The 56,165-nt window shown below is 67.0% G+C and carries 51 protein-coding genes (1 of these 51 running past the window's edge); 24 read left to right on the top strand and 27 right to left on the bottom strand.

What is annotated here, in order from left to right; all coding sequences use genetic code 11:
- A protein-coding gene (locus ACFYLW_RS16000; RefSeq protein WP_312784992.1) for a thiamine pyrophosphate-dependent enzyme crosses the window boundary here: on the bottom strand, positions 1-1,235 show its 5' portion. The gene continues 31 nt to the left of window position 1, outside the view; only the first 1,235 of its 1,266 coding nucleotides appear in the window; the start codon lies at positions 1,233-1,235; the stop codon falls past the left edge of the window.
- 120 nt (positions 1,236-1,355) lie between these two features.
- Here ACFYLW_RS16000 and ACFYLW_RS15995 point away from each other — a divergent pair, with 120 nt between their 5' ends.
- Positions 1,356-1,826, top strand: a complete 471-nt coding sequence (locus ACFYLW_RS15995) for an Lrp/AsnC family transcriptional regulator (RefSeq protein ID WP_312784994.1) — start codon at positions 1,356-1,358, stop codon at positions 1,824-1,826.
- 69 nt (positions 1,827-1,895) lie between these two features.
- Here ACFYLW_RS15995 and ACFYLW_RS15990 read toward each other — a convergent pair whose 3' ends face one another.
- The 3 genes from ACFYLW_RS15990 to ACFYLW_RS15980 all read right to left on the bottom strand — a co-directional run bounded on the left by ACFYLW_RS15990 (position 1,896) and on the right by ACFYLW_RS15980 (position 7,306).
- Positions 1,896-3,554 (bottom strand): MFS transporter, encoded by a 1,659-nt coding sequence (locus ACFYLW_RS15990; protein WP_390183237.1) that lies wholly within the window; start codon positions 3,552-3,554, stop codon positions 1,896-1,898.
- Positions 3,551-4,885, bottom strand: coding sequence for a GntR family transcriptional regulator (locus ACFYLW_RS15985; protein WP_312784998.1), 1,335 nt, complete (start codon positions 4,883-4,885; stop codon positions 3,551-3,553). The genes ACFYLW_RS15990 and ACFYLW_RS15985 overlap by 4 nt, the downstream gene beginning before the upstream one ends.
- Before the next feature lie 183 nt (positions 4,886-5,068).
- Positions 5,069-7,306, bottom strand: coding sequence for a TonB-dependent receptor (locus tag ACFYLW_RS15980; RefSeq protein ID WP_390183235.1), 2,238 nt, complete (start codon positions 7,304-7,306; stop codon positions 5,069-5,071).
- A gap of 366 nt (positions 7,307-7,672) precedes the next feature.
- On the opposite strand from ACFYLW_RS15980, the gene ACFYLW_RS15975 reads away from it, so the two are divergent.
- Together ACFYLW_RS15975 and ACFYLW_RS15970 are read left to right on the top strand one after the other, a co-directional pair.
- Positions 7,673-9,766 carry a hypothetical protein gene (locus tag ACFYLW_RS15975; protein ID WP_390183234.1) on the top strand — a complete coding sequence of 698 codons (2,094 nt, stop codon included), beginning with the start codon at positions 7,673-7,675 and terminating at the stop codon, positions 9,764-9,766.
- Positions 9,767-9,853: 87 nt separating this feature from the next.
- Entirely contained in the window at positions 9,854-11,509 is a 1,656-nt protein-coding gene (locus tag ACFYLW_RS15970; RefSeq protein WP_312785004.1) for a tannase/feruloyl esterase family alpha/beta hydrolase, read from the top strand.
- Positions 11,510-11,573: 64 nt separating this feature from the next.
- Here the strand turns inward: ACFYLW_RS15970 and ACFYLW_RS15965 are convergent, their stop codons facing one another.
- The 3 genes from ACFYLW_RS15965 to ACFYLW_RS15955 form a co-directional block, all read right to left on the bottom strand.
- Complete coding sequence (locus tag ACFYLW_RS15965; RefSeq protein WP_312785006.1) at positions 11,574-11,762, bottom strand: hypothetical protein; 189 nt, start codon at positions 11,760-11,762, stop codon at positions 11,574-11,576.
- Between the two features lie 184 nt (positions 11,763-11,946).
- On the bottom strand, positions 11,947-12,747 hold the full coding sequence (locus tag ACFYLW_RS15960) for an SDR family NAD(P)-dependent oxidoreductase (RefSeq protein ID WP_312785008.1): 801 nt from the start codon (positions 12,745-12,747) through the stop codon (positions 11,947-11,949).
- Between the two features lie 13 nt (positions 12,748-12,760).
- Positions 12,761-13,966 (bottom strand): MFS transporter, encoded by a 1,206-nt coding sequence (locus tag ACFYLW_RS15955; RefSeq protein ID WP_312785010.1) that lies wholly within the window; start codon positions 13,964-13,966, stop codon positions 12,761-12,763.
- 107 nt (positions 13,967-14,073) lie between these two features.
- Between ACFYLW_RS15955 and ACFYLW_RS15950 the strand changes: the two genes are divergently transcribed.
- From ACFYLW_RS15950 to ACFYLW_RS15935, 4 genes are all read left to right on the top strand, one after another.
- The gene (locus ACFYLW_RS15950; protein ID WP_312785011.1) at positions 14,074-15,102 is read left to right on the top strand and encodes an amidohydrolase family protein; all 1,029 of its coding nucleotides are present in this window, start codon (positions 14,074-14,076) and stop codon (positions 15,100-15,102) included.
- Between the two features lie 188 nt (positions 15,103-15,290).
- Positions 15,291-16,367, top strand: a complete 1,077-nt coding sequence (locus ACFYLW_RS15945; RefSeq protein ID WP_312785012.1) for an amidohydrolase family protein — start codon at positions 15,291-15,293, stop codon at positions 16,365-16,367.
- Between the two features lie 84 nt (positions 16,368-16,451).
- Positions 16,452-16,883 (top strand): hypothetical protein, encoded by a 432-nt coding sequence (locus ACFYLW_RS15940; RefSeq protein WP_312785013.1) that lies wholly within the window; start codon positions 16,452-16,454, stop codon positions 16,881-16,883.
- Positions 16,880-17,728, top strand: a complete 849-nt coding sequence (locus ACFYLW_RS15935; RefSeq protein WP_313103671.1) for a fumarylacetoacetate hydrolase family protein — start codon at positions 16,880-16,882, stop codon at positions 17,726-17,728. The genes ACFYLW_RS15940 and ACFYLW_RS15935 overlap by 4 nt, the downstream gene beginning before the upstream one ends.
- A gap of 37 nt (positions 17,729-17,765) precedes the next feature.
- On the opposite strand, the gene ACFYLW_RS15930 is transcribed toward ACFYLW_RS15935, so the two are convergent.
- Positions 17,766-18,437 carry a TetR/AcrR family transcriptional regulator gene (locus ACFYLW_RS15930; protein ID WP_312785015.1) on the bottom strand — a complete coding sequence of 224 codons (672 nt, stop codon included), beginning with the start codon at positions 18,435-18,437 and terminating at the stop codon, positions 17,766-17,768.
- Positions 18,438-18,599: 162 nt separating this feature from the next.
- On the opposite strand from ACFYLW_RS15930, the gene ACFYLW_RS15925 reads away from it, so the two are divergent.
- Positions 18,600-19,454 carry an SDR family oxidoreductase gene (locus tag ACFYLW_RS15925; RefSeq protein WP_312785016.1) on the top strand — a complete coding sequence of 285 codons (855 nt, stop codon included), beginning with the start codon at positions 18,600-18,602 and terminating at the stop codon, positions 19,452-19,454.
- A gap of 1 nt (position 19,455) precedes the next feature.
- Here ACFYLW_RS15925 and ACFYLW_RS15920 read toward each other — a convergent pair whose 3' ends face one another.
- Genes ACFYLW_RS15920 through ACFYLW_RS15890 form a run of 7 tightly spaced genes read right to left on the bottom strand, consistent with a single transcriptional unit; the run spans position 19,456 to position 25,133 of the window.
- Entirely contained in the window at positions 19,456-20,169 is a 714-nt protein-coding gene (locus ACFYLW_RS15920; protein ID WP_312785017.1) for an SDR family oxidoreductase, read from the bottom strand.
- Positions 20,160-20,987: an SDR family NAD(P)-dependent oxidoreductase gene (locus tag ACFYLW_RS15915; RefSeq protein WP_312785018.1), complete on the bottom strand. Its 828-nt coding sequence runs from the start codon at positions 20,985-20,987 to the stop codon at positions 20,160-20,162. Before ACFYLW_RS15915 ends, ACFYLW_RS15920 begins: the two co-directional genes overlap by 10 nt.
- 27 nt (positions 20,988-21,014) lie before the next feature.
- Positions 21,015-21,827 (bottom strand): SDR family oxidoreductase, encoded by an 813-nt coding sequence (locus ACFYLW_RS15910; RefSeq protein WP_312785020.1) that lies wholly within the window; start codon positions 21,825-21,827, stop codon positions 21,015-21,017.
- Positions 21,827-22,741 carry a VOC family protein gene (locus ACFYLW_RS15905; RefSeq protein WP_312785022.1) on the bottom strand — a complete coding sequence of 305 codons (915 nt, stop codon included), beginning with the start codon at positions 22,739-22,741 and terminating at the stop codon, positions 21,827-21,829. The genes ACFYLW_RS15910 and ACFYLW_RS15905 overlap by 1 nt, the downstream gene beginning before the upstream one ends.
- A 27-nt stretch (positions 22,742-22,768) precedes the next feature.
- Complete coding sequence (locus ACFYLW_RS15900; protein WP_312785024.1) at positions 22,769-23,527, bottom strand: SDR family NAD(P)-dependent oxidoreductase; 759 nt, start codon at positions 23,525-23,527, stop codon at positions 22,769-22,771.
- The gene (locus ACFYLW_RS15895; RefSeq protein ID WP_312785026.1) at positions 23,524-24,918 is read right to left on the bottom strand and encodes an MFS transporter; all 1,395 of its coding nucleotides are present in this window, start codon (positions 24,916-24,918) and stop codon (positions 23,524-23,526) included. The genes ACFYLW_RS15900 and ACFYLW_RS15895 overlap by 4 nt, the downstream gene beginning before the upstream one ends.
- Positions 24,915-25,133: a ferredoxin gene (locus ACFYLW_RS15890; RefSeq protein WP_312785028.1), complete on the bottom strand. Its 219-nt coding sequence runs from the start codon at positions 25,131-25,133 to the stop codon at positions 24,915-24,917. Before ACFYLW_RS15890 ends, ACFYLW_RS15895 begins: the two co-directional genes overlap by 4 nt.
- A 148-nt stretch (positions 25,134-25,281) precedes the next feature.
- On the opposite strand from ACFYLW_RS15890, the gene ACFYLW_RS15885 reads away from it, so the two are divergent.
- The 3 genes from ACFYLW_RS15885 to ACFYLW_RS15875 all read left to right on the top strand — a co-directional run bounded on the left by ACFYLW_RS15885 (position 25,282) and on the right by ACFYLW_RS15875 (position 28,284).
- On the top strand, positions 25,282-26,658 hold the full coding sequence (locus ACFYLW_RS15885) for an aromatic ring-hydroxylating dioxygenase subunit alpha (protein WP_312785030.1): 1,377 nt from the start codon (positions 25,282-25,284) through the stop codon (positions 26,656-26,658).
- Positions 26,659-26,695: 37 nt separating this feature from the next.
- Positions 26,696-27,277: a 3-phenylpropionate/cinnamic acid dioxygenase subunit beta gene (locus ACFYLW_RS15880; protein ID WP_312785032.1), complete on the top strand. Its 582-nt coding sequence runs from the start codon at positions 26,696-26,698 to the stop codon at positions 27,275-27,277.
- An 80-nt stretch (positions 27,278-27,357) separates the two neighbouring features.
- Positions 27,358-28,284, top strand: a complete 927-nt coding sequence (locus tag ACFYLW_RS15875) for a zinc-binding alcohol dehydrogenase family protein (RefSeq protein ID WP_312785034.1) — start codon at positions 27,358-27,360, stop codon at positions 28,282-28,284.
- 53 nt (positions 28,285-28,337) lie between these two features.
- Here the strand turns inward: ACFYLW_RS15875 and ACFYLW_RS15870 are convergent, their stop codons facing one another.
- Entirely contained in the window at positions 28,338-28,886 is a 549-nt protein-coding gene (locus ACFYLW_RS15870; protein WP_312785036.1) for a glutathione peroxidase, read from the bottom strand.
- 119 nt (positions 28,887-29,005) lie between these two features.
- Here ACFYLW_RS15870 and ACFYLW_RS15865 point away from each other — a divergent pair, with 119 nt between their 5' ends.
- Positions 29,006-29,437, top strand: coding sequence for a limonene-1,2-epoxide hydrolase family protein (locus tag ACFYLW_RS15865; RefSeq protein ID WP_312785038.1), 432 nt, complete (start codon positions 29,006-29,008; stop codon positions 29,435-29,437).
- An 88-nt stretch (positions 29,438-29,525) separates the two neighbouring features.
- Positions 29,526-30,803, top strand: a complete 1,278-nt coding sequence (locus tag ACFYLW_RS15860) for a cytochrome P450 (RefSeq protein ID WP_390183233.1) — start codon at positions 29,526-29,528, stop codon at positions 30,801-30,803.
- 236 nt (positions 30,804-31,039) lie between these two features.
- On the opposite strand, the gene ACFYLW_RS15855 is transcribed toward ACFYLW_RS15860, so the two are convergent.
- Positions 31,040-33,499: a TonB-dependent receptor domain-containing protein gene (locus ACFYLW_RS15855; protein ID WP_313473070.1), complete on the bottom strand. Its 2,460-nt coding sequence runs from the start codon at positions 33,497-33,499 to the stop codon at positions 31,040-31,042.
- A 249-nt stretch (positions 33,500-33,748) separates the two neighbouring features.
- Between ACFYLW_RS15855 and ACFYLW_RS15850 the strand changes: the two genes are divergently transcribed.
- Positions 33,749-34,522, top strand: coding sequence for an SDR family oxidoreductase (locus ACFYLW_RS15850; protein ID WP_313473068.1), 774 nt, complete (start codon positions 33,749-33,751; stop codon positions 34,520-34,522).
- On the opposite strand, the gene ACFYLW_RS15845 is transcribed toward ACFYLW_RS15850, so the two are convergent.
- From ACFYLW_RS15845 to ACFYLW_RS15835, 3 genes are all read right to left on the bottom strand, one after another.
- A complete protein-coding gene (locus ACFYLW_RS15845; protein WP_390183231.1) occupies positions 34,519-35,415 on the bottom strand; it encodes a fumarylacetoacetate hydrolase family protein in 897 nt (298 codons plus the stop codon). The genes ACFYLW_RS15850 and ACFYLW_RS15845 overlap by 4 nt on opposite strands.
- Positions 35,416-35,536: 121 nt before the next feature.
- A complete protein-coding gene (locus ACFYLW_RS15840; RefSeq protein ID WP_390183230.1) occupies positions 35,537-37,168 on the bottom strand; it encodes an AMP-binding protein in 1,632 nt (543 codons plus the stop codon).
- Between the two features lie 176 nt (positions 37,169-37,344).
- On the bottom strand, positions 37,345-38,364 hold the full coding sequence (locus ACFYLW_RS15835; RefSeq protein ID WP_312785050.1) for an NADPH:quinone oxidoreductase family protein: 1,020 nt from the start codon (positions 38,362-38,364) through the stop codon (positions 37,345-37,347).
- A gap of 241 nt (positions 38,365-38,605) precedes the next feature.
- Here ACFYLW_RS15835 and ACFYLW_RS15830 point away from each other — a divergent pair, with 241 nt between their 5' ends.
- From ACFYLW_RS15830 to ACFYLW_RS15800, 7 genes are read left to right on the top strand one after another with little or no spacing between them, the layout of a single operon-like run.
- On the top strand, positions 38,606-39,886 hold the full coding sequence (locus ACFYLW_RS15830) for an MFS transporter (RefSeq protein ID WP_312785052.1): 1,281 nt from the start codon (positions 38,606-38,608) through the stop codon (positions 39,884-39,886).
- Between the two features lie 37 nt (positions 39,887-39,923).
- A complete protein-coding gene (locus ACFYLW_RS15825) occupies positions 39,924-40,727 on the top strand; it encodes an enoyl-CoA hydratase-related protein (RefSeq protein WP_313105973.1) in 804 nt (267 codons plus the stop codon).
- Positions 40,728-40,762: 35 nt separating this feature from the next.
- Complete coding sequence (locus ACFYLW_RS15820; protein WP_312785056.1) at positions 40,763-41,161, top strand: OB-fold domain-containing protein; 399 nt, start codon at positions 40,763-40,765, stop codon at positions 41,159-41,161.
- The gene (locus tag ACFYLW_RS15815; protein ID WP_312785058.1) at positions 41,158-42,351 is read left to right on the top strand and encodes a thiolase family protein; all 1,194 of its coding nucleotides are present in this window, start codon (positions 41,158-41,160) and stop codon (positions 42,349-42,351) included. Before ACFYLW_RS15820 ends, ACFYLW_RS15815 begins: the two co-directional genes overlap by 4 nt.
- A 49-nt stretch (positions 42,352-42,400) precedes the next feature.
- Positions 42,401-43,369 carry a lactoylglutathione lyase gene (locus ACFYLW_RS15810; protein ID WP_312785059.1) on the top strand — a complete coding sequence of 323 codons (969 nt, stop codon included), beginning with the start codon at positions 42,401-42,403 and terminating at the stop codon, positions 43,367-43,369.
- 3 nt (positions 43,370-43,372) lie between these two features.
- Positions 43,373-43,894: a carboxymuconolactone decarboxylase family protein gene (locus ACFYLW_RS15805; RefSeq protein WP_312785060.1), complete on the top strand. Its 522-nt coding sequence runs from the start codon at positions 43,373-43,375 to the stop codon at positions 43,892-43,894.
- Positions 43,891-44,820 (top strand): DMT family transporter, encoded by a 930-nt coding sequence (locus tag ACFYLW_RS15800; protein ID WP_313104064.1) that lies wholly within the window; start codon positions 43,891-43,893, stop codon positions 44,818-44,820. Before ACFYLW_RS15805 ends, ACFYLW_RS15800 begins: the two co-directional genes overlap by 4 nt.
- Positions 44,821-44,881: 61 nt before the next feature.
- On the opposite strand, the gene ACFYLW_RS15795 is transcribed toward ACFYLW_RS15800, so the two are convergent.
- The 7 genes from ACFYLW_RS15795 to ACFYLW_RS15765 all read right to left on the bottom strand — a co-directional run bounded on the left by ACFYLW_RS15795 (position 44,882) and on the right by ACFYLW_RS15765 (position 52,958).
- Positions 44,882-45,550, bottom strand: coding sequence for an SDR family NAD(P)-dependent oxidoreductase (locus tag ACFYLW_RS15795; protein ID WP_313104066.1), 669 nt, complete (start codon positions 45,548-45,550; stop codon positions 44,882-44,884).
- Between the two features lie 15 nt (positions 45,551-45,565).
- Positions 45,566-46,201, bottom strand: a complete 636-nt coding sequence (locus tag ACFYLW_RS15790; protein WP_313104067.1) for a glutathione S-transferase N-terminal domain-containing protein — start codon at positions 46,199-46,201, stop codon at positions 45,566-45,568.
- A gap of 17 nt (positions 46,202-46,218) precedes the next feature.
- Positions 46,219-47,406: a thiolase family protein gene (locus ACFYLW_RS15785; RefSeq protein ID WP_390183229.1), complete on the bottom strand. Its 1,188-nt coding sequence runs from the start codon at positions 47,404-47,406 to the stop codon at positions 46,219-46,221.
- Positions 47,403-48,293 (bottom strand): 3-hydroxyacyl-CoA dehydrogenase, encoded by an 891-nt coding sequence (locus tag ACFYLW_RS15780; RefSeq protein WP_390183228.1) that lies wholly within the window; start codon positions 48,291-48,293, stop codon positions 47,403-47,405. Before ACFYLW_RS15780 ends, ACFYLW_RS15785 begins: the two co-directional genes overlap by 4 nt.
- Before the next feature lie 300 nt (positions 48,294-48,593).
- Entirely contained in the window at positions 48,594-49,577 is a 984-nt protein-coding gene (locus ACFYLW_RS15775) for a fumarylacetoacetate hydrolase family protein (protein WP_313104071.1), read from the bottom strand.
- Positions 49,578-49,604: 27 nt separating this feature from the next.
- The gene (locus ACFYLW_RS15770) at positions 49,605-51,923 is read right to left on the bottom strand and encodes a TonB-dependent receptor (protein ID WP_390183227.1); all 2,319 of its coding nucleotides are present in this window, start codon (positions 51,921-51,923) and stop codon (positions 49,605-49,607) included.
- 312 nt (positions 51,924-52,235) lie between these two features.
- Entirely contained in the window at positions 52,236-52,958 is a 723-nt protein-coding gene (locus tag ACFYLW_RS15765; RefSeq protein ID WP_390183246.1) for a TetR/AcrR family transcriptional regulator, read from the bottom strand.
- On the opposite strand from ACFYLW_RS15765, the gene ACFYLW_RS15760 reads away from it, so the two are divergent.
- The 3 genes from ACFYLW_RS15760 to ACFYLW_RS15750 are packed head-to-tail and all read left to right on the top strand — an operon-like array spanning position 52,942 to position 56,057.
- Positions 52,942-53,673: an SDR family NAD(P)-dependent oxidoreductase gene (locus tag ACFYLW_RS15760; RefSeq protein WP_390183226.1), complete on the top strand. Its 732-nt coding sequence runs from the start codon at positions 52,942-52,944 to the stop codon at positions 53,671-53,673. The two genes, ACFYLW_RS15765 and ACFYLW_RS15760, sit on opposite strands and share 17 nt — an antisense overlap.
- Positions 53,674-53,697: 24 nt before the next feature.
- Positions 53,698-54,996: an acyl-CoA dehydrogenase family protein gene (locus ACFYLW_RS15755; RefSeq protein WP_390183224.1), complete on the top strand. Its 1,299-nt coding sequence runs from the start codon at positions 53,698-53,700 to the stop codon at positions 54,994-54,996.
- The gene (locus ACFYLW_RS15750) at positions 54,993-56,057 is read left to right on the top strand and encodes a phosphotransferase family protein (protein ID WP_390183223.1); all 1,065 of its coding nucleotides are present in this window, start codon (positions 54,993-54,995) and stop codon (positions 56,055-56,057) included. Before ACFYLW_RS15755 ends, ACFYLW_RS15750 begins: the two co-directional genes overlap by 4 nt.
- Positions 56,058-56,165 lie beyond the last annotated feature (108 nt).

The raw sequence follows: 56,165 nt of genomic DNA, 5'->3' as shown, positions 1-56,165 counted from the left end.
ACCCGCCAGTCGGGGTCCTTGAAGACGCCCTCGAACATCTCCTTCACGCTGGGCTTGGACTTGCCGAGGGTGCCCACGGCCTCCGCCTCCTTGACGGCGGCGCGCACCTCGGCGTCGAGCTCGGCCTGCAGGGCGGCGTGGCGGTCCTCGTCCCAGAGGTCCAGGCCGATCATGTGGGCCTTGAGCCGCTCCACCGGATCGCCCAGGGGCCAGGCCTCGGCCTCGTCGGCCGGCCGGTACTTGGTCGGGTCGTCGGAGGTGGAGTGTCCGGACGCCCGATAGGTGTAAAGTTCGATCAGGGTGGCGCCGAGGTTCATCCGCGCCCGCTCCGCCGCCCATTCCGTAGCCGCCCAGACAGCCAGGAAGTCGTTGCCGTCGACGCGCAGGCCCGGCAAGCCGTAGGCTAGGGCCTTGGCTGCGAAGGTCGTCTCATCAGCGCCGGCGATGCCCGAGAAGCTGGAGATGGCCCACTGGTTGTTGGTGACGCACAGGATCACCGGCGCCCGGTAGACGCTGGCGAAGGTCAGGGCCTCGTGGAAGTCGCCCTCCGCGGTCGTGCCTTCGCCGATATAGGCCAGGGCGATGGATTGCCCGCCCTTGAAGGCCGAGGCCATGGCCCAGCCGACGGCGTGGCCGAACCGGCTGCCGACATTGCCCGAAAGCGAATAGAAGCCGTAGTCCCGCGCCGAATAGAGAATGGGGAGCTGGCGCCCCTTGAGAGGGTCCTTCTCGTTGGAGAATATCTGGTTGCACAGGTCAATCAGCGGATAATTCCGCGCCATCAGCCAGCTCAGCACCCGATAGGTGGGGAAGCACATGTCGTCGCGGTCGAGGAAGAGGGATTGGGCGGCGCCGATCGCCTCCTCCCCCGTCGACTTCATGTAGAAGCTGGTCTTGCCCTGGCGGTGCGCCCTGAACAGGCGCTCGTCGAAGGCGCGGGTCAGCAGCATGGCGCGAAGGCCCGCCAGAAGCGTCTCCGTCGGAAGCTTGGGATTCCAGGGGCCCGACGCCTCCCCGTTGTCATCGAGCACCCGCACGAGGCCGAACGGCAGGTCGCGCATGTCCGCCTCCGCCGAGGTCGTCTCGGGGCGACGGGTGTCGCCCGGCTCGGGAATGAGCGAGCGGTCAAAGGCGGGCGCGTCGCCGGGACGGGCGACCGGCTCGGGAATGTGAAGGCGCAGAGGAGGACGGTTTTGCATGATCTCGACCGAGGTTGAGCCACGATACTGGCCCATCCCGTCGGGCGCCCCGTTCTCGAAATCACGCCAAAAAGTTCTAAGATAGAAATGAAAATCTATTACTGAAATAGTTTCTGGATTAGAAATCCTCGCTGGCTGTTTTCGAGAGCGCGCCCCATGTCGACCTTTGAACCTGACGAAATCGACCGCCGCATCCTCGACGTGGTCCAGCGCGTCTTCCCCCTGACGACAGCTGAACTCGCCGACCGCGTCGGACTGTCTCAATCTCCATGCTGGCGTCGCCTCAACCGATTGAAAGCCGAGGGCTATGTCGTGGACGCCAGACCGCGCCTGGTCGCTGAAAAGCTCGGCCTCCACACCACGATCTTCGCCAACGTCAAGCTTTCGGCCCACGGACGGACCAATCTCACGGAATTCATCGACGCCGTCTCCCGGCTGCCGGAGGTCATCGAGATCCACCCCACCATGGGACCGTTCGACTTCCTGCTCCGGATCATCACCGGCACGGTTGAGGATTATCGCGAGCTCGCCTTCGGCCGCCTGCTCACCCTGCCCACCGTGCAGGAGATCAACTCGACCATGTCCCTGGGCGCCGCCAAGATGACGACCGCCCTGCCCTTGCGTTGACGCTCGCCTGCCCCCTTCGCCGGGCCCCGGCGTTAGCCCGGCGGCCGCCTTCGCCTGGTCTGGCCAGGGTCAGGGCGTCGTCCCGGCGGGCTCCGGCCCGACGTCGAGATCCGGGGTTTCGTCCCGCCACCGCACCGAACCGGCCGGTCGCTCCAGCAGCCGACGAACCTGGACCGGCGCCTCGGGATCCAGAAGCGCCCGGCTCTCGTCCAGCCCCTCCCGTCCCGAGCCCTCGCCCCGATGGACCAGATGCTGGTAGTCGTTCCAGGTCGGGGCGTGGAACCGCTCGGTCCAGCGCGTGGCGTCGGAGATATCCCGGGCGATGGACCATCCGTAGCCGCCGGTGCGCAGGCGATAGCGGCGCACCTTCTGCATCACGGCGTAGAAGGCGCGCGCATTGCGCGCCGGCACGACATAGTCGATCTCGATGACGATCGGACCGCTACGGGGCGTGATGTCGAGTCCGACGGCGGGTCCGGCCCGGTCGAGCCGCCGTTCCTCGGGCGGCAGGGACATGTTCGGCAGCCGCAGCCACAGGCCCGCCAGGGCCGACGTCGCCATCAGCAGTCCCGCGACAAGCAGCGTGTCGCCCACGCCGATCTGGTCGGCGCAGCGGCCCCATCCCCAGGCGCCCAGGGCCACGCCTCCAGCGATCGTCGCCTGGAAGATGGCCAGGGCCCGCCCGGCGACCCAACGCGGAGCCGAGACCTGGATGGAGATGCTGTAGAGCGTCAGCACGCTGGTCCAGGCCACGCCGGCGACCAGGAGCGCCATCAGGGTCGCGGCCTCATGACGGCTCGCGGCGACGACGATGATCGCCGCCCCCATGACGACGGCTGAAAGGCGGCTAGAGGTTTCAGTCGTAAGACGGCGGCGGATCGACGGCAGGATGACGGCGCCGATCACCGCCCCCAGTCCGAAGGCGCCCAGAAGCAGACCATAGACCGGGGCATCGCCCTGCAGGAGCTCGCGGGCGATCAGCGGCATCAGGGCGGGAACGACGCCGCCGATCAGGCCGAACAGGAGGGTTCGGACAATGAAGGCCCGATGGGACGGGGCGTAGCGGATGAAGCGAACGCCAGACACGAGGGCGCGCCAGAAGGTCTCAGGGGCCAGTCGCGCCGGCTCCTGCTTGCGCTTCCACAACAGCAGAACCGTCAGCAGCGGCAGATAGAAGACGGCGTTTGCGGCGAAGGCGCCGATCGCCCCCACCGCTGCGACGATGACGCCGCCGATGGCGGGCCCGAAGCTTCGAGCGACATTATAGCTGATCCCGTTGAGCGCGATGGCCGACGGCAGGGCCTGGCCCGGCACCTGTTCGGAGACCGAGGCCTGCCAGGCCGGGCCGAAGACGGCCATCCCGCTGCCGACGACGAAACAGAAGGCCAGCAGGATCGGCGGCGTCAGGAGCCCCAGAAGCGTCACCACGCACAGACCGACCGCCCCGGCGAGCGCGAAGCTCAGCGCCCCGATGCAGACCAGGCGTCGGTCGAACATGTCCGAGATTGCTCCGGCCGGCAGGGCGAAGAGCATGATGGGCGCCATCAGGGCGGTCTGGACCAGGGCCACCATCATGGCGTCGTCGGTCAGCCGACTCATGCTCCAGGCCGCGCCGACCCCCTGTATCAGGATGCCGAAGTTGGACAGCAGGCTCGCCGACCAGATGCGTCGGAACACAGGGACGCGCAGGGGCGCGAGCAGGCCCTCTTCGCGGACGGCGGCGGTCATGGTCGCCTCCGCGAGACGCGCTGCTCGTGGGACAGGAAGAGACGCCGCGCGCGCGCCGCATCACCGGCGGCGAGGGCTCCGGCGATCAACGGGCCGAGACCGTGGCGGTCGTGGTCGGCGACCGGCGCAATCGCATCGACGACAGCGCTGAAGATCTCGATGGCGGCGTCGCCCGAAAGCGCGCCGAACCGGGCGAGCGACAGGCCGGGCCCATCCCCTGCCAGCGCCAGGGCGCGACGCTCCCTCGGCATTTCGGCGATGGCGCTGAGCGCCTTGAGGCCCAGCTGGCGCCGCAGGGAGGTCGCATCCTGGGGATCGATCTCCGTCCGGCCCAGATAGTCGAGAGCGCGTCCCATCGCTGCGGCGGGCTCGGGGACGGCCACGACCAGGCCGCCGGCGCGACCGCGCTCCATGCGGACAACGGAATGCTGCTCCAGCATGCGGACGGCCTGGCGCAGGGTGCTCACCGTGACGCCGTATCGCGCCACAAGATCTCCGGCGCCGCCGATCCGGGCTCCGGCCGACCAGCCCAGAAGTCGCACGTCGCGCAGCAGCTCCCTCGCCAGGCGCTCGGCCGGATGGCCGCTCCCGTCCGGCAGTTCGCCCTCGATCACGGGCACCTGCCGTTGGTCGCGGTCGATGGCGCTCCAGGCCGCCTGGCTGTCACGAACCAGCGCCAACTGGCGTTCCCGGAGTTCGAACAGGGCTCCGACGTCGCCGGCGATCTGCGCCTCGATCATCTCGAGAAGGGAGTCCCACCAGGCGCCGCGGTAGGCCAGGCCGCCCGCCAGGACGCTATAGGGCGCCATGTCCTGCCCGTACTCGGCGATTGTCTGGTAGGCGAGGCCGGCCAGCGGGTCCTTCACGAGGCCGCGAATGGCGCTCAGCAACTGGCGGATCTCGCCCATGCGCGGCAGGTTGGTTTCCGAGTCGCGCTTCAGTCGCCAGGCGAGCTGGCGCACCTGTTCGCACTCGTCAGGGTCGAGACGGGGCGTCGAGGTCAGAAAGACATGGGTGTCGACGGCCTTCAGGAGCCGGTCGGCGGCATAGGGCCCCTGCATCCGGCTTTCCAGCAGGATGGCGAGGGCCCGCCCGGCGGGCTCCGGATCCGGCGGGGCGACGATGAGCCCTCCGCCGATTCCCCGCTTCATGAAGGCCACGCCGCGCGCCTCGAGGATGCGGGCGGCCTGACGCAGCACCGAACGCCCGACCTCGTGGCGGGCGCGCAGGTCCTGCTCGGACGCGACCAGGGCGCCGGACCTCAATCCGGCGCCCCGGATCATGTCCGCAAGGGTGTCCGCAAGCTGAACTGCGACGGGATCGGTGGCCATTCCTGCTCTACTTCCGTCCGCCGTTCCGGCGTCTCGGTCGGCGGACATGTGGGAGACGACGCCGTCCCTTCGGAGCCCCCGGGCGATCGAAACGACGCAAGCGCCGCCGACCGATATCCGATCCCTGGGCCAGCGGGAAGGGAATGTCGATCGGCGACGCTCGGCCGGGCGACCGGCCGGCGGTCAGGAGCCGAAGGCGTACCTCAGCTCCACCCCGAAGAAGCGGGGCTGCCCGTACAGATAGGTGGCGACGCCGAACTCGCTTGTGAGCTGATTATTGGTGCCCGTGACGTAGGTCTCGTCGGTGGCGTTGCGGATATAGGCGGCCGCGCTGACGCCCGTCCCCCTGATGTTGCGCCAGTCCGCCCGCAGGTCGATGCGGGTATAACCCTCCAGATTGGCGCCCTGACTGGATAGTGCGACCAGAGGATTGCCGTTGGGCACATTGGCGGGATCGGTGGCGATGCCGCTCTGGTGGTAGATGCTGGCCAGGGCCGAAAGCTCGCCCATGCCCTGCGGCAGCGGGATCTCGATCCGCGGCGTGAAGTTCAGCTGGTGTTCAGGGGTATTGGGGAATTTGCTATTCGACAGATCGCCGAGCAGGGCGTCCGTGTAGCTGTCGTACTTGGCGTCCAGATAGGTGTACTGGAGCGAGGCGCTGAACCAGTCGGACGGTGCGACGGTGAGATCAAGGTCCAGCCCGGCGATGGAGCCGGCGGCGGCGTTGCGGGTCACCGTCGAGGCCGGCACCGTGGCCAGATTCACAAACCTCTGGATATTGGTGTAGTCGTCGTAGAAGACGTCGACGGCGTAGCGCACCTGCCAGCCGCCCAGGGTGGACAGCCCCTTCACTCCGGCCTCGTAGTCGGTCACCTCCTCGGGCTGGAAGAACCGGTCGGCGGGATTGATCGCGGTGCCGTTGAACCCCCCGCTCTTGAAGCCCTTGCGAACAGTCGCATAGACATTGAGGTCGCGGCTAAACTGATAGTTGGCGGCCAGGTTCCAGGTCGTGGCGTCAAAGGAAACGTACATCCTGGCGCCCGCGCCCGCGCCCAGCTCGGTCGGATAGGGTTGGAGCGGCGAGAAGAGGACAAAGGTCTGGGACGGTCCGCTGGACCTCTCATCCGTCGTCTTGCGCAGCCCGCCGGTCAGGGTCAGCCTGTCGGTGACGGCCCAGTCGATCTGGCCGTAGACGGCTTCGCTGCCCGACGAGGACTGGGCGATATTGACGGCCTGGATGACGCCGCCGTTCGGCAACAGCCCTGGAATGCGAACGAACTGGCGCGTGTCGAAGCCGTAGTTGAGAGGCGTTTTTGCGTCCTCGGTGAAGTAGCCGACCACCCCGTCGATGTTCCAGACGTTGAACTGGGCCTGGAACTCCTCGCTGGTGTATTTGGACTTGTTGCCGAGGGGATTGGTCACATGCAGGACCGTCACCGGGCTGCCGTCGAGGTCGTAGGACTGGCCTGCGGTGGAGCGTCGCTGGCTGTAGATGTTCTTGAACGTCAGATGGTCATTCAGGGCCCAGGTCGTGGTGTTGATCCATCCCTGACTGTCCAGCTTCATGTAGTCGGGCTCGTAGTTGGTGGCGATCGCACGAGGGCCGCGCGCCTTCTGGGCCGCAAGCGCGGCCTGGAGCTGGCCGTAGATGGGCTGGTTCGAATAGGAGGGCGCGATGACCGCCAGAGAGAGGCCGGACCCGGCCTCGTCCACATTGACGTCCTGATACAGGAGGGTGTTCTCGAAACCCTCGAACGGACGCGCGGTCAGGCTGATCCTCCAGGACTCACGATGCTCGTCGTCCAGCTTGTCGCCGTTCGTGACATTGTCGGTATAGCCCTCGCGGCGCAGCACCTGGCCGGCCACGCGGAACATCAGCTTGTCGCCCAGGATCGGGCCGCCGAGACCGAACTCGAGGTCGCGACGCTCATAGTCTCCGAAGCGGCCCAGGACATAGCCGTTGAACGCCTCGCTGGGCGCGCGAGGCGCGAAGAGGACGGCGCCGCCGGTGGTGTTGCGTCCGAACAGGGTCCCTTGCGGCCCCTTCAGGACCTGGATGCCCTGAAGATCGAAAATTGCGTCGCCGAAGGACGGCACCTCCGCGAAATAGGGAACGACGCCCGGAGAATTCTGGCCGAACGCCTGGCCCTGCCCCCGGATCGAATAGGTGATGTTGTTGCGGTTGGCGGTGGTGTTCTGAACGCTGAGACCGGGCGCGACCTGGCCGAGATCGTTGGCGTCGCGAACCCCCTTCTCCTCCAGGAGCTCCTGGCTCAGCGCGGTCACGGCGAGAGGCACCTCCTGCAGCCGCTCCTGGCGTCGACGCGCCGTGACGACGACGTCGTCGATGGCGGAAACCTGATTAGGGTCACTGGTTGAAGGCGTCGGCGACTGCGCGAATCCGAAAGTAGGCGCGGTCATACAGGTGGCGAACAGCAGGCCGGACAGGCCGATCCTGCGAATTGGGCGCGCGGAATTAGCGCCAGAAGCGTGGTGCGTCATCGTTCCCTCCAATGCCGGCCGCGCCCATTTTTGGGCGCTGGTGAGAAGGTCCCCCTGCCGTGCATTGAACAAATCAGTCTCACATGTGCAGAATATCGGCAAGAACATTCGTCTGAGGTCAGAATTCTCGTTTCTCCGCGAAAGCCGCTGCCTTCACCTTGAGGTCACGCATTGACGCGAATTCGGATTAGAGAATGATTGACTGATTTCAGAACACGCGGATAGATGAGGCGATCGGCCGGAGAGCCAGAACCCAAAACCAGTCACACATTAGGATGAGCGCCCATGTCGGACCCGGCTGAAACCCCCGCCCTGGACACCCGCGGCTACGCCGTCCGGGACCCCTATTTCGGCGCGCCCTACATCGACCGCGACGAATGGCGCGAGGCCCCCCACCCCCATCGCAACATCCACGGCGGCTTCGAGAACACAGACACCCGTTTCACCTTCTACTTCCCCGCCGAGGAGGAATGGGGCGGCCGGATGTATCATCCGCTCGAAGGCGCCCACGCCGGCCATGAAGAAGCCTTCGCCGGCGCGATGGGCGCCCTGCTCGGCGGCCTCGACATGATGGTCAAGCTCGGCGGCTACATGGTCGAATCCAACTCGGGCCATATCGGCGACGACGTCGATCCGCGCGCCGGGATCGATCCCGGGCTCTACGGCTATCGCGCCAGCGTCGAGAGCGCGCGCTTTTCCAAATTCGTCTGCCGCCAGGTTTTCGGCCGCGAGCCCGACTACAGCTATGTCTGGGGCGGCAGCGGCGGAGGGCGGCGCTCGCCCCTCTGCCTCGAGTACGGCGACGGCGTCTACGACGGCGCCCTGCCCTTCATGGGCGGCGGCAATGTGGAGCCGCACGGCACCAATGCGCGCGTCCGCAGTGAACAGCCCTTCTCGTTCGGCAGCATGTTCAACGTCCAGCGCCTCTTGCGCGGCGACAAGCTGGACCGGGTCATCGACGCCATGGCGCCCGGCGGAGGCGGCGACCCCTTTGTCGGCCTCTCCCAGCACGAGCGCGAGGAACTGGCCAACCTGTACCGCCTCGGCTACCCGCGCGGCGACGAGTTCATGATCGCCAAGCCCATGGGCCAGATCTGGCTCTGGTGCTCGATCGCCGGCATGCTCCTGGAAGAGGACGCCGACTATTTCGCGCGCTTCTGGGACACGCCCGGCTATGTGGGGCACGACCGCCCAGAGGTGGTGGCGGACGACCTCATCGACATCGAATTGCCGATCAGCCGGATCATCACCGCCCAGGACCTGATGGGCGAGGAATTCAGTGCGCCCGAGTACGCCGATGCAAAGGCAATGATCCTGCTGATGGCGTCGAGTTCAGGGGCCTGGGACCTGCCGGTGGCGATCGAGGTCAAGGGTCTCGAGGGCGGCTACAGCACCGGCAGCGGCGTCCTGATCCAGAGCGGAGACGCGGCGGGCCGGCAACTGTTCTGCACCCGCGCCGTCGGCGACATCTGGTTCTGCGACGGCCGCGCCGACGCCAATATCCTGCGCTTTCGCGGGGTCGAGGTCGGCGACAGGGTCCGCCTCGACAACCACGCCTTCCTGGCCTTCTGCTATGCCTACCGGCACCATATTTCGGACGACCCGCTGAACGACTTCCTTCGCGTCGACGGCCGTCCCGTCTATCCGCAACACGGCGTGCCGGCCCAGTCGCCTCTCATGGGCGTGCCCTACTCCGGCCAGTATTCGGGCAGGCTGCTCTGGATCCACCACACCCACGACGCCTCGCTGTGGCCGCCCCAGGGCGTGATCTACAAGCGCGCGGTCGAGGACGCCCAGGGACCGGAGGCGGCCCGGGAGAAGTTCCGCCTGCAATGGACGCAGAACGCCGAACATGTCCCGCCCATGCTCCTGCCCAGCTGCGCCGAACGCGCCACCTCGACCTGGCTGATCAACTACATGCCGATCATCGAACAGGGCCTGGTCGATCTCGCAGCCTGGGTCGAACAAGGCGTCCCGCCGGCCGAGACCGCCTATGAGTTCGCCGACGGCAAGGTCAGCCTGCCGTCGTCGGCCAAGGCGCGCGGCGGCGTCCAACCGGTCGTTGCGGTCACCGTCGACGGCGCCGTCCGCTTCGACGCCAAGGTCGGCCAGCCGGTGACCTTCACCGCACAGGCCGAAGCGCCTGAAGGCGCCGGAACCTTCACCCAGGCTCAATGGGACCTGGACGCCTCAGGCGCCTTCGCCGTCGAGGCGGAGGTCCCGCCCGGACAGACCGAACTGATCCTCAGGACCACGACCCGCTTCGACCGGCCGGGCGTCTATTTCGTCACCTGCCGCGTGCGCCTGAACCGGGAGGGCGATCCGACGGCGCGGCGTCAGCTTGAGAATCTGGCGTCGGCCCGGGTCGTCGTCGCCTGATCCCAGGCCGGCGCGTCATCGACCCGCCGCCGCATCCGCCCCAACCGCCGGGACGGCCCGAACCACAACACCCAAGGGAGGACTAGCGTGACCTTATCTGTGAAATCCAGGCTTCTCGTCTGCGGCGCCGCCGCGGGAGCCGCCATCCTGTTTCATGGCTCCGCCGCCTCGGCGGGGACCTGCGAAACCGCGGCCATCCAGGCCGCAGCGCCGGCCGATACTGTGATCACCTCGGCGACCCCGACAGCGGCCCCCGTGCCGCACTGCCGCGTCGAGGGCTATGTCGTCACCACCAACCCGGGCCCCAACAAGGTCAATTTCCGGCTCCAGCTGCCGGATGAGAACTGGCGCAACCGCTACTACTTCATCGGCATGGGCGGCGCGGCGGGCTACGTCCCGTCGGACTCCCAGATTCCCGCCGGCAATCCGCTCGTGCAGGGCTTCGCCGTCGCCGGGACCGACACCGGCCATACCGGCCACATCCTCGACTGGAGCTTCCTGTCCGATCCCGCCCAGGCGCGCGACCATATCGACCGGGGCGCCCACGTCACTGCGGTGGCGACCCAGCAGATCACGCGCGCCTACTACGGCGGCGCGCTGTTCTATCGCTACACCTCGGGCTGCTCCGGCGGCGGGCGCATGTCCACCGAAGCCATCGAACGCCACCCCGAAGACTATGACGGCGTCCTGCTCGGCGCCCCTGGCGGCCGCAGCTCGGCGACCATGCTCGCCTTCATCAACGCCGCGCAGCAGATGGCGCGCGAGCCGGGCTCCTGGGTCTCCCCCGCCAAGTTCGTCATGCTCGACGCCAAGGTCACCGCCGCCTGCGACGAAATCGACGGCGCCAAGGACGACATCATCCAGGACCACACCAAGTGCAGCTTCGACTTCGACGCCCTGGCCTGCAAGGACGGTGATCGTCCCGACTGCCTGACCCAGCCTGAGCTCAAGAGCATCAAGGCCATCGTCGCCGGTCCGCGCAGCCCCTCCGGCCTCATCAAGGTCGGCTTCCCGATCTCCAACATGAGCGTCTGGGCCGGCTTCATGGGTCAGGTCCCCCCGCCCTGGTCCGACGCGGCCACGGTGGAGAACATGGCCCGCTCTTCGCCTGGCTATGTGATCGGCAGTTCCCTGGCCAAGGTGCTCTTCGGCCCCGACTTCGACGTGATGACCATGGACCTGAACGACCAGGCGACCATCGACGCCTGGTGGGAAGCGACCCGCAAGCTGGACTTCGGCGCCCCCTACAGCGCCAACCTCGCCCCCTACCGCGACCGCGGCGGCAAGGTGCTGATGTGGAACGGGGTCAGCGATCCCTGCTGCATCGACACCGAGATGGAGCAGTACTACGCCGACGCCGCCCGATCGGTCGGCGGCATGGATGATCTGCGCCAGTTCGCCAGCTTCTACCGCATCCCCGGCATGGGCCACTGCGGTTCGGGCACCGGCCCTGGCGATGCGCCGGACGTCCTGATGACCGAACTGATCAACTGGGTGGAAAAGGGCGAAGCCCCCGGTCCGGTCGTCGCGCACCGTGGCGCCGAGCGCCTGCAGCTTCTGTTCGCCGATCCGGCGACCAAGACGGTGTCGGGCGTACTCGTGCCGCCGCCGACCGGATCCTCGCGCGACTTCCTGCTCTGCCGTTACCCCGAGGTCGCGGTGTTCGATTCCGCCAAGGCGGGCGCGCCGGGCGCCGTCTACGACGCAGCGAACTGGCGCTGCAAGGCGGCCCCGCAGACCTGACCGCGACCGGCCTCTGAGGCGAAAACGCCGCTTCGCTCCGGCGAGGCGGCGTTTTCCGTTCTCTTCAGGCGTCGCCGACGAGCCCCGCAGGGCCTTGGCCCCGCCTCGGCGGGGACAGGCTCCCGCCGCCCAGGCCGTCGTCGCGCGCGCCGCCGACTATTACGATGGCTTCGACGCAGAACTGGGCCGCTGGTTCGAGACCTGCCCGGACCGTGCGGCCCGCACCGGCCTGACCCGCGGCTGCGTCACCCATGTCGATTTCGGCGCCCAGCGCGCGGGCGTCAAACGTCCTGCTTTCGGTCTCGGCGGCCCTGAGCCCCTGGCCCCCGGGTTCTTTCTGGGCGGCGCCGGCATTCATCCCGGCGGAGGCGTTTCGGGCGGTCCGGGCCGACTGGTCTCCCGGCGGGTCCTCGACTACCTCGCTCGCGGGGGCGCGGTCAGGTCATCACCCCGGAATGCAGCGCCAGCTGCCCCCCGTCCGCATTCATGATCAAGCCCGAGACATAGGCGGCGTCGTCCGACGCCAGGTAGGCGATGGCCTGGGCCTGCTCCTCGGCTTCGCCCATCCGTCCCAGGGGCACGCGCGCGATACGGGCCCTGAGCCTTTCAGGGTCCATGCCGTTCGCCCCGGTCGTCAAATCCGTGGCCGTGATGCCGGGACAGACGCAGTTGACGCGGATCCCGTGACGCCCCCACTCGACGGCCAGCGACCGGGTCAGGCCGACCACGCCATGCTTGGACACGACATAGCCGATCTGGTTCGGCACGGCCGCCAGGCCGGCGATGGAGGCCACGTTGACGATCGCCCCGCGTCCGGCCGGGATCATCGCCGCCTTGGCGACTTCCCGAGACCAGTAGAACTGGGAATAGAGGTTGGTGCGCACCACCCGGTCCCAGGCGATGAAGTCCTCCGCGGGAGCCACGACCGAAATCCCGACATTGTTCACCAGGACATCGATGCGACCGCAGCCCCGCATGACCTCGGCGACCGCCTCGGCGGCGAAGGTCTCGTCGGCGGCGTCGCCCGGCAAAGCCAGAGCCCGGCCGCCTGCGGCCTCGATCCCGGAGACGGCCGCCGCCGCCAGTTCCGGGTTCAGATCGTTGAGCGCCACGAACGCGCCCTGTCGCGCCAGCAGGAAGGCCGCGGCCCGGCCTATCCCCCCGCCCGCGCCGGTGACGACAGCCACCCTGCCCTTGAACCTGTCGGACGCCGGGTCCGGTGAAAGCGACGGGGTCATGCAAGCTCCGTGTCTAGCGAGGTGATTTCATGGCGGCGGGCGCGACGACCCGATCCTGGCCCGCGATCAGGCCGGACAAGACAAGACCGAGGCCGATCACGGCCGCCAATCCGGCCACGGCCTCGAACCCGCCGGTCCACTGGTGCAGCAGGCCGACGCCGAGCGGCGACAAGGCCGCCGGGACATAGCCTACGCCCTGGGCCATGCCGGACAACTGCGACGCCGTCTGGCTGTCGGCCGAGCGCAGGAGCACCAGGGTCAGGGCGAGAGAGAACAGGCCGCCCTGGGCCAGTCCCTGGACGACCGCCCAGACCCAGACGCCCGACAGGGGCGCCAGCAACAAGCCCAATAGCCCTCCCGTCGCAGCCAGCGACAGGAGCAGGGCCAGGCCCCGCTGGTCCGGCCGCCGCGCCGCCGCCGCCGGTATGGTCAGGGAGGTGGCCAGCTGGACCAGGATCAGAACGGACAGGACCAGGCCGGCGGTCTCGGCGTCGAGGCCCCGCTCGCGCAGGATGGGCGGCAACCACCCCAGGACACAGAAGGCCAGGGCCGACTGAAACCCCATGAAGAGCGCCACGCTCCAGGCCAGGGGGTGACGCCAAAGCCCCGGAACCGGCGCGGCGCCCGCCCTAGCCCCCTGCGCGCCGCTCCCCGCCAGAGGCAGCCAGATCAGGCAGATGACGACGACTGGCGCGGCCCATATCGCCAAGCCCAGGCGCCAACCGCCGCCAAGCGCGGTCTCGACCGGAATGGTGACCGCAGCCGCCAGGGCCGCGCCGCCGGAGATGGCCGTGACATAGGCGCCCGTCAGCCAGGCGGAACGGGCCTGAAAATCGCGCTTCACGAGCGCCGGCAACAGCACATTGGCCGTGGCTATGGCGGCGCCAGTCAGGATCGAAAACGAGAACAGGGCCCAGACCGGCCCTAACGCGCGACACGCCGTTCCCAACGCGATCAGCACGAGGGCGCCCAACAGGCTGCGCTCCGCACCCCAGAGCCGCGCCAGCTGCGGCGCCAGGGGGGCGAAAACGCCAAGACACAGAACCGGCAGGGTCGTGAGCAGGCCGACCTGCCAAGGCGCCAGACCTGTCGCGAGGGCGACCTCGGGCAGGCGCACGGAAAGACTGGCGAACACCAGCCTCAGACAGAATGCGGATCCGACGATTCCAACCGCCAGGAGGCGTCGATCGGGCCCTCCGGCCAGGCGCAGGGACATCATTCAGGCTCCGCCCCCTCCAACGACGCGAAAGAACTTCACCTCGTGACTTGCAAGTTATCATTCGACAGTGAGAATATGATTTCAATGACAGACACGCAAGGCAGGCCATGCTGATCGACGTCCATGCGCACCTCTTCACCCCCGGCATGCTGAACCGGCATCCGTTCTGGGGCCCCTTCATGAAGCCGCAAGGCCTGACGGTCGGGCATTTCTCCCTCGGCACCAAGCAGCCCGCCAAGGCGACGACCGATGCGGAGGCCGAGGCCAACCTCCTGGCGCGGATGACCCACGAGGCGCGTCTGGCCGTGATGGAGCAGCGCGGCGTCGACAAGCTGGTCCTGTCCACCCCCTCCCACGCCTTCATGTACTGGGCCGGGGAATTCGGGACCGAATACGCCCGGATCTGCAACGACGAACTCTCCGCCTTCTGCCGCGTCATGCCGGACAAGTTTGATTTCTGGGCCCATGCCAACCTGGCCGATCCGGAAGCCGCGGTGGAAGAGATCGACCGCGCCGTTCGGGTGCTGGGGGCCAAGGGGTTGTGCGTGGGCGGCACCAATTTCGACGGTATCCAGACCTATGATGAAAGACTGTTTCCGGTCTGGGCCAAGCTGGTCGAACTCGACGTGCCCATCATGGTCCACGGCTTCAATCAGTCGATCTATCTGGGCGAGCGCCATCACGAGGATCGGTTCGAAACCACCTCCATCGTCGGCGACTGCGTCGATGAGACCCTGTTCTTCTGGTACCTGATCTGCGGCGGAGCGCTGGACGCCTTCCCGAGCCTGAAGACCTACATCACCCATGCGGGAGGCATGGCCGTGTTCCAGCTGGGCCGCCTTTCGGAGCTGAACGGCGTCATGGCGCCGGACGCCCGCAACCAGCGTCCGTTGATGGACTACATGAAGAATTTCTACTTCGACCTGGACCTCCACCACCCGGCCCTGCGTCGCGCGGTCGCCGAGGTCGTCGGGGCCGACCAATTGGTCTACGGGACCAATTTCGGCGGAGCCTACGACTATGGCGACCTGACCGAGGGGATCGATCTGTCCGACAGCGATAGAGAGAAAATTCGCAGCGGCAACGCCATCCGCCTTCTCAAGCTCGACATGAGCCTACCGCCTTCAAGTCCATGATTTTCAAAAGCTCACGGCCCGAATTTTCGCGCCCGACGGCGCTCAGGGTTTGCTTTGACGGCCAAACGCCATTCGCGATAGAGAATAACTGAACAACTTCTATAGATCCGTTCAAAAAATACCGCGCCGCCTGCGACGCGCACAATGGTTCAACGAGGCCCCAGAGGACCTCGACAGGAGGAAATCACATGCTGATCGATCTTCACGCCCACGCCCCGCTGCCCGGCTATTACAATCAGGATCCCCACTGGGGCCCCTTCTTCGAGAAACACGACGACGGCCATATCCGCCTGCGCGTGGGGGAATGGATTCTGTCCCTCGGCTCTCCGGAACGACGCGCCGCCGTCAATCGCGGCGAGACGATGGAAGTCGCCGAGTTCATGTCCAAGTGGAATGATCCGAAGCACCGCCTGGCCGGGATGGACGCCCTCGGCCAGGACGCACAGGTCCTGTCGGTGCCCTCGCACTGCTACATGTATTGGGCTGATCCCGCCTTCGCCAACCGCTTCTCGACCAAGGTCAACGACACCCTCGCCGACTACTGCGACCGTTCGGACGGCCGGCTGATGATGTGGGCCACCGCCGCCCTGCAAGACCCGGTCAACGCCGCCAAGGAGATCCGTCGCGCCTGCACGGAACTGGGCGCCAAGGGCCTCAGCGCCGGCGGCTCCAACTTTGGCGGCATGGAGTTCGACGACCCGCGCATGGACCCGATCTGGGAGGTTCTGTGCGACCTGGACCTGCCGATGTTCGTGCACGGCTACAACCAGTCCGTGACCTGGGGGGCCAAGGCCAACACCGACAAGTACGAGACCACGGCCATCGTCGGCATGAACTACGATGAGACCAAGTGCTTCTGGTACCTGATCTGCGGCGGGGTCCTGGACCGCTTCCCCAACCTGAAGGTCTATATCACCCACGCTGGCGGCTTCGTGCCCTATCAGCTGGGCCGTCTGGCGCAGACCATCAAGAACCTCGACGTGGTCCACAACAAGAAGGATCTCGAGGAATACCTGCCGAACTTCTGGTTCGACCCCGAACTGCATGAACTGCCGATGCGCCAGGCCCTGGTGGAAGTGATTGGCGCAGACCGTCTGGTATACGGCACCAATTTCGGAGGCTCCGACGCGATCCGCGGCGACCTGACGACCGGCCTTCGGATGTCGGCCGAAGACCTCGAGAAGGTGCGCTGGAAGAACGCCGTCGACCTGCTCCACATCGACCTCGACAAGATGGGACGCGCCAAGACGCTCGTCGCCGCCTGACCCCGTCAGGCTGACGGCGGCGCCCGCGCCGTCGTCAGCCGCCCCCGCCCCCTTCGCCGCTGCCTGCAAACAACAGGACCCCCGATGCCTCGCCATGGCGATTGCAAGATCTGCACGATGCTGGAGACGGCTCCGCCCGAGAACCTGGTGCTCGACGGCGAACACTGGGGCGTGGTCGCCATGCGCGAGGCGGCCGGCGTGCTGATGGTCTTCACCCGCGACCACGACCAGGGCGTCGGCTCGATCTCGGACGCCGCCGCCGCCAGCTTCGGGCCGCTGATCAAGACCCTTTCGGCCGGCCTCTCCGCCTCCGGATTTGAAAAGACCTCGGTCATCTCGCTCGGCGACAACGCCGTCCATACCCACTTCATGCTCGTGGGCCGCAAGCCGGCGGACGCGCCCATCTTCGACAATACGCCGCTGATGGCCCGTCTCGCCTGCAAGGAGGGCGAGCGCGCCCGCGCCGTCGCCGGGCGCCTGCGCGACGGGCTCAAGAACTCAGGACTGACCGCATGAAACTCGCCCTATGCAGCGACGGCGGCGCCCCCTTCTGGGCCGTCGTCGACCCCGAGGCTGACGCCGCCCGTCCGATCTCCGGCGGGATCGCCGACTGGGGTCCCCGCGTCACACGCGGCGAGGGCGAAGCCGCCCTGAGGTTCGAGGGCCCTGCCCGCGCCCTGTCGACGCTGAGGCTGCTCGCGCCGTGCGAGCGGACCAGCAAGGTCGTCATCGCCGGGGCTAACTACAGCAAGCATCTTGTCGAATTCGGCGTCGCTGCGCCGACCCAGCCGATCGCCTTTCTCAAGGCCTTCGGCGCCCTGATCGGCGCGAACGATCCCATCCGGTACCCGCCCCTCACCGAACAGCTCGACTATGAGTGCGAACTGGTCGTGGTGATCGGCACGGACGAGATCGACCTGGACGACCCCCTCGCCTGCGTCCTCGGCTACACCGCCGGCAATGACGTCAGCGCCCGCGACCTGCAACGCAGCGGCCCGCCGGGCATAGGCATGGATCTCTACGCCGCCAAGAGCCAGGACCGGGCCACCCCGGTCGGCCCCTGGATCGTCACGCGCGATGAGTTCCCGGTCGGCAGCCCCGCCCTGCGCCTGTCCACCACGATCAACGGCGAAGTCCGTCAGGATGGAACCACAGCAGACATGACCTGGGATGTTTCAGCGCTGATCCGCTTCGTCCAGGCCCGGGTGAGCTTCGGCGTCGGCGACCTCTTGTTCACCGGCACGCCCGAAGGCGTCGGTCAGGGCTCCGGGCGATATCTGAACCCGGGCGACCTCGTCGAGGTCGTGCTGGAGGGCGTCGGCGCCCTGCGCAATGTCGTCGGCCCCAAGACCCTGGCCTGAACGACGGACCGGGGCCGACGAAGGCGCCGAGGCGGGCCTAGGCCGGCTTGAGGGCCCTGAGGACGGCGTCGATCGTCGCCTGAAGGCGCAGCGCCAGGGGCTTGCCGTCGCGCGCCGACACAATGGTCTCGCTCAGCGCCAGCCGCACCATCATTTCGGCAATGGCGTTCCGGTCCACCACCACGCCGATGTCGCGCTCCCAAGCGTCGAACACCGATTCCAGCGCCGTCAGAACCCGCGCAATGAAATGGTCGAAGTTCGACTCGAAATACTGCAGCACGAAGGCTGGCTCGACATGCAGGAACTGGGCCCCGCGGTGGGTTTCATTGTTGGAGACGCTGTACTTCAGAAAGGCGGCGAACCGCTCCGCCGGCGTCTTGCAGCCCGCCATGGCGTGGCTGAGCTCTTCGTCGGTCTCGGTGCGAAGACGCAGGACCACGGCTTCGAGCACCGCCTCCATCGAGGGGAAGTAGCGATAGAGGGTCCCGCGGGAAATCTCGGCGGCGTCACAGACCTCCTGGGCGGTGATCCGCGGCGTTCCGTGATTCATCATCACGTTCTGGGCTGCCGTGATGATGTTCTCGATCGTTCTGGCGGCGCGGGGATCCGCACGGCGCTTGCGGGCAGGCGCATCCGGCGGCGCGGCGTCTGTGAGGGCCGAACGCTCGACCGGAGCCTCCGGGCGAGCCCTTCTGGCGTTGACGGTCATACGTATCTTGCTCCGGGAGTTCAGGCGGGACCGTATCCGGTCGGGACCGATCACGCAAACCGCGCCCGCCTGTCTGGACGATATTTCGATACATAATAGTCATTTCTGTATAGAAAATTACAGGAAAATCCGCCTGTTTCACGCCTTGGAGGACCGTCGCACATGCATATCGATCTTAGCGCCAAACGGGTGATCGTAACCGGCGCCAGCCGCGGAATCGGTCGGGCGGTCGCAACGGCCTTCGCCCAGGAAGGCGTGCGCCTGGCGATCTGTTCGCGCAGCGCCGACACCCTGGAGGCTGTCGCCGCGGACCTGCGGGCCCTCGGCGCCGCCGACGTGATCGCGGTTCCCCTGGACGTGCGCGACACCGCTGCAGTGCGTGCCTTTACGGCTCAGGTCGCCGAGGCCTGGGGCGGGGTCGACGTGCTGGTCAACAACGCCGGCCAGGGCAAGGGTGGAAGCCTGGAAACCCTGGAGCCCGAGGACATCCTCGACCACGCCGACAATATCCAGGTCGCCCATTTCCGCTTCGCGCAGGCGGTGGTTCCGCACATGCGCAAGCAGAAGTGGGGCCGCATCATCAACATCAACGCCCTGGCCGGGGCCCTGCCGACGCCCGACGGCATTCCCTCGGTGACCAACCGCGCGGCCGGCATCGCCCTGTCCAAGCTGCTGGGACAGCAGCTGGCCAAGGACAATATTCTCGTGAACAGCCTGAACATGGGCTGGATCGACACCGGACAGTGGGACCGGCACTACAAGGAGATGCCCTCGACCATCAGCCGCGAGGAATTCCTCGAGATGGTGGTCAAGATCGTGCCGCTGGGGCGCTTCGGCCGGCCAGAAGAGGTGGCCCATGTCTGCCTCTTCCTGGCCAGCGACCTGGCCAGCTTCCTCAGCGCGGCGTCGATCGACGTGTCGGGCGGGCTCCAGGGCGCGATCGCCTACTACCCCACGCTGAAACGCGAGATGCAGGATCTGGGGCGAGCGCGCGAGGCCACGCTCGCCGCCGAGTGACCTAGTAGGCCTCGCCCTGGGGATAGAGCGCCAGCCGGGCGATGTTCGCCCGGTCCGGCTGCTCCAGCATGAAGCGGATGGCGCGAGCGATGTCTTCGGGGTCGAGTGCAACCGGGTTCTCGACCTTGGCTGCGGCCATCATCTTGTCGAACATTTCGCTCGAGGTCGAACCCGGCGCGATGGTGCCGACCTTGACGCCGGTTCCCGCCAGTTCGATGCGAAGCGACTGCGTGAAGGCCTCCAGCCCGTGCTTGAGCCCGCCGTAGACCCCGCCCGCCCGCGAGATGAGATAGGCGCTGATGCTGGAGACATTGATGATCGCACCCGACGACTGGCTGCGGAATTCGCGGGCGAAGACGTAGGAACTGCGCACCACCGCCTCGAAGTTCACACGGATCATGTAACTGACCGCGTCCAGGTCGATGGAGTCCATCGTCCCGACCGCCATGACGCCGGCATTGTTGACGACCACATCGGCGCGTCCGAACCCTTCCTTGGCCAGGCCCAGCAACTGCTCCGGCGTCCCGGCCTCAGCGATGTCGGCGGCCAGCAGGACGCTGGGCCCCGGCAAGGTCGCCGCCAGGGCCTCAAGCTTCTCCAGGCGGCGGCTGGTCAGGACCAGATTGCAACCGGCCCGGCTGAGTTCCAGCGCCGTCGCCGCGCCGATGCCGGTCGAGGCGCCGGTAAGGACGACCGTCTTTCCCTTCAGGTCCATTGGCCCGGCGCCTTCTTCATGCTCTCGATGGTGGGACGCATGTCGGCGACACTGGGCAGATGGGCGGTGAAGCCGCCATCGACCGAGAGGATCTGGCCGGTGACATAGCTGCTCAGGTCGGAGGCCAGGAAGACCACCATATTGGCGATGTCGCGCGGCACGCCCAGTCGCGGCACCAGGCAATGGCTGAGGAAGATGTCCTGGATATGGGCCGGCAGCCGCTGCTCCATACCGGGCTGGATGATCAGCCCCGCGGCTATGGCGTTCACCCTCACCCCCCTCGGACTATAGGCCGTGGCCATGTGCCGGGTCAGGGCGTTGATCGCCGCCTTGCTGGCGGCGTAGGCGAAGTTGCTCACGTCGCCGGACAGGGACTGGCCGGACGAGATGTTGACGATCGATCCGCCGCCCCGCTCCAGCATGGAGGGAATGGCGTATTTACAGAAAAGCATCGGGGCGCGGGCGTTGATCGACTGGACCTGGTCCCACAGCTCGACCGGCATGTCCGGTATGTCGAGGTCGCGCGAGGAGAAACCCGTCGCCCCCGCGTTGTTGTCGAGAATATCGACGCCGCCGAACGCGGCGACGCACGCCTCGACCGCCCCACGGATGTCATCCTCGCGAGTGATGTCCCCGGCCTTGCAGGCGACGTCGTGTCCCTGCCCCTTCAGCCGCTCGGTCACCGCTTCAAGTTCGGCCGCCCGCAGATCGGTCAGCAGGACCCGCGCCCCCTGTTCGGCCAGGGCCAGGGCCGTCTCCGACCCTATAGACCCCGCCGCGCCGGTGACCAGCGCGACCTTCCCATCCAATAACGCCATACCCTCGCCTCCCTCTCGTCGTCGGCTTCAGCCGCCCTGTTGTTCCATTTCAGCCACGTTCGCAGGCCGCGACTGATATCCCGGCATATGCAGGCCGCCGTCGACATTGATCAGTTCGCCTGTGACGAAGCGGGACATGTCCGACGCCAGGAAGACCGCCACCGGCGCGATATCTTCTTCGGGATCCCCGTTGCGCTGAAGCGGCTTCATCGCTGCGACCCGCTCGGCGAACCCCGGCGAATCCGCCGCCATCTTCTGGAACACCGTCCCCATGGCCGCCGGCGACAGCAGGTTGACCCGGATGTTGAACCGGCCCCACTCGTGCGCCGCGCTGCGGGTCAGGCCGCGAAGGGCGGACTTGGTGATGCTGTAGTCCGAGTTCAGCCACGCCCCGGTTTCGACGTCGATCGAGTAGAAGTTGACGATCGAGCCGCCGCCCCTGGCGATCATGTGCGGCCGTGCAGCCTGCATCGCCCACCAGCCGGCCCACAGGCCGGAGTGCAGGGTCGCGTCGAGCATTTCGTCTGTCTTGTGCTCGAGAAGGACCTTGGGGCTCAGGGTGAAGGCGTTGTTGATCAGGATGTCGATGCCGCCGAACCGTTCGACGGTCGCCTCGACCGCGCCCTGGATCTGTTCCTTCACCCTGACATCGGCCTTGAGCACCTCGGCCTGACCGCCCAGCTCCTCGACCAGCTCCTGGCGAATCGTCGCGCAGTAGTCGTCATTGTACTCCGCCACCATGACCGAGGCGCCCTCGCGGATGAATTTGCGAGCAATGCCTCTGCCGATGCCGCCGCCCCCGCCGGTGACCAGGGCGACCTTGCCGTCAAGCAATCCCATCAGAGCAGTTCCTCGGGGGTGCGGACCGTGGTTCCGAGAATCGGACCGACCAGTTCATGCCCCCAGTAGCTGAGACGCTCGGCGTTGAGTTCGAACGGATCGCCGGGCCAGGGATGGGTTTCGGCGATCACCTCGACGGCGAAGCCGGACGGCGAGAAGTGATAGAAGGAGAAATGGGGATCCTGGGTGTGCTGACCGAGGGTCATCTGCACCGGGATGCCGCGCTTGTTGACGATGTCCCAGGTCTCGCCGACATCGCGCAGATCGCCCGTCAGCAGGCCCATGTGCTGGACCCCCATCCGACCCGGCGCATGTCCGTAGCCGATGTCATGACTGGTCAGGTTGTTGAGCCCGGCGCGGTAGAAGCCCGTCTTGCCCTTGCCCGCGCCCGAGCCGTACCACTGGAAGCCCATGATGTTGATCAGGAAATCATCCAGCTCCGGTCCGTATTCCGGGGTGATCACCACGACATGGCCGAAGCCGCGGCCATGGGTGTTGAAGCCGCCGTGGCGGCGTCCGGGAATGAAGGAGTCGGGCTCGCCCTTCTGGCCGTAGAAGAGTTCGTACTGGTAGCCCACGGGGTCCTTGAACCGGACCACGTCGCGCACAGCACGGCGCGTCCGAAGATCGTCCGTCCCGTACTCCACAGCTATGCCGGCGTCCTCGAGCTTCTTGACGGCCTTCTCGAAGGCGATCCGGTTGACGCATTCCCAGCCGATATAGGCCAACTTGTCGATGGGGCCCGGCTGGAAGGCGAACCGATAGCGGCGGTCGTCCATACGCAGATAGAGGGACTCCGGCTCGTCCTCGGGCGACGGGGCGACAGCGAGGCCGAGCACCTCGGGGCCATAGGTGCGCCAGGCGCTGATATTGGGGCTTTCAAAGCCGAGATAGCCGATGCCGCGGATATCCATTGTCCTGATCCTTGTCTTGCAGGTTTTTCAGCAGGCGGTGGTGCCGCCGTCGATGATGAAGTCGGCGCCGGTGATGAAGGCGGCCTCGTCGCTGGCCAGGAAGGCGGCCATGCCGACGACGTCTTCCGGTTCACCGGGCCGGCCGAGCGGAATTCCGCTGGTCAGCTGGGCGCGCACCGCCGGATTCTCGACAAAGGCGCGCGTGCCGGGGGTGATGATGAAGCCCGGGCTGATGCTGTTGGCGCGCACGCCGTGGACGGCCCCCTCCAGCGCCGCCTGGCGCGTCAGGGCGATGATCCCGCCCTTGGTGGCGTTGTGGGCCGCGGTGCCGTTGCCGCGCGACCCCTGCCATCCGGCGGTCGAGGCGACATTGATGATCGCTCCACCCTGCCTGGCCAGATGGGGCCAGGCGAACTTCATGCTCAGGAAGACCAGGTCCAGTTCGTTGCGGATGGTGAAGCGCCAGTCCTCGACGGAGAGTTCGGCGATAGAGCCGAACCGCGCCGCCGAGGCGTTATTGTAGAGGATGTCGATACGGTCGTGCTCGGCGACGGCCTTGGCGATCCAGGCCGCCGCGCCCTCGGGCTGGCCGAGATCGCAGACCATGGTCGTCATGAGGCCGCCGGCCTCGGCGACCAGCCGCAGGGTCTCGGCGTCGGCCTCGGCGTTGACGTCGCATCCGACGATGACGGCGCCGTCGGCGGCGAACCTCAAGGCCGCCGCCCGCCCCTGGCCGCCGCCTGTGCCGGAAATCAGGGCGACCCGCCCCTCCAGCCGGCGCGTCACAGGGGGGCCCCTTCCTGAGCCGCCCGCGCGTCTCGGGCGTCCAGCGCCGTGCGGATGGCGGCGTGCTTGTCGCGGGTCAGGGGATAGGTGAAGGCCAGCCAGGCGCCGAGCAGGAACAGGACCGCCGACGGACCGGCGAACACCATCTCCAGACCGGATATGGCCTCCGGCGTATTGGCCGCCATCAGCGCGGGCTTGTAACCGACCAGGGCGAGGGCCGCGAAGGACAGGCCGACGGCCAGCGCCCCGCCCAGCTTCCAGCTGCTGATCAGAAGCGCATAGAGGACGCCGGTCTGGTCCGAGCCCGAGTCCAGACGAAGCTCGTCGCCTGCGTCCGCCATCATCGCCCGCGGCAGGAGGTTGAAGGCGCCGAACGACAGCCCCCAGCCCATCATGCCCAGGGAGGCGGCCAGGAGGTTTCCGTCAGGCAGAAAGACAAAGACCACGCTGACGACTGCGGCGAGGACGCCCGAAATCCCGAGTACGAAATGCTTGTCGAGCCGACGCGCCAGCCAGGCGACGGCCGGCACGGTGATCATGGCGGTGACGACCTGGGCGATGAGGACGACGCCGACCGCGCTTCGATCCAGCCCCTTGGCCGCCGTGATGAAGAAGACCAGCATCGCCGAGGCCGTGCCGAAACCCAGGCCGAACAACAGGTCGATGGCGGCGATGCGAAACACCGCCTTGCGGCCCACCACGGCCAGATAATCCTTGAGGCCGACGATGTGACGCTGGGTGACGGCCGCCGCCTCGGGCACCCGCCATGCGGCCAGGGCCACGGCGGGCGCCATCAACAGGATGATGATCCAGCCCATGAGCCGCGTCGGCTCCAGGCCGGTTTCGCCTAGCTTCGACAGGAGGATGGGAAAGCCCATGACCGTCAGGATGCCCAGCAATGAAGCAAACTGCAGCCAAGCGTAGACCCGCGACCGCTCATCATAGCTCGTCGCAAGGCCGGAGGCCAAAGCCAGCTGGGCCAGCGACAGGATCGACCAGCCGAGGAAGGCGGCCGTCAGGGTCGCGAGAAGATACAGCGGCCCCACGCCCGGCTGGGCCATGAAGAGCAGATAGACCGCCAGCATCAGCGCTGGCGCGCCAAAGATGAGCCAGGGCCGGTAGCGGCCCCAGCGGCTTCGCGTACGGTCCATCGCCGCCCCCAGCAGGGGATCGACCACGATGTCGAAGACGCGCACGCAGGTGAAAATGACGCCGATGACGGCCAGGGGCAGCCCCAGAACCGTGGCGTAATGCTCAGGAATCATCACCACCAGCGGCAGGGACAGGGCGGTCAGAGGAATGCCCATCAGCGACAGCGACAGCAGGCCTGGCGGCCTGCGATCACTGCGGGCGCGCGCCGTCGGGCTCGCCGCGACTGACGGGGCGGTCATCCTTCGACAGGTTCCACGACAATGGCCGCCTGCGGACAGGATTCGGCGCCTTCAATGGCCCGCTCGAGCAGCTCGGGCGGCACCAGTCCGGTGGTCAGAACCACCAGCCCGCCCTCGAGCTGATAGATCTCGGGGCAGATTTCCACGCACGTCCCGTAGCCGCAGCAGGCGCTACGGTCGGCGACGACGCGATGCGCGATCGCATTTGCACTCATCTTATTCCTCCGTGCCGGGCGTCCCTTTGGGACTTCTCCGGGGGCCAGCGGCCCGTCGTTCCTCAACAAATCGATGAGTTGCATTTTCTATACAGAAATGCCACCTCTGTTCAAAATTATGTGGTGCTCAGCGCCCAGGAGGAAAGACATGCTGGACCGGACACGGGCGACCCTTTCAGATGGGACGACCATCGACGACCTGATCAACATCGAGACGCGGGAAGTTCAGCTCAGGGCGATCTCGGACCCCGAGCTCTACGACATCGAGATGCGCAAGGTCTTCGGCAAGACCTGGCTGCTGCTGGGCCACGAAAGCGAGATTCCCAATCCCGGCGACTTCATCACTCGCCTGATGGGGTCTGATCCGGTTCTGATCACGCGCCAGAAGGACGGCTCGATCCGGGTGATGCTGAACGTCTGCCCCCACCGCGGCATGCGCGTCTGCACGGCCGACGCCGGCAACGCCAAGGTCCACACCTGCATCTATCACGGCTGGGCCTTCAAGAATGACGGCGACTTCATCGGCGCCCCCGTGGCCGGCGAGAAGATGCACGGCGACATCCTGCCCAAGGAAAAGCTCGGCCTGACCCAGGCGCGGAGCCATCTCTACGGCGGCCTGATCTTCGCCACCTGGAACCTGGAAGGCCCTTCGTTCGACGAGTTCCTCGGCGAGATGAAGTGGTATTACGACATGCTGTTCTGCCGGACGGACAAGGGCCTGGAGGCCCTCGGCCCGCCGCAGCGCTTCACGATCAAGGCCAATTGGAAGACGGCCTGCGAGCAGTCCGCCTCCGACGGCTTCCACACCCTGACCCTGCACCGCTGGCTCGGCGAGTTCGCCAAGTTCGGCGACGGCGACCTGACCACCTCCATGTACGGCACGGAAGTCAGTTCGCTCCAGGGCCACTCCCTGCGTTGCATGCCCGTGGCCAACAAGTTCAAGCAGGCGGCGGGCTTCCGCGACGGCAATCTGACGCTGGAGGAGAAGCTGGCCATCGTGCCGCCGCCCGGCATCACCAAGGAGATGCTTCCCGAGCTGATCCGGAACCTGTCTCCGGAACAGCTGGGCCTTCTGGTCGACAGCCCGCCCCAGGTCGGAGGCATGTTCCCCAACGTCCTGATCGCCTTCATCTACGTGCCGCAACCCGACGGCGAGATCATCGGCCTGACCTCGCTGCACACCTATATTCCCAAGGGTCCGGACGAGTTGGAGTTCTGCAACTACATCCTGGCCGAAAAGGACGCGCCCGAAGAACACAAGCAGAAGGCGCTGCAGTTCGCTGTGCGCATGCTGGGCACCTCCGGCATGGTCGAACAGGACGATTCCGACACCTGGCCGCACATCACCCAGACCGCCAAGGGCGCCGCCGCGCGCCACGTAACCATGAAATACCAGGCCGTCTGCACCACGCCGCCACGGCCCGACTGGCCCGGCCCGGCCCTGGTCTACGAAGGCTTCACCAAGGACGACACCCAGTGGAACTGGTGGCTGGCCTATCGCGAACTGATGAACGCCCCCGCTTGATCATCATCATCGCCGCCATCATCAGGATCACAACACCATGACCATGAACGCCGTCATCCCGACCGACGTAAGCGTCGCCTCGGACGCCCCCTTCCGCCCCAAGCGCGTGCCGGTAGGCTCGCCCGCCTATAATGAGATCACCGAGTTCCTCTATGAGGAAGCCTGGCTCCTGGACGAGATCCGCCTGGCCGAATGGGTGGCCCGGCTCGATGTCGACCTGCGCTACACCTGCCCGGTGCGCCAGACCCGCCCCCTGCACCAGCAGGCCCAGTCAATCGTGCGCACGGTGATGCATTTCGACGAAACCTACGCCTCGATCCGGGGCCGCGTCGGCCGCATCACCGACACCCGCAGCGCCTGGGCCGAAGACCCCCCGTCGCGCACCCGCAGGCTGGTGACCAACATCCTCGTGGACGCCACCGACGATCCCGACGAGTTCGAGGTGAAGAGCTATCTGCTCTGCAGCCGCAGCCGGTTCGAGGAAACCAACCTGCTGTTCCTCAGCTGCGTCCGCCACGATCTGCTGCGCCGCTACGACGACGGCATCAAGCTGGCCCGCCGCGAGATCATCGTCGACCAGACGGTGCTGGGCTTCCCCAACCTCGCCATCTTCCTCTGAACCGACAGCGACGGGCCGCCGGCGTCGATCCCTCGGCGCCGGCCGGCGCGCGCCTCCCCCGCCGAACCAGGAGCTCTTCCATGCGCGCAGGCGTCATATCCGGCGACGGAGCCGCCCCGGTCCTCCAGGACTTTCCCGAACCCGCCCCGCAGGACGGCTGCGTCCTGATCACCGTGGACACCGCCGGCCTCGGCGGCTGGGACGTCCTAGGGGCCTATCGCCTCGGGGTCCAGTATCCCTGCGTGATCCGCGGGGAAGGCGTCGGCCGCGCCGAAGACGGACGACGGGTCTATTTCGGCGAGCGGTCCGTCGCGCCCTGGGGCGCCTGGGCCGAAAAGACGCTCGTTCCGGCCGCCGAGGTCTGGGATGTTCCCGACGACGTCGACGACCGCACCGCCATCACCATGGGCATAGCCGGCACCGGCGTCCTTGTGCCTCTGGAAGCGGCGAACATCCAGCCCGGCGAGCGCGTGCTGATCCTCGGCGCCACCGGGGTTCTGGGCCAGATCGGCCTCCAGCTGGCCCGAAATCTCGGCGCCGGCCGTGTCGTAGCCGCTGCGCGCAGCCAGGCCGGCCTCGACAGGCTGATGGAACGCGGCCTGGCCGACGCCGCCGTCGCCATGGGCGGAAGCGACGACGTCGAAAAACTGAAGACCGCTTCCGGCGGCGAAGGGTTCGACGTCGTGCTGGATCTGGTCTTCGGCCAGCCCTTCCTGTCCGCCGTCAAGGCGACGAAATGGGGGGCGCGTCTGATCACCATAGGCACCGGGGCGGGACGTGTCGTCGAACTGAACATCGGCGACCTCCTGTTTCGCACCCTCACCTGCATCGGCACGGGCCAGCGGCCGCCCGCCGACCGCGAAGCCATATGGCGCAGGCTGCTGGCGATGCAGAAGGCGCAGGCGATCGAGGTCGACTACGCCGATCATGAGTTCGCCGACCTCGCCGAGGCCTGGGCCGCCCAGGTCCGCGGCCCGCACGCCAAGATCACGGCCCGGGTGGGTTGATGCGGGTCGCGGAGGACAGTGAACGCCTCCGCGACCCGCAAGCCCCTGCGGCCTCAGCCGGCCGCCAGCGCGCCCTCGACAGCCGCGGTCAGCCGCGGATCGGCGGCCTCGACGTCCGGCGCGAACCGCGCGAGGACCTGACCGTCGCGGCCGATCAGGAATTTTTCGAAATTCCACACGACCTCGCCCGGTCCGCCGACGGGGACGCCATATCCGGCCAGGCGTTCGCGCATCGGGCCGTCGCCCACCGTCTCGGGTCGCAGCGCCGTCAGCGCGGCGTAGAGCGGATGGATGTCGTCGCCCTTCACGCTGATCTTGGAATAGAGGGGAAAGGTGACGTCGTAGCTGGTCCGGCAGAAGCCGGCGATCTCGTCGTCAGCGCCCGGCTCCTGGCCGTTGAAGTTGTTGGCGGGAAAGGCCAGCACCTCGAAACCGGCCGCCTGATGGACGCGGTAGAGGTCTTCCAGGCCTTCATATTGAGGCGTCAGGCCGCACTTCGAGGCGACGTTGACGATCAGCAGGACCCGGCCGGCGTGGTCCGCCAGGCTGTCGGTCTGTCCATCGATGCGGGTCAGGGGAATGGCGGAGATCGCAGGGCTCATCGGGGGGCAATCCTTGTCGCGCGAGGATCATGGCTCGCACCGGCAAGCCTAGCCCATTCCTCCGGACGCCGCTGCCGCAAACGCCGTTCCACTGGCCGAAAACAAGGAGCGACCGCCCCGTGAACCGCACGCCCGTCGATATCGTCAGCGCCTTCCTCGACGCCTGGTCCGAAGGTCCGGAGCCCCTCGAAAAGGCCTTGCGCGCCCTGTTCCGGCCCGACACGCGATGGACCAATATGGGTCTGTCCGAAACCATAGGCGTCGAAGAGGCCCTCGCCCTGGGCGCGCGCTTCGAAGCGGCCATGGGCTATGCGAAGATCCTGGTCGACACCGTCCATATCGCCGCCTGCGGCAACATCGTCCTGACCGAGCGGATCGACCGCCTCGTCGCCGCGGACGGTCGGGAGATCGCCGCCTTTTCCATCGCGGGCGTCTTTGAACTGGACGACGACGGCAAGCTTGTTCGCTGGCGCGACTACACGGACCCATCCGCGATCGCCGCCATTCACGGCCACGAGCCCGACAAGGACCGAAGAACGCCGATCGCCTGATGGACAAGTCCCTCAGAATATTATTCTCTATCCAAAACAGAGCGCGCTCGCATTCGCGAGGCGGGCCGAACCCCGGGAAGGACTATCGATGAACACCCAGCCTGCACCCAACGCCTCCCTCGCCGAAGGCTTCGCCCAGGTCGGCGCCCTGTTCGCCGGAGACGACGGCGATCTCGACAAAATCTATCGCGACCACCGCGCCAACAAGCCCGTCATGCAAGGCGACATCTGCGCCGAACTCGGGTCCGCCTCCTTCGCGGGCCATACGGGCCGGCCGATCTACACCATCTTCAAGCACGCCGACGTCATGAAGGTGCTGCGCGACACCAAGACCTTCACCAGCGGCATCCTGATGGAAACAGGCCTCGGCCCCTTCCTCGACGGCCTGATGATCACGGGCCTGGACGGCGACGAGCACCGCCAGCTGCGCGGCATTCTGCAGCCCTCCTTCACCCCCGCGGTGATGGAGGAGTGGCGCGAAACCTATATCCGCCCCCTGATCCAGCGCTCCTTCATCGAGCCGCTCATCCCGCTCGGCAAGGCCGAGCTCGTGAGCACGGTCGGCGTCATGTTCCCGATTCACGTCGTCTACGCCGTCCTGGGCTTCCCGGACAACGACCCGGCCGCCCTCGAGACCTTCGCCACCAAGGCCCTCAAGGTGCTGGGCGGCATGGCCAATGATCCCGAAGCGAAGCGCGCGGCCTTCCAAGCCTTCCAGGAGCTGTACGAACCCACCCTCCTCGCCGTCCAGGCGCGGCGGGCCTCGGGCGCCGAAGGTCCGGATCTCATCAGCCGTCTGATCCGGGCTGAATTCGAGGGCCGCACGCTCGACGATCATCAGATCACCAACTTCGTCCGCATGATGCTGCCCGCGGCCTCCGAGACCACATCGCGCACCTTCGCGATCATGATGACCCACCTCTTCGACCATCCCGAGGTGCTCGAACGTCTACGCGCCGACCGGACCCTTATGCGCAAGGTGCTGGACGAGAGCGTCCGCCATGACGCCGTCGCCACCTTCAAGGTGCGCGAATGCCAGGCCGACGTGACGCTGCAGGACGTAGTCATTCCCAAGGGTTCCATCATCTCCGCCTGCGTCGGCTCGGCCAATCGGGACGAGACGGTGTTCGAAAACCCCGACGTCTTCGACATCGACCGCAAGCAGATGGCGGCCTTCGGCTTCGGCTTCGGCGCCCATATGTGCGTGGGCATGTGGCTGGCCAAGGTGGAGATCGAGGAGGCCGTTGGCCTCCTGCTCGACCTGCTGCCCAACCTGAGGCTGGACCCCGCCTTCCCCCGTCCGGTGGTCCGCGGCGTATCGCTGCGCGGACCCGACGCGGTCCATGTGGTCTGGGACGCCCCCTAGGACCTCCAGACCCGCGACAGCGCGAACCGCTCCACAGGGGCCTTCACCTCAGGGTGAAGGCCCCTTTTCTTGGGCTGAGGCTCACCGACAAGGCCGCCTCCGGGCGCCGACTCGGCCCCCCGCCCGATCGCTGCCCGGCCGGTGCAAAGAGCCCCTCCCTCAGGCCCGTTCATGAAAAAACCGCCGACCGGAAGCCCGGTCGGCGGCGACAGTTTCGAGAGAGAGAGAGGGGGGAGCTAGAAGCGCTTGGTCAGGGAGGCGCCGTAGGTAGTCGGCTCGCCGATGAAGCTTGTGGCGAAGCCGAGACCGGACGAGTAGAGGTCGGACAGCTGGCGCACGTTGTACTTCTCGCCCAGGATGTTCTTCCCGTAGATGGCGAACTCGACGTCCTGCGCGTCGAACTGCATGGAGAAGCGGGCGTTCAACAGTCCGTATCCAGGCGTGCGATTCAGCTTGTTCGTCTCGGCGTAGAGGGCCTGCGTCGCCGCGGGCTGCAGCGGCGAGGCGGTGACCGGCCCGTAGTATTGCTCGCCGAGGTAGGCGTAGCCCATGTGCAGGGTCACGCTGCCGAACGTCGTGGGAAGGACCTGGGTGGCCCCCACGCTGAACTGAAGCTTCGGCAACTGCGGCAGTTCTTCGCCGCTCCGATCAACAGGGCAGATGGACGAGGTGCCGCTCGGCGCCGTGACGCAGCCCGGCTGGTTGGCGCCCGGCACGGACTGCTGCTCCACAAAGGTGCCGCTTTCGTACTCGCCGTCCATCAGGCTGATATTGCCGGCCAGCTCCATGCCCGCCCAGGGACGATAGGCGCCTTCCAGCTCCACCCCGTAGACGCGCGCGTCGCCCGCGTTGACGACGTACTGGGTGCTCGCCCCCGCCGGAGTCAGGGCCGCAGCCTGGCGCTGCACGTCCGACTGCCATGCATGGAAGACGGCCAGGTTGGTGCGAAGGCGTCGATCAAACCAGGTCGCCTTGAGTCCCCCTTCCACGTCGCGCACGTTTTCGGGCTCGAACGCCGGCAGACTGCCGGCCCGGGTGTTCCATCCTCCCGACTTCGAGGCGCCGCGCGTCTGGATATAGGCGAAGACATCGGGGGTCATCTGCCAGTCGAGACCCAGGGTCCAGGCGGGATAGTCGAACTCGACTTCCTGAGTCTGGGCGCAGACGCCGGCGACGTCGGGCTTGGCCACGCTGCAGGTGCCCGGCACGCCCCAGGTGCTGTAGTTGTGAAGGACGGTGTCGCGGCTGTCCCATGTCCAACGCAGGCCGGCGGCCATGCGAAGGGTATCGGTCAGCTGGTAGTAGCCCTGGCCGAAGACCCCGAGGGAGGTGTTGGTGACATCAGCGTAGTTCTGGCCGGCCAGTCCGGCATAGGGACGCGTCGCGGCGTTGTAAGGCAGGAAGCCGAAGTTTTGCGACCGACTGAATTCGGCGCCCGTCTCGTCGGAATAGTAGACGCCCGCGATATAGTTGAAGCGTTCGCCCAGCGCGCCGCTGATCTGGAATTCCTGAGACCACTGCTCCGAGGAATAGCCCGCCCAGGTGGTCAGGATGGGAGCCGGCGTTCCGTCGGTGTCGATGACCCCGTCCGAGTCGCTGAACCTGTAGCCGGTGATCGATTTCAGCGTCACCGGACCGATGTCGATCGACGCATCCAGCCCGAACCCGTAAGCCTCGACTTGGTTGCCCAGCGGCTTGTCGTACAGGGCTCGCACCTCTGCAGGCAGGGTTGCGAAGTTCGGGTTGTTCACAGGCTTGAAATAGCCGGTGGCGTAGCTGGTGTAGAAGCTGCCGTTGCGGTGAAGAGAGGCGTCGAGGAGCGGCGCCAGTCCGAACGGACCAAAGGATCCGGTCGGCCCGAAGACCTGGGGCGCATAGGCGAGAAGGGCCGTGAACTGGCCGTTGTCCTCGATCTTGTTGTAGTCGCCCGACAACACCACCCGGGCGCGATCATCCTCATACTTGAGCTTGCCCCTGAAGAAGCTGCTGCTCTGATCCCAGACGTCCCGGCCGAGGGGGATGCTCTTGCCGTATCCGTCGCGCTCCCTGGTGCTGGCCACGAGCCGTCCCGACAGGCGCTCGGTGATGGGAGCGTTGAGCACCAGGCTCGCGCCCATCTGGTCATAGCTTCCGGCTTCGACGCGGATCATTCCGCCGAACTCTCCGGTCGGATCGGCGCTGATGATGTTCAGCGCTCCGCCGACGGTGTTCCGGCCGAAAAGCGTGCCCTGGGGTCCGCGCAGGACTTCGACGCGCTGCAGGTCGAGCAGATCGGTCAGTCCCTGCGAGGGGCGGGGGATATAGACCCCGTCCACATAGATGGCCACGGCCGGATCGTTGGAGACGAGGGCCTGCAGGTTGCCCTGCCCGCGCACGGCGACAAAGGCGAACCCGGAGGCGCTTGGAGCGCCGGTCGCCACGCTAAGGCTTGGCGCGGTGCGCTGCAGGTCGGTGACGTCTGCCACCTGGTTCCGCTCCAGCGCTTCCGCGCCGACGGCGGTGACCGCCACGGGTGTGGATTGCAGATTCTCTTCCGTGCGGCGCGCCGTGACCACGATTTCGTCAAGCTGGGTGGCGCCGGATTGGGGCGCGGCGTCTTGCGCATAGGCAGGCGCGGTAAGGGCCGTACAGGCCAGCAGCCCCAGAGCGCTGCGGTGTAGAGATCTGGACACACGTCGGCCGTTGGTGATCGACATCTTTAACCTCCCCGATGGGGTCTATCGCCCCGTGTTTCACGACTGCCTGAAGGCGTCGTGTTGAGGAAAAACTAAACAGAATTTAAAATCTGTCGCAAGAATAAATGTCTCAGATAAGAATGACGTCTTCACAATCCAGAACGGACCGAGGGGCCGAGCGCAGAGCCGCAAAGCCTGAACCGGTGGAAGTAACCGGCTCAGCTATTTGACTTTAAATACTTATCGGGCGCCGCCCGCAGGAAGAGAACCATGGACGAGACCGCCACCCTGGCGAACAAGAAAATCATCGTCACCGGCGCTGCACGCGGCATAGGCGCCAGTGCAACCCGCGCCCTGGCGGCGGCCGGCGCCATGGTCACGGGCCTCGACCTCTCCGGGCCGCCGGCGGATACCGCCGCAAGCCCGCCCTCAAGCGTCTTCGCCTATGAGACCTGCGACGTGTCCTCGCGCGCATCGACGCGCGCGGCGGTCGACCGTGCGGTCGCGGCCATGGGGGGGCTGGACGTCCTGATCCACGCAGCGGGCGTACAGCGCTACACCCCCGCAGAGGCGATCACCGACGAGGAATGGGAGCTGGTCGTCGGCGTCAACGCCCGGGGCACCATGATCGCCAACCAGGCGGTCTTTCCCCACCTGAAGGACCGAGGCGGCCGCATCGTCAACTTCGCCTCGGCCGCCGGCGCGCTCGGCCTTCGCGGCTGCGCCCACTACGCCGCCTCGAAGGGCGCTGTCCTGGCCTGGACCCGCACGATCGCCCAGGAGTGGGGCCCCTACGGAATCTCTGTCAATGCGATCGCCCCCGGCATATGGACCCCCATGTACGACGCCACCCGGGCGGGAATGACGCCCGAACAGCTGGAGGCGCACGACCGGGGCATGGCGATGATGATCCCCCTCGGCGGGCGGCTCGGCGATCCTGACGCAGACATGGCGCCCGTCCTGGTCTTCCTCGCCAGCGACGCCTCGCGCTTCATCACCGGCCAGACCCTGGCGGTGGACGGCGGCCTGATGATGGTGCGCTAAAGCCTCACGTCGAGGTCGGTCCTGACCCTGGGGGCGTCCTCGATGGGATTGATCAGGGCCCCGACCCCCTCGATCTCGACCCTGACGACATCGCCGGGCGTCAGCCACTGCGGATCCGTCGAGCCGGCGGCGCAGCCCGATGGCGTCCCGGTGGCGATCAGGTCGCCGGGATAAAGGGTGAAGATCGTCGACATCAGATGGATGAGGTGGGCTACATCCCAGCGCATCTCGGCGATGTCGGCGCTCTGGCGCCGTTCGCCGTTGACGGAAGTAGACAGCCGCAGGCCCTTGCAGCCCGGCGGCAGTTCATCCGCCGTGACGATCTCGGGTCCGAACCCTCCGGTCCTGAGGAAGTTCTTGCCGGCGGTTACGGCGGAGGGAATGTAGTTGTAGGCCCGGACGCTGCCGTCGTTGTGGCAGGCGTAGCCGGCGACATGGGAGAGGGCCTCCTCGCGCGAGATCATCCGCCCTCCCCGGCCGATGACGACCATCAGCTCTCCCTCGTAGTCGAGGGTGTCGGACGCCTCGGGCCGCCAGAGAGCCTGGTTGTGGGCGACCAGTGAATCCGGCGTGCGAAGAAACATCCCGGGGAAGGATGGGACCTCCGCCCCCATCTCCTCGACATGCTTCATGTAGTTCTTGCCCAGGCCGATGATCTTGTCCGGGCGAGGGATCGGCGTCAGATGGCGCAGACCCTCGAGAGGGCGGCGCGCCGTCGCATTCGCCGACGCGGCCGCCGCCTCGGCGACGGCGAGCGCCTCCGGCCCGGCGGCCAGCAGAGAACGGATGTCCCGCGGAAGTTGCGGCGCGGCGATCGACAGGTCCACCACCTCTTCGCCGACCCGCACGCCCACGGTCGCTTCACCATTCAGTTCAAACGACAAGAGCCGCATCTCAGCCTCCTGAGGACCGGCCGCCGCCAGGACGCGCCGGGGATTTGGAACGCATGCCCGCGGAGCGCCCGCAGCATCTCTCCGGTCGCGCGCCGCATGGCGCGTGGCCATTCGCCGGCCGCTAGCGGGCCGGCTTGATGTCCGTCGTTTCGATATCCCAGGTCGCCGCGGTCGCGCCCTCGTCGCGGAGCTGGAACTTGAGCACCCGCCCTTGCGGGTTGACCGGTAGTTCCGGTCGGAACTCGATGTAGCGAGGAACGGCATAATAGGGCACCCGCTCGATCAACCAGCGACACAGCTCCGCTTCGGAGAGCGCGGCGCCCGGCTTCAGCTTGGCCGTCACCTTGAGGTCGTCCTCCTGCAGATTCGACGGCACCGCGTGAACCGCGACCTGTTCGATCGCCGGATGGGTCAGGATCGAGCTCTCCATCTCGAAGCTGGAGATGTTCTCGCCCCGCCGGCGCAGGTAGTCCTTCTTGCGGTCGACGAAGTAGAAGAAGCCGTTCTCGTCGAACTTGCCGATATCGCCCGTGTGGAACCACAGGTTCCCCATGACCTTCAGGGTGTCTTCGGGGCGCCGCCAGTAGCCCTTGAAAATGATGTCCGGCATCAACGGCCGGCACACGACTTCTCCGGCGACGCCGATGGGCACCTCATTGTCCTGGTCGTCGAAGATGCGGACGTCGAGCTCGGGCGCCGCCTTGCCCGAGGAGCCCTCGGCATAGGCGCCGTCAGCGGGCATGGAGGTCAGCAGGCCTTCGGTGAGCCCATAGACGTTCGAACCGATCTTTCGGGCGCCGAAACGGGTGCGCCAGATCGCCTTGATCTCCTCAGGGAAGGGATTGCCCTTGACCGTGTGGACCTGCCCGAAGCAGCGCGCCATGGCTTCATGATCGTCAGCGCGCGCCAGCAGCGTGCCCAGCGAGCCCAGGATCGACACCACCGTAGCCCCGGATTTTTCAATCGCCGGCCAGAAGCCGGACACGGAGAACTTGGGCGCAAAGGAGATGGTCGCGCCGACCAGCATCACCGAGACGACGCCTGTGGCGATGGCGTTCATGTGAAAGAGCGGCAGAGGCGTCCAGTAGATATCGTCCGGACCGAAGGGCGCAGACCGCGTCAGCATCCGCGCGAAATGGCACATCTGGTTGCCGGTGATCATGCAGCCCTTGGACGGACCCGTCGTGCCCGAGGTGTAGATCAGGGCGTTCAGGGCGCCGGGGTCAGGCAGGACCTCGAAGGCGCTGTCGTCGGTTCCACGATAGGCGTCCAGAGGCTGGATGTTCAGGCCTGAATCCGGCGCAGCCTCCCAGGTCCCGCGGACCAGCACCGTCTTCAAGGTCGTGAGCTGGCTTTCGATCTCGAGGAGGCGGGGCAGATAGCGGGCTTCGCACACCATCAGACTGGCCCCGGCGTCCTCGATCTGGTGACGCAGGAACTGGCCGATCAGGGCGGTGTTCAGCGGCACGCTGATCAGGGAGATCTTGTTGGCGGCGATCCAGGTCGTGACCGCATCGACATTGTTGTCGAGCATGGACACGATCGGCATCCCCGCCGTCAGGCCCAGATCCTCGAGCACGTGAGCGAAGCGGTTGCTCGTCCGGTCGAACGCCGCATAGGTATGGGTCTCGCCGCTGAAGTCCAGGAAGACCTTGTCGGGGTGCGCGGCGACCGCCCGCCTCAGGGCCGCGATCGGGGTGTCGCGGAGGCCGGTTCGCCATCCCTGTTCCATCGTGCCGATCATCGCATTCATCCGTTCATCCTCGATGCAGACGCGCTTGGCCGCCGCCTGCGGAGCCTGCCTCTCGACGACAGTCCGCCTGTTCCGTTCCAGCAGCCGCGGCGCCTCGCAGAGGCCCTGACCGGGCATCGCCGGACCAGGGCGGAAACTAGCCGCGCCGTTCGGCTCGGTCCAGAAGAATTCTGATATCAGGCCTTCATTCTATTTCCAGAACAAACCACCTCAACCACGATCTTCCCGCGCGCCTGACGCGACGCCAGGCGCGAAATCGCCCGACCACCCTCTTCGAGGGGAAAGCGCTCCCAGACCTGCGGCCTGATCCTGCCAGCGACGTACAGATCCATCAATGCGCGCATGTCGGCCGCTCCGGCCTGGGGATCGCGCGCCATATAGGCCCCCCAGAAGACGCCGATGATCTGCGCACCCTTCAGCAGGGTCAGGTTCAAGGGCATGGAGGGTATGCCGGCCGCAAAGCCGACCACCAGATAGCGGCCCTCCCATGCGATGGAGCGGAAGGCCGGCTCGGCGTAGGCGCCGCCGACCGGATCAACGACGACGTCAGGACCGGTCCCGCCGCAAGCCGCCCGGATCGCCTCGGCGAAGGCCCGGGAGTCCGTCGCGCCCATCTCGCGCGGATAGACCAGGCCGACGTCCGCCCCCAGGGCGGTCGCCGCCTCAAGCTTTTCCGCCGAGGACGCCGCCGCGACGACCCGCGCGCCCAGGGCCTTGCCCAGTTCGACCGCCGCAAGGCCAATGCCGCCGCCCGCGCCGAGAACGAGCAGGGTCTCCCCGGGACGCAGGGCCGCGCGACCGCGCAGGGCGTAATAGACGGTGCCGTAGGTGACCTGGAGCGCGGCCGCCTCGTCAAACGGCATGGAATCGGGAATGACGATGCAACGATCCGCCGACACCACCACTGTCTCGGCCATGGCGCCGAACGGCAGGGAGGCCGAGACCCTCTGGCCGATCGCCGGAGAGGTCACCCCCTCCCCCGTCGCGCTCACCACGCCCGCCAGTTCGCTGCCGGGCGAAAAGGGCCGCGTCGGCCGCAGCTGGTAGCGGTCCTCGATCACCAGGCTGTCGGGGAAGTTGACGCCGCAGGTGTGGACGGCGACCGCGACCTGGCCCGGCCCCGGAACCGGGGCGTCGACGTCGCAAATCTCCAGCGTGTCCGGACCGCCCGGCTTGAGGCTCTGAAGGGTTCGCACGACACGCTCCGGGAAAAATCCGCGGGCGCCGGCCGGCCCGCCATTCCCCCCTAAGCAACCCCCACGTGGCTGACAATGAATAAATTCTGATACGAGAAATCTGTTCCGCTTGCCGAATTACAAACGCTGATCTAGCTTCGCCGAAAGAGACGCCGTTTCAGGCGCGCGGAGGATATCTGGTGTCCGTCATCTTCAGCCTTTGGGCGACATCGCATTCCGCCCGCCAGGTCGGGACCTGACCATGTCGAACGCCAAGCCCGCGCCGCTCGCCAAGGGCGCCTGGTATACGCTGATCATCCTGACGCTGGTCTATGTGTCGAACTCCATCGACCGCACGGTGATGTCGATCCTGATCGAACCGGTCAAGGCCGAGTTCCAGCTCTCCGACAGCCAGCTCGGCGTGCTGACAGGACTGGCTTTCGGCCTGACCTACGCCCTGGCCGGCCTGCCCATGGGTTGGCTGATCGACAGGGTCAATCGGACGAAGCTGCTGGCCGCCGTCGTGACGATCTGGAGCGTCTGCACCTCGATCTGCGGTTTCGCCCAGAGCTACCCGGCGCTCGTCATGGCGCGCCTGGCGGTCGGAGCCTCGGAGTCTGCGGCCGCGCCGACGGCCATGTCGATGATCGCCGACCTGTTTCCCAAGGAGCGTCGATCGACCGCCATGGGGATCTTCTGGACCAGCACGGCCTTTGGCACGGCCACCAGTCTCCTGCTCGGCGGCGTCATCGCCGCCAACTACGGCTGGAGGGCCGCCTTCTTCGTCGCCGGCGTGCCGGGCCTGATCCTGGCGGTGCTGATCTTCTTGACCGTGCGCGAGCCGGCCCGCGAGCGAGACCTCGGCGGACGGGCCGATGAGCCCGCCCCCTCCCCCTTGCAGACGCTGCGCTTCGTCTGCGCCAATCCCACTGTGTTTCACGCCTTCATCGGCGTCGGCCTGGCCTCACTGGCCATGTCGGGCGTCCCGGTCTGGGCGGCGTCCTTCCTGGTGCGGACCCAGGGCTTCACCCTGCCGCAGGCGGGTCTGATGGCCGGCCTCGGCGTCGGCCTGTTCGGCGCACTGGGATCGCTCCTGGGCGGACCGATCGGCGACCGCGTCGTCAGGCGCTGGGGGGTCCAGACCCTGCCGGCGGTGCCGATGACGGCCTGCGTCCTCGCTTGCGCCTCCGGCCTGGTCTTCGCCCTGAGCGGCTCGCTGCTGGTCGTGGCTCTGGCCTTCATCGTGTTCGAAATCGTCTCGCGCGCCTTCACCGCTCCAGCTTACGCCATTCTTGTCACGGGCGTAGAACCCCGCATGCGCGGCGTGGTCGTCTCCTCGGTCCAGGCTGTGACCAATCTCATCGGCTACGGCGTCGGCCCCCTGGTCGTCGGCGTGGTCAGCGACCGGGTCGGCGGGCCCCATTCCCTCAAGTTCGGCATCGCCGCTGTGATGATCTTCAGCCTGTGGTCCGGCCTTCACTTCCTCGCCGCCTGGTTCGCCGCGCGGCGCTCGCAACGTTTCGCGGGCGAGGCGGCGGCATGATCGGCCGCTCCCGCGCGCCCCACATTTTCGTCGGAGCATGACGACCATGGCAGACGAGGCCTACGCCCCCGCCGTCCAGATCGAACACGTCAATCGTGTGGGCTGGATCATCCTCAATCGGCCGGGTCAGATCAACGCGATCAACCCGGCGCTCCGTCGCGAGGCGGCCGAAGCGCTCGTGCGCCTGGACAAGAATCCCGATGTCGGCGCCATCGTCATCCGCGGGGCTGGCGAGCGCGGCTTCTGCGCCGGCGCCGACATCAAGTCCCAGAACGACGCCGCCTCCCTTCCCGCGCTTCGCGCAGACTTGACGCCGGGCTGGATCGAGGTCCTGGACCAGGTCCGCAAGCCGGTGATCGCCGCCATCCACGGCTATTGCCTCGGCGGCGGCCTCGAGGTCGCCATGGCCTGCGATATCCGGATGGCTGCGCCCGACGCCGTCTTCGGCCTGCCCGAGACCGGACTGGGGCTCATTCCGGGCGGCGGCGGCACGCAGCGCCTGCCGCGGATCGTCGGCCTGGGCCCGGCGCTGGATCTTCTGCTGTCCGGCGACCGGATCGATGCGGCCGAAGCCTTCCGCATCGGCCTGGTGTCGCGAATGTCCGCTTCGGGCGACAGCCTGATCGATGAGGCCCAGGCCCTGGCGGAACGCATCGCCGCCAGGCCGGCCGCGGCCAGCGCCTATGTCAAGGAGGCCGCGCGTGACGGGTTGGAGATGGATCTGCGCGCAGGCCTCAAGCTCGAAAAGGACCTTTTCGTCCTGCTGATGTCGACCGAGGATCGCCGGGAGGCCGCCGCCGCCTTCCGGGAAAAGCGTCCGCCCGCCTTCACGGGGCGCTAGATGGATTCTCAACACCCCGCTGCGGAGGCCTGTCTGTGAGAAAGCTCCCCCTGCTCAACGCGGAGACGCGACCGTTCTGGACCGGCGGAGAGGTCGGCGAGCTTCGCATGCATCGGTGCGACGATTGCCGCCGCTACTTCCATCCGCCCGCCCCGGTCTGCCGCGACTGCACCAGCCTGAAAGTCGGCCCAGTCCCCGTTTCCGGACGCGGCCGCGTACTGACCTTCACCATCAACCGCCAGGCCTGGACGCCCGAACTCGCGGATCCCTATGTCGTCGCGATCGTCGAACTGGAGGAGCAGGAAGGCCTGCGCTTCCTGACCAACATCGTGAACTGCCCGGCCGAGGCCGTGGCGATCGGCATGCCCGTGAGCGTGGTCTTCGAAAGGGTCGAGGACGTCTGGATCCCTCTGTTCGAAAGGGCGACGTCATGACCGGAGCGCGGTTCCTCGAAAAGAACGTCGCCATCGTCGGCATCGGCCAGTCCGAGGTCGGCCGCCCCTCCTCCCGCTCGGCGATGCAGCTCACCGTGGACGCGGCGCTGGAAGCCATCGCCGACGCCGGCCTTCAGCCCAAGGATATCGACGGCGTCTGCTCCTGGCCGGGGGACAATTCCAACGGAAGCAGCTTCTCTCCCGTCGGTCCCCTGGCGGTGCTGAGCATGTTCGGCCTCGACTGCAACTGGTTCAGCGGAGGCTATGAGGCGGCCGGGCCGCTGGCGGGCGTGATGAACGGGGCCATGGCCATCGCCTCGGGTATGGCGAACAATGTCCTGGTCTTCCGCACGATCACGGAATCCAGCAACCGCACGAGCGGCAGCAAGGATCAGAGCCTCGCCGCCAAGTCCGGTCCGCGCGACGGGAATTTCATGTGGCAGTGGTGCACCCCGTTTAATGTCCTGTCGGTGGTCAACATCACCGCCATGTACGCCGCGGCCCACATGGACAGGTACGGCACGACGCCGGAGCAGCTGGCGCAGATCGCGCTCAATGCGCGTCGCAACGCCCTGCTCAATCCCAAGGCCGTCATGCGCAAGCCCATGACGATGGACGACTATTTCAACTCGAAGATGATCTCGACGCCGCTGCGCATGTTCGACTGCGACGTCCATTGCGACGCCTCCACCGCCATCGTGCTGACACGCCGTGACCGGGCCAGGGACCTGCGCAATCCGCCGGTCCGTATCGAAGCCATCGGCGCGGCGATGAACCAGCCCTATCTGTGGGACCAGATCGACCTGACCGCCAACGCCACCGCGGACGCCGGAAACGCCATGTGGGCGCGCACCGACTTCACGCCGTCCGATGTGGACACCGCCCAGTTGTACGACGGCTTCAGCATCCTGACGATGATGTGGCTCGAGGGCCTGGGCCTCTGCCCCAGAGGAGAGAGCGGCGCCTTCGTCGAGGGCGGCCGCCGGATCGCCCTGGACGGCGAACTGCCGCTCAACACCAACGGCGGCCAGCTGTCCGGCGGACGCACCCATGGCATGGGCTATGTTCACGAGGCCTGCAGCCAGTTGTGGGGACGCGGCGGCGACCGCCAGATTCGCGACCCTCGCGTCGCGGTCTGCGCCTCCGGCGGCGGCCCTCTCGCCGGCAGCCTGCTTCTCGTCAAAGACTGAAGATCACGACCCGCGAGCGCCCGCGCGCCGCCGACGCAAGGAGAAAGACATGAGCCTGTACGACCTGCTGCTGAGCGGCGACCTGATGGTCCACGACGCTGACCACACCGCCGAACAGATTGTCAGCAAGCTGGACATCCACGGCCACGCCAACTGGCGCCAGGCCTTTCCGGGCCACCCCTATGTCGCCCACTTCCTGAGGGTGCACAAATCCCTCGCGGTCTCGCCGACCCGCGTCGAGCCCCAGGGCCACCTGGACTTCCCCAACCATGGCGACCCCATGTTCCCGGGTTTCCTCAAGAGCCTCGAGGACTTCCAGGGTCCGTTCCGCCCCATCAAGACCCACGCCACCGTCCTGGTGTCGGACAACATCGGCGGCGTCGTCGAGCATTTGCTCAGCAAGGGTCAGCCCTTCCGTCTGGCCCAATTAACCCCCGAGATGCCGTTTGACCGGTTGTGGGTCGGCTGCACCCCCGAAAATCCGGTCTATGAGCCCTCGGTCGACGGCGGGCTGTGCATCGAGGTCATTCCCCTGGCCGCGATCCAGATGCCGGCCGAAGCCTTCACCACGCCCCCGCCCCGCCCGCGCGACCCCCAGCCTGGCGACATGGTCCGGGTGGTCGGCCGCGGCTTCCTCGTCCGCGACCTGGACGACGTCCTTCGCCGTCTCGACCACAACCTGGACCTCCGGCCCGCCGGCGCCGTCGAACAACTGAAGGGCGAAGGCTACAAGGTCGCCCGCATCGGCTTCAACCTGGGGACCAGCGCGACGCTGGACGTCATCCAGCCGACCCAGTGGGACAGCCCTTCAGGACGCTATCTGCACAACTGGGGGCCGGGCCCGCACTACATCCGCATCTCGGTCAACGGTCTGGACGCCAAGGCGGAGCGCCTGCGCGCCCTGGGCGTGAAGTTCGAAAGGATCGAGCACAGCGAGGCGGTCGACGGCGCCCTGCTTCGCGTCGACCCCGCCGAGTTCGACGGCGCGATCTTCGAGTTCTGCGAAGACCGGGGCTGACCGATGGCCCGCGTCGCCCCTCTGCCGCTCGACAGCCTGCCCGATCCCTTGCGCGCTGCGATCGCCCAGGGGACGGCGACGCGGATGCTGTCCAACACCCTGCCGGTCCAGATCTGGGCGAGACGACCGGCGGCGGCCGCCGCCTGGTTGGGCGTGATGGCTGAAATCCACGAACGGGGGGTGCTGCCCGAGCGGTTGCGCGAACTGGTGCGGCTCAAGATCGCCTCAATCACCACCTGCCCCGTGTGTCAGATCGCCCGCAAGTCAGACGACGTCAGCGAGGCTGACATCGTCGCCTGCAGCGACTGGTCGGATCCCCGGTTCAGCCCGCCCGAACAGGCCGCCCTGCGCTTTGCGGAACTGTTCGCCGGGGATTACTTCTCGCTCGGAGACGAGGTCTACGAGCACCTGCGGACGCATTTCACCGAAGAACAGATCGTCGAGCTTCACCTGTTCAGCGGCCTGATGCTGGCTGGCGGCCGCATGACCTATGTCCTCAAGGGCTATGAGGACGCTTCGGCTTGAAGACCCTGTTCTCACGGCTGCCGCCCAACGCCCAGGGCGCGATCTGGGTGCTGCTGTCCGGCGCAACCTTCGTCACCATGACCGTCCTGGTGAAGCACCTTGCCGGCGACTATCCCTCCCACGTCCAGAACTTCTATCGCCAGACCGGCTCCTTGATCGTCGCGATCCCCTTCATGCTGCGCAGCCCGCGGCAGGTGCTGCTGGTGCCGCTGGCGACGATGCCGCCCTTGTTCGTACGCGCCTTGCTCGCGACCGTCGGCATGATCCTGTTGCTCTACACCTACGAGGCCGTGCCCATGGCCGAGGCGAACGCCCTGTCCTTCACGCGCCCGCTCTGGGTCGTGCTGCTGGCTGCGGTCTTCCTTCGTGAAAGCATCGGCCCCAGCCGCATCGCGGCGGTGGCGATCGGCTTTGTCGGCGTCCTGATCATCATGCGTCCCTGGGGCGCCGGCGTCTCGCTCGGCTGGCCGCACGTCGCGGCCCTGGTCTCGGCCCTTTGCCTGGCCGGCACGATCACAGGCGTGAAGTCCCTCACCAAGGATCTGTCGGCGAGCTCCATCCTGGTCTGCTCGAGCATCATAGGGGAGATCCTATGCCTGCCGTTCGCCCTGGCCGACTGGCGCTGGCCCAGTGTCGGCGACCTGATTCCCCTCTTCCTGATAGGCCTGCTCAGCGCCGCCAACCAGGTCTTGTTCATCAAGGGCATGGCCGTCGGCGAGGCGGCCGTCCTGGCCCCCATCGACTATGCCAGGCTGGTCTTGTCGATCATCGCGGGATTGGTCGTGTTCGGCGAACTGCCGGACGCCTACACCTATCTGGGGGCGGGCGTGATCGTGGCCTCGACCCTCTACATCACGAACCGGGAGATCCAGATCAGGCGCGCCAGGATGCGCGCCGTCGAAGCGTCTCCGCCAGAAGCCGCCTAGCCGTCGCAGGTGAAAGCGGAAGGCGCGGACAGGCGACCGGACGGCGAGGCGCTGAATCGCCTCAGGAGGCTGCGAGCGTGAGGCCTGCGCCGTTGACCGCCATGGCGGCGTCCGACAACAGGAAGGCGATGGTCTCGGCGGCGTGCTCCGGCCGGACCCAGCCGGCGGGATCGACGTCGGGCATGTCCCGACGGTTCGCCGGCGTATCCAGGATGGTCGGAAGGACCGCGTTGACGCGCACCCCTTGCCCGCGCAGTTCATTCGCGAGACTGCGGGTCAACGCCATCACGCCTGCCTTGGAGGCCGCATAGGGCGCCATGCCCGTCGCCGGATCGGCCGCCGCCGCCGCGCCGACGTTCACGATCGCGCCGCCCTGCTTCAACAGATGCGGGACCGTCGCCCGGCTGACGAGCGCGGCCGTGAGCAGGTTGGTGCGGTACATCCGGTCCCAGGTCTCCGCCTCGCTGCCGACCACGGTCTGCCAGACGAATCCCCCGGCGATATTGGCCAGCCCGTCGACCGCTCCGAAGGCGGCGACCACCGCCTCGATGGCCGCCTCCACCGAGGCCGCATCAGCGAGATCGACGCCTGGCAGCACCAGATCCGCCTCGATCTCGAAGGACGGCGATGCGTCCGCGGCGGCGACAGCGACGTCGGCGGCCTTGAGCCGCGCCACGAGGGCGCGCCCCAGGGCGCCGGACGCTCCGGTGACGATGGCGGTGCGACGCATGGCGGGTCTCCGGGGTCAGGCGGGAAAAGGCGGGGTCTTCTCGCGCGCCATGGCGCGCTGAACGCCCGGTCGCGCGGCCATGCGGCGCGCCAGGGCGGAATAGTGCTTGAGCCCGGCGACCGGATGCTCTCCAGCGACGCCCCAGGCATAGAAGACCAGGGCGTAGGCGTCGGCGACCGACATCCGGTCACCGATCAGCCAGTCACGATCGGCCAGGAGGGCGTCGATCTTGTGGAGATTGGCCTCGAACCGGATCCGGCCTTCGGTTTTCAGGGCCTGATAGGTCGTCTCGTCCGGCGTGAACCGGAAGGGGGCGCGCGCCATACGCCCGGTGATGTGCACGGTGCTGGCGAACCAGGCGGTCAGGGACAGCATCCTCGCCTGATCAAAGGCGTCGTCCGGCGACAGGCCTGCGGCCGGCGCAGAACGCGCCACATAGTCCAGGATGGCGACATTTTCGGTCAGCAGTCGCCCGTCGGACATCAGGGCCGGCACGGAACCCGAAGGGTTCGTCTGGCGCCAGGCGACGACGGAGTCCGCGTCATGCAGCCGGATGCGGCTCGCCTCGAAAGCCAGACCGGACTCCTCGAGCGCGATATGAGAGGCCAGCGAGCAGCTCGTGGGGGCATAGTAGAAGGTGAGCCGGGACATGGACGAGTCCTCCAGGTTCAGGCCGCCGGCCGGGGCATGAGGTTTTCGTAGAGGGTCGCCGTCGCCAGTCCGCCGGCGCAGCAGATCGCTTGAAGGCCGTAGGTCTCGCCGCGACGTCCCAGTTCATGGATCAGGCTCGTCGCGAGACGGGCGCCCGTGGCCCCGAGCGGATGGCCCAGGGCGATGGCGCCGCCGTTGACGTTAAGCCGGTCGGCCCCCACCCCGGTCGCCTGCATCCACATCATCGGCACGCTGGCGAAGGCTTCATTGACCTCGAACAGGGCGATATCGTCGAACGACAGCCCCGCCATGGCGGCCGCCTTGCGGCTGGCGGCGATCGGCCCTTCGAGCATCAGGCTCGGATCAGCCCCCACCACGGCGGCCGCGCGGATACGCGCCAACGGGGTCAGGCCGAAGCGCCGCACCGCCGCTTCGGACGCGAGCAGGACCACAGCCGCTCCGTCTGAAATCTGGGAGGCGTTTCCGGCGGTGATGCGGCCGTTCTCGCGAAAGCTGGTCTTCAGCGTCGAGAGCTTTTCACGACTGGTGTCGCGACGAATGGTCTGGTCGGCCTCAAGACTGTCGCGCAGCCCGTCCCAGTCCTTCTCGCAAAGATCGGCGACCGGGACGGCGACGGTCTCGGCGCGGAAATAGCCCGCGTCGCTGGCCGCGGCGGCGCGTCGGTGGCTCTCTGCGGCGAAGTCGTCGAGGGCGTCGCGGTCGAAGCCGTATTTGTCGGCGATGCGCTCGGCCGCCTCGCCCTGGGACGTCAGCTCATAGCGGTCCGAGACCTGCCAGCCGAAGGCTTCGCCGTGGATGGCCCGGTTGGAGCCCATGGGCACGCGCGACATGGCTTCCGCCCCGCCCGCCACCACGAGGTCGCTCATTCCCGCTGCGATCTGGGCCGCCCCGATATGAATCGCGGCTTCCGACGACCCGCATTTACGATCCACCGTCATGGCCGGGATCGTCTCGGGCCAGCCGGCGCCCAACAGGGAGGTGCGGGCGATATTGGCCGACTGCTCGCCGATCTGGGTCACGCAGCCGAAGATGACGTCGTCGATCGCCTCGGGGCCGACGCCGGCGCGGGCGACCAGTTCGTTCAACGCGTGGGCGCCGAGCTGATCCGCCCTCACGCCCGCCAGCGCGCCGCGAAACCGTCCAATGGGCGTGCGGACCGCTGCGACCACATAGACGGGGTTCACAGTTGGCTCCCGCGCAGGCCGGATCCAGGCACGCGAAGGCCGTTTTCATACCGGTACACGCCCCAGCCGACCTTGCGGCCATAGCGTCCTGCCTTGACCATCTTGATGATCAGCGGACACGGGCGGAACTTGTCGCCCAGGGTGGCGTGCAGATAGTGCAGGACCGACAGGCGCGTGTCCCAGCCGGTAAGGTCGCCCAGTTCGAGGGGCCCCATCGGGTGGTTGAAGCCCAGGCGCAGCGCCGTATCGATGTCTTCTGCGGTGGCCGCGCCTTCCTGGAGCATCCACATGGCCTCATTGCCGGCCATGGCCGACATGCGACTCGTGGTCAGGCCGGGCGTCTCATTGACGACGATGGCCGTCTTGCCGAGTTGAGTCACATAGTCACGGCACCGGGCGACGGCCTCATCCGTGGTGGCCAGCCCGCGCACCAGCTCGACCAGCTTCATCTTCTGGACCGGATTGAAAAAGTGCATGCCGATGACCCGTGACGGGTCCTGACAGGCGGCGGCGATCTCCGTCACGCTCAGGGCGGAGGTATTGGTGGCGATCAGGCCGGTCGGCGCCATGACGGCCTCGGCCTTGCGAACCACCTCCGTCTTGATCATCAGGTTTTCCGACACGGTCTCGACCAACAGGTCGGCCCCCATGGCGCTGTCGGTCAGGCTTTCCGACGTCGAAAACCGGGCCAGAGCCGCCGTCGCCGTCGCCTCGTCCGTCTTCCCGAGCCGGACCCCGTCGGCGAGGATGCCAGCGACGGTCTTTTCAGCCTTGGCCAACTGTTCGGACGATACATCGACCAGCCGGACGTCGTGTCCCGCCGAAGCGAACGCATGGGCGATGCCGACGCCCATGAGGCCGGCCCCCACCACTGCAACCTTGGCCATCAATCTCTACCTTCTGTTCTGAACGGGCTCGTCGTCCAGGCGCCCGGGGAGCTGGCCTGGACGGGGCCCGCAAGGCTGGGCCGCCCCCGTGCGCAACGGACAAGCCGTCGCCTCAATGCTTCTCTTCTAGCGGGAAAGGAGCGGCTCCAGCAAATGAAATTCTCTGCTGAGAACGTCATTCTGGAAACTTCAGAACACAAGGACCCATCGTCGTCGCCATTCACCCTGTCGAACGGCTTCGAGCGTTCCCCTCGGCGCGCGGCCTCGCAATCGTAGGGGGACCGCCCTGTCGTGTGGGTTCTAGAGCGGCTTGAGGATGCGGTTGCGCAGCACGCCGATGCCCTCGACCTCGAGTTCGACTTCATCGCCGGACTTCAAGAAGCGCTGCGCCTCCAGACCGCAGCCGTTGCCGACGGTTCCCGACCCCAGAAACTCGCCTGGATAGAGGGTTTCCGAACGCGAGATGAAGGCGATCAGGTCTTCGAACTTCCAGTGCATGGCGCTTGAATGACCCCGGCCCCATTCCTCGCCGTTGACACGCGCGATCATGGTCAGCGCATAGGGATCGGGCATCTCGTCGGCGGTGACGATGCAGGGCCCCATGGCGTTGCCGGTGTCGAAGTCCTTGCCCTTGGCCGGACCCAGTTGGCCGATCATCTCGGTCGCCTGGGCGTCGCGGGCGCTGAAATCATTATAGATGGTGTAGCCGAAGATGTAGTCGCGAGCCTTGTCGACCGGCACGTCCTTGGCCGCCTTCTTGAGGTAGCAGCCGTATTCAAGCTCAAAGTCCATGGTCCGGGAATAGGACGGCCAGATCACCGTCTCCTCGCTCCCGATCACCGAGAAGCGGTTGGCCTTGTAGTAGATGGGCTGGCGGGCGAAGAGATCGAGGATTCTCTGCTCCGCATCGGTCGGCCCCGTGTCCTCGATCACCTCGACCCCCTTGGCGCGGGCCCTCATGGCCCGCGCCGCCGAATAGCATTGGCGCAGGTGCAGTTCGAACGAGCTGCAGTCGCGCATCTGCGGCGGCGGATGGATCGGCGCTTTCAGAGTGACGGCGGACCGCGCGAAGACGGCATCGGCCGTAGCGCCTCTCACCGCCTCGGCCGCCTTGTCGAGCGCATTGTCGCCCCCCTCGATCAACGCCAGCATATCGGCCAGTTCGGGAGCATGCTCCCCGACCCTCTGCATGTGCGCCGCGGCGAGGTCGACGATGAGCGTGTCGCCCTCGACGAAGGCCCCGGCCCGCTTTCGGCCGGCCGCCTCGAATGTCACAAGCCTCATCTCTGGCCTCCCGTTCGCCGCGCGCCGTCAGAACGGCCTGAAGGTCACCTGAAGCATGATCTCACGCCCCCGGTTCACATTGCCGCTGAGGTCGGCCAGCCCCCCGGTCAGCGCCGTCCCTGTGCGAGCGGCCAGACCGGTCTGCGGCACGTTGGAGGCGACATCGACACGGAATTCTTCCGTGAGATTGCGGCCGATGAGGGCCACTTCCCAGGTCCGGTCCGCGCTGAAGACGCGCACCCCCGCATTGAGGAAGGCCACGTCGTTCTGCAAGGCGCCCGGATGCAGTTCCGGGTGGGGATTGTACTCGGACTTGAAGAGGGTATCGATGTTCATGCCCCAGTCGACGCCTTCGATCGCCGTCGGCCCGCTGTAGGCGGCGCCCAGGGAGCCCGTCCATTCCGGCGCATTGACCAGCCGTTCGCCGGCCAGTTGCTGACCTGTGTATCGGCCGGTCGAGGGATTGAGCAGAAGATTGCAGCCGTCGGCGATGGTCTGGCCGATATAGCAGGTGGCGAGGAAGTCCGTGTATTTCGCGTCGTTGTAGTTGGCCGCGCCCCGGATCGTGAGACCCCGAACCTGGGGCAGGCGGAGCGTGAAGTCGGCCTCCAGCCCCTTGACCGTCGCCGCGCCGGCGTTGTTGACCCGGATCACCGGCACGCCACTCGAGTTGTCAAGGGAGTTCACCTGCAGGTTGGTGTAGTCGTAGTCGTAGGCCGCCAGATTGAGCCGGAGCGCCCCGTCGAACAACAGGGCCTTGACCCCGCCTTCGAAGCCCTGGGCTGATTCCGGCAGATACATGGCGTTCAGGGGGCTGGCGAAGGCCGGACCCGTATTGGTCGCCGCTGCGAACCCGCCCGACTTGAAGCCTTCCTTGTAGGCGCCGTAGAGGGTCAGACGATCCGTCGGCCTCCAGGTCAAGGTGACTTCGGGCGAGGTGTTCTCGAAATCAGCCGAGGCTGGCGAAACCGGCTGGGGCACGCCCTCACGCGAAACGGCGAAGTCCTTGGATTCCTTGCTCCAGCGCAGGCCGCCCGCCAGCTCGACAGTGCTGGCGACATCCCACAGCACCTGGCCGAACACCGACTGGGTCTCGCCGTCGATATTGTGCAGGAACAGCGGCGAGCCCGCCGAGATGGCGCGCGTATAGGTCTCCAGCTCGGAGGATTCGTAGAAGGCGCCGGCCAAGAAGTTGAAGGCGCCCGGCAGGTCCGACGACACGCGAACTTCCTGCGTGAACTGGGAGTAGCCCGTGTTGCCGCTGAAATCATTGGCGGCCACGGCGTCCGACGGCGCGACGGCATAGGTGTCGACCCGGAAGTCCTCGTTCTTCGCCCAGCCGGTCACTGACGTCAGCTTCAACCACTCGGACGGCCGGTAGTTCAGCTCGAGCGAATGAAGTTGCTGGCTGTAGTCCCCCGCTCCGGACGGATCGGTAAAACCTTCCGGCGAATTCACCAGGAAGGCGGGATTGATATTGCCGTTGGCGTAGGTGGCGTCCGGACGGCAGTTGTCCACGGACAGGGCCTTGGCCAGGTCGGCGTTGGGTGTGCCGCCGTTCAGAGCGGTCGACTGGGGCGCCAGCTGGGGCGCGCCGTTCGGGCAGTAGATTCTCTGGAAGCCGCCAGCCTGATTGTATCCGATGCCCTCATTCTTGGCGTAGCTCAACTTCAGACGGGCGTCGAACCGATCGGTCGGCTCCCACTTGAGCGTGCCACGGGTGAAGAAGAAAGTTTGCTGAGGCCCGCCGGAGGTCGCCCCGGTCACCGATCCGGGACGGATCGCATTGGCGGCTTCGGCCGCCTGCCCCGCAATATTGTCGCGCCACCCCTCCATGTCCGCGCCGTAGACGACCAGGCGGCCGCCGAGGGTTTCGGTGATCGGTCCCGAGACCACGGCCTCAAGCTGCCGCTCCCTGGCGTTGAACTCGTAGCCCGCCCGCGCCTCGACCTCGAAGGATCGTCCGGGATCGGCCGTCGTGATCGAGATGACGCCGGCAGGGCTGTTCTTACCGTAGAAGAGGGCCTGCGGTCCGCGCAGGACCTCGATCTTCTCCATGTCGATCTGGCCGACGCGCACGGCGCCGCCTCGCGACAGCTGGACGCCGTCGATGTTGACGGCGACAGTCTGCTCGAAGGTGGGATTGGAGCCGGCCGTCGTTCCGACGCCGCGCAGGGATACGGTGCCGCCTACGCCGCCCGACACCTCGCCGACTGAAATCCCTGGCGTGACAGCGCGAAGATCCTGCAGGCTGTCCACCGCAAGGGTGCGAAGCTGCTCGCTTCCGAGCACGGTGACCGCGACCGGCACGGAGATCGGAGCCTCGTCGCGACGACGCGCGGTCACCACGACCTCGTCAACGCCGGTGACGACCTCGGTTTCGGGTCCTGTCTGTGCTGCGGCCGGGTCCGCAAACGAAATCAACGCCCATGCGAGCGCGCCGCATGAAATGCCTGTCTTCACGTCCATCGTCTTCCCTCTCCCTCGCCTGCGGTCCCCGCGTCTTCGCGCAGGCGACCTCAGGCCGACTCCCGATCCGCGCCGTGGCGCGACCGCGGGCGATGCTAGTCAGAGATATCCCGGGTCGCAATCCATAATCTGACACCGGAATACAGTTCTACATAGCGAACTATATCCGACAAACCTGGACGCAGGACCCTAGGGGATTTCCGCGTCGGCCGGCGACACCATGCCCACAAGGGTCCGCACAAGATCGGCGAGCGTCTCGTCGGGCTGCCAGAAGGGATGGGCGGCGTTTGAGGCCAGGGCGGCTTCCCGGGCGGTCATGACCGCCCGCAATCCGAGGCTGAGGAAGACCAGCCGTCGCTCGAGGACCTCGGCCGGAGCCGGCGAAAGACGCCGGATATGGTCAAGACAGCGCTGATAGCCGCGATTCCAGCCGTCGCCCACGATGCGTTCGAAGTCCGCGCGGTTCTGCAGGCTGAAGGTGCTGATGAAGCGAAGATAGTCCCCCTCTCCGCCTTCCCTGCCTAGCTCGGTCGACGGCAGGATGAGGACCTCCATCACCTCATCGAGCGAACGAGGTCCTCCGACGGCCTCGAGGGCGTCCAGTCGAGCGTTGCGCCGTTCATCAATCAGCCGCGCGCCGTCGATCACCAGTTGGGCGACCAGGTCGTCCTTCGTGCCGAAATAATAGTGCAGCGACGCGCCGTTGCGCTGCCCCGCCGCCGCCAGGATGTCGCGAACGGACACGGCGTCTACGCCGCGCGCGGCAAACAGGCTCTGCGCGGCCCGCTTGATCGTCTCGCGGGCGATGTCTGCCTTCTCAGCTTTCATGGATTGACGACCTAGCGCACTCATGTGAGATAAAACAACTGTTTCATTCTTTCGCTTTAGGACCGCCGTGGATCTCGACTTCACCGACAAGACCGTCCTGATCATCGGCGGAACGAGCGGCATCGGCCTGGCCTGCGCCCAGGCCTTCTCCGCCAGGGGCGCCCGGGTCGCCGTCACAGGCACCCGCGCCAGCAGGGCGGACTACGCCGACGCCGCCGAAGCCTTCGCTCCCTTTGCCTTCTCGACGTTGGACGTCGCCAAGGCCGGGGCGGTCGAGGCGTGGACACCACCCTTCGAGGCCCTCGACGTGGTGATCCTGTCGCAGGGCGCGGTGGAGTACCGGCGCCGCGAATTCGAGGCCGAGACCTTCCGTCGGGTCGTGGAGGTGAACCTCAACAGCCTCATGGCCTGCGCCGAGAAACTGGCTCCGGCGCTGGAGGCGCGACGCGGCAGCCTGATCCTGATCAGTTCCGTGGGCGGCCTGCGCGCCGCCCGGGGAAATCCCGCCTATTCGGCGTCCAAGGCCGGGGCCATCCATCTGACGCGCGCGCTCGGCGACGCCTGGGCGGGACGCGGCATTCGCGTGAACGGGATCGCGCCGGGCCTGATCGCGACCAAGATGACCGAAGTGACGACAGCGAATCCGAAGCGGCTCGAAGAGCGGCTCAGGGGCATTCCGCTGCAGCGGCTGGGACGACCCGAGGAGATCGCCTGCGCGGCGCTCTTCCTGGCCTCCTCGCTCGCGACCTACATCATCGGGGAGACCATCGTCGTCGACGGCGGCAGAACCCTGTCCTGACGCAGAACAGACTGGAGACCGCCCATGGCCTGGGAATTCGAGACCGACCCCGACTTCGCCGAACAGCTCGCCTGGATCGACGCCTTTGTCCGCGATGAGGTCGAACCGCTCGACCTGATCCTGCAGAGCCCCTTCGACGTCGACCATCCGCTCAACCGCCGTTTCGTCCGTCCGCTCCAGGCGCAGGTCAAGGCGCGAGGCCTGTGGGCCTGCCACCTGGGTCCGGAGCTCGGAGGTCCGGGCTACGGACAGGTCAAGCTGGCCCTGATGAACGAGATTCTCGGCCGCTCCATATTCGCCCCGACCGTCTTCGGCTGCCAGGCGCCGGACTCGGGCAACGCCGAGATTCTGGCGGTCTACGGGACGAAGGCGCAGAAAGATCGCTATCTTCAGCCCCTGCTCGCCAACGACATCGTGTCCTGCTTCTCGATGACGGAACCCCAGGGCGGCGCCGACCCCACGACCTTCACCGCCCGCGCCGAGCGTCGTGACGACCACTGGTTCCTCAACGGAGAGAAATGGTTCGCCACCAACGCGCGGTACGCCAGCTTCTTCCTGGTCATGGCGGTCACTGATCCCGAGGCCGCGCCGCATCGCCGCCTTTCCGTCTTCATCATTCCCAAGGACGCGCCCGGGCTCGAGATCGTCCGCAACGTCGGCTACGGCGATCGCGATCCGGCCCACGCCTATCTGCGGTTCACCGACGTCGCCGTTCCTCTGGATCACATGCTCGGCGGCCAGGGCGACGGCTTCGTCGTGGCCCAGGTTCGCCTCGGCGGCGGACGCATCCATCACGCCATGCGCACGATCGGCAAGGCGCGACAGGCTTTTGACATGCTCTGCGACCGCGCCCTGGCGCGTATCAGCCGGGGCGAACCGCTCGCCAGCAAGCAGATGGTGCAGGAGAAGATCGCCGACAGCTGGATAGAACTGGAGCAGTTCCGCCTCCTGGTCCTGCGTACCGCCTGGAAGATCGACCGCGAGAAGGACTACAACCGCGTCCGGGGCGACATCTCGGCCGTAAAGGCAGCCATGCCCAGGGTGCTGCACGACATCGCCGCGCGGGCCGTCTACATCCACGGCTGCCTGGGCCTGTCCAACGAGACCCCTCTGGCGGCCATGGTGCTCGACTCCTTCCAGGTCGGCCTCGCAGACGGTCCGACCGACGTCCACAAGGTGACCCTCGCCAAGCAGTTGCTGCGCGGCCGCAAGCATTCCCAGGGCCTCTTCCCCGACTATCACGTGCCGACGCGCCGCGCCGCCGCCCTGGCCCGATACGGCCTGTCCGGCGACGAGGCGGGCCTGAAGGCGGCGATCGCATGACCATAGACCGTCCGCACGGACTGGAGCTCGTCGACCTTGAGGCCCTGGCCCGATGGATGGCCGACCAGGGCCTCGGCGCGGGTCCGATCACGGAGGTCGTCCAGCTGACGGGCGGCTCCCAGAACGTCCTGCTGCGCTTCCGGCGCGACGGACGCGAATATGTGCTGAGGCGCCCGCCGCTCAATCCGCGGCGCGACGGCAGCGACACCATGCGGCGCGAGGCGCGGGTCCTGCGGGCCCTGAAGGGATCAGACGTGCCCCACGCAGGCCTGATCGCCGACTGCCCTGACGCCTCGGTGCTCGGCGCCGCCTTCTATCTGATGGAGCCGCTGGACGGGTTCAACGCCGCCGTCGGCATGCCGGCCCTCCATGCGCAATCTCCCAAGGCCCGTCGCGCCATGGGCTTGTCCGTGATCGAGGGCCTCTCGCGCATCGCTCTCGTCGATTACGAATCGGTCGGGCTCGGCGACTTCGGCAAGCCGGAAGGCTTTCTCGAACGCCAGTCGCGTCGCTGGATGAAGCAGCTGGAAAGCTACGACGAGTTTGCGGGCTGGCCCGGGCCCGACGGCCTGCCTGACGTTCACGACATCGGCGCCTGGCTGGACGAGCGTCGGCCGGAGACCTTCCGCCCCGGGCTGATGCACGGCGACTTTCATCTCAAGAACGTCCTGTTTCGCCAGGACGCCCCGGTGCTTGAGGCCGTGATCGACTGGGAACTGTCGACCATAGGCGATCCCCTGGTCGACCTCGGCTGGCTGCTGGCGACCTGGCCCGGCCCGGGGGGGGACATGAGCCAGACCACGATCGTCGTCGAGCCCTGGGCGGGCTTCCCCGAGGCAGAGGAATTGGTCGAGGTCTACGCTCGGCTGACCGGCGCCGACCTGTCGAACCTGCAATGGTACAAGGTCTTCGCCTGCTACAAGCTCGCCCTCATTCTCGAAGGTAGTTACGCGCGGGCTTGCGCCGACAAGGCGCCGATGGAGATCGGCGAGCGCCTGCACGCCAATGCGGTGCGGCTGCTGGGCCGCGCCGGACGCTGGCTCGATGAGGCCCGGTCATGAAGAACGCCCGCCGGGAGTGTTCCGGCGGGCGTTTCAGTGGGCGCTCCGGGGAGAGAGCGCGCCTAGCGACGGCCCGAGACCGTCGATTCCGCCGAAGCGTTCTCGAAC

The organism is Brevundimonas sp. NPDC007368 (genome assembly GCF_042869015.1).
Lineage (GTDB): Bacteria > Pseudomonadota > Alphaproteobacteria > Caulobacterales > Caulobacteraceae > Brevundimonas.
This window is presented reverse-complemented; position numbering and strand designations above follow the sequence as displayed.

Coding starts and splice junctions, on each gene's coding strand:
- ACFYLW_RS15955 (WP_312785010.1), bottom strand. CDS start 13,966: ATGATGTCCCTGCGCCTGGCCGGAGGGCCCGATCGACGCCTCCTGGCG.
- ACFYLW_RS15915 (WP_312785018.1), bottom strand. CDS start 20,987: ATGGCGTTATTGGATGGGAAGGTCGCGCTGGTCACCGGCGCGGCGGGG.
- ACFYLW_RS15925 (WP_312785016.1), top strand. CDS start 18,600: ATGCATATCGATCTTAGCGCCAAACGGGTGATCGTAACCGGCGCCAGC.
- ACFYLW_RS15990 (WP_390183237.1), bottom strand. CDS start 3,554: ATGACCGCCGCCGTCCGCGAAGAGGGCCTGCTCGCGCCCCTGCGCGTC.
- ACFYLW_RS15980 (WP_390183235.1), bottom strand. CDS start 7,306: ATGACCGCGCCTACTTTCGGATTCGCGCAGTCGCCGACGCCTTCAACC.
- ACFYLW_RS15825 (WP_313105973.1), top strand. CDS start 39,924: ATGACGACCATGGCAGACGAGGCCTACGCCCCCGCCGTCCAGATCGAA.
- ACFYLW_RS15805 (WP_312785060.1), top strand. CDS start 43,373: ATGGCCCGCGTCGCCCCTCTGCCGCTCGACAGCCTGCCCGATCCCTTG.
- ACFYLW_RS15885 (WP_312785030.1), top strand. CDS start 25,282: ATGCTGGACCGGACACGGGCGACCCTTTCAGATGGGACGACCATCGAC.
- ACFYLW_RS15755 (WP_390183224.1), top strand. CDS start 53,698: ATGGCCTGGGAATTCGAGACCGACCCCGACTTCGCCGAACAGCTCGCC.
- ACFYLW_RS15870 (WP_312785036.1), bottom strand. CDS start 28,886: ATGAGCCCTGCGATCTCCGCCATTCCCCTGACCCGCATCGATGGACAG.
- ACFYLW_RS15875 (WP_312785034.1), top strand. CDS start 27,358: ATGCGCGCAGGCGTCATATCCGGCGACGGAGCCGCCCCGGTCCTCCAG.
- ACFYLW_RS15995 (WP_312784994.1), top strand. CDS start 1,356: ATGTCGACCTTTGAACCTGACGAAATCGACCGCCGCATCCTCGACGTG.
- ACFYLW_RS15810 (WP_312785059.1), top strand. CDS start 42,401: ATGAGCCTGTACGACCTGCTGCTGAGCGGCGACCTGATGGTCCACGAC.
- ACFYLW_RS15930 (WP_312785015.1), bottom strand. CDS start 18,437: ATGACCGTCAACGCCAGAAGGGCTCGCCCGGAGGCTCCGGTCGAGCGT.
- ACFYLW_RS15890 (WP_312785028.1), bottom strand. CDS start 25,133: ATGAGTGCAAATGCGATCGCGCATCGCGTCGTCGCCGACCGTAGCGCC.
- ACFYLW_RS15935 (WP_313103671.1), top strand. CDS start 16,880: ATGAAACTCGCCCTATGCAGCGACGGCGGCGCCCCCTTCTGGGCCGTC.
- ACFYLW_RS15860 (WP_390183233.1), top strand. CDS start 29,526: ATGAACACCCAGCCTGCACCCAACGCCTCCCTCGCCGAAGGCTTCGCC.
- ACFYLW_RS15895 (WP_312785026.1), bottom strand. CDS start 24,918: ATGACCGCCCCGTCAGTCGCGGCGAGCCCGACGGCGCGCGCCCGCAGT.
- ACFYLW_RS15960 (WP_312785008.1), bottom strand. CDS start 12,747: ATGACCCCGTCGCTTTCACCGGACCCGGCGTCCGACAGGTTCAAGGGC.
- ACFYLW_RS15855 (WP_313473070.1), bottom strand. CDS start 33,499: ATGTCGATCACCAACGGCCGACGTGTGTCCAGATCTCTACACCGCAGC.
- ACFYLW_RS15750 (WP_390183223.1), top strand. CDS start 54,993: ATGACCATAGACCGTCCGCACGGACTGGAGCTCGTCGACCTTGAGGCC.
- ACFYLW_RS15830 (WP_312785052.1), top strand. CDS start 38,606: ATGTCGAACGCCAAGCCCGCGCCGCTCGCCAAGGGCGCCTGGTATACG.
- ACFYLW_RS15880 (WP_312785032.1), top strand. CDS start 26,696: ATGACCATGAACGCCGTCATCCCGACCGACGTAAGCGTCGCCTCGGAC.
- ACFYLW_RS15780 (WP_390183228.1), bottom strand. CDS start 48,293: ATGGCCAAGGTTGCAGTGGTGGGGGCCGGCCTCATGGGCGTCGGCATC.
- ACFYLW_RS15845 (WP_390183231.1), bottom strand. CDS start 35,415: ATGCGGCTCTTGTCGTTTGAACTGAATGGTGAAGCGACCGTGGGCGTG.
- ACFYLW_RS15985 (WP_312784998.1), bottom strand. CDS start 4,885: ATGGCCACCGATCCCGTCGCAGTTCAGCTTGCGGACACCCTTGCGGAC.
- ACFYLW_RS15965 (WP_312785006.1), bottom strand. CDS start 11,762: ATGGGTGACGCAGCCGCGGGTCAGGCCGGTGCGGGCCGCACGGTCCGG.
- ACFYLW_RS15840 (WP_390183230.1), bottom strand. CDS start 37,168: ATGAATGCGATGATCGGCACGATGGAACAGGGATGGCGAACCGGCCTC.
- ACFYLW_RS15920 (WP_312785017.1), bottom strand. CDS start 20,169: ATGGACCTGAAGGGAAAGACGGTCGTCCTTACCGGCGCCTCGACCGGC.
- ACFYLW_RS15905 (WP_312785022.1), bottom strand. CDS start 22,741: ATGGATATCCGCGGCATCGGCTATCTCGGCTTTGAAAGCCCCAATATC.
- ACFYLW_RS15795 (WP_313104066.1), bottom strand. CDS start 45,550: ATGCGTCGCACCGCCATCGTCACCGGAGCGTCCGGCGCCCTGGGGCGC.
- ACFYLW_RS15815 (WP_312785058.1), top strand. CDS start 41,158: ATGACCGGAGCGCGGTTCCTCGAAAAGAACGTCGCCATCGTCGGCATC.
- ACFYLW_RS15790 (WP_313104067.1), bottom strand. CDS start 46,201: ATGTCCCGGCTCACCTTCTACTATGCCCCCACGAGCTGCTCGCTGGCC.
- ACFYLW_RS15910 (WP_312785020.1), bottom strand. CDS start 21,827: ATGGGATTGCTTGACGGCAAGGTCGCCCTGGTCACCGGCGGGGGCGGC.
- ACFYLW_RS15950 (WP_312785011.1), top strand. CDS start 14,074: ATGCTGATCGACGTCCATGCGCACCTCTTCACCCCCGGCATGCTGAAC.
- ACFYLW_RS15940 (WP_312785013.1), top strand. CDS start 16,452: ATGCCTCGCCATGGCGATTGCAAGATCTGCACGATGCTGGAGACGGCT.
- ACFYLW_RS15775 (WP_313104071.1), bottom strand. CDS start 49,577: ATGAGGCTTGTGACATTCGAGGCGGCCGGCCGAAAGCGGGCCGGGGCC.
- ACFYLW_RS15945 (WP_312785012.1), top strand. CDS start 15,291: ATGCTGATCGATCTTCACGCCCACGCCCCGCTGCCCGGCTATTACAAT.
- ACFYLW_RS15850 (WP_313473068.1), top strand. CDS start 33,749: ATGGACGAGACCGCCACCCTGGCGAACAAGAAAATCATCGTCACCGGC.
- ACFYLW_RS15975 (WP_390183234.1), top strand. CDS start 7,673: ATGTCGGACCCGGCTGAAACCCCCGCCCTGGACACCCGCGGCTACGCC.